Below are 57,671 nucleotides of genomic sequence, written 5' to 3'. Positions count from 1 at the left end.
AAAATGTAATGCGCCCCGGCATAATTTTTCCGCACTTCGTAGCCGGAAGGGGAGAAGAAGCTCAACGCAATTTTATAGTCCGGGTACTGTCTGGCAAATGCTTCAATAACCGGTCGGCCTTGTTCGAATTCGCCCAAAGACGCACAATGAAACCATGCTACCGGTGAAGTATTACCCTGCAGTTTTGCCTCCAGTTCCGGCCACAGGTTTTTACGACCTTCCAGCATCAGCTTTGCCTTTTTATGGAAAGGCGAAGCCAGCCGCACGAACAGCCAGTAAAACCAGATGGATAGATTGTAAAGCATTTCTCGTATGTTCGTAGGTTCGAATGTTCGTAGATTCGTAATTCGATTTTTTGACTTTTTTTGGCTAGAACGGTAGCGTTTTATTGGGGCAAAGGTACGGTTTATAAAAGAGAAAAGCTGAAATAGAAAGGAGGGAGGATTTTATTTTCTTCCTCTGAAAGGACTAACAAAAAGAAAAAGAAATTCATTGCCGTCTGCTTTAGCTGACGGATAGCAGCATGTTTGCTAATTCTTAAAACAGTCCGCTAAAGCAGATAGCAATGAATTCAATTTAGAAATCGTTTTTTATTGCCAATGCTCTTTTGTGGCAAGAGGCTATAGTCCTGACCAAAATTCGCATATCGAAAATTCGAACCTACGAACCTACGAACCTACGAACTACGAATCTACGAAAATTCGAACCTACGAAAATTCGACCAGACCAAAACCTTTTCCGCAATTCCGGGTTTAAACGTAATTTGGGTAAATTGTCCCGTTTTAAATAACCTTGCCTTTCCATGACGGAATCTTCTGTTGCCAGGTCTTTCGATCTTGAGTTTATTTTACATGCCATTCCCGGCGAATACCTTATTCTGGATACCAGCCTTATTATTCAAAATGCCTCCGACGATTATCTGGCCGCCACCGGCACCCGGCGTCAGGATATCGTGGGCAAATACGTCTTCGATATTTTTCCGGATAATCCGGAATTGCCGGAAAGAAAGCAGGTTGGGCCATTAAAAGAGTCGATGCAGCAGGTGATCCAAAGCAAAAAAGCGAACCGGATCAGCTGCCTGCGTTACGATATTCCTGGTGCTAACGGTGCTTTTGAACAGCGGTTCTGGGATATAGTGGATACGCCTATCTTTACGAACGAAAAGGAAGTTGCTGGCCTGATTCATCATACTACCGAGGTCACCAAACAGGTGTTGGAGCGCGAGGAAGCCCAGCGCAACGAAGAACTGATCCGGGTGGTAACCCAAAGCGTGAACGATGTGGTGTGGGACTGGGACCTGAAAACCGACGAGATCTGGTGGAGCCCCGGGTTCAATATGAATTTCGGTTATCCTCTCCAGGAAATAGAACCTACCGTAGATTCCTGGTTTACGCACATTCACCCGGAAGACTTGGAACGGGTGAAAGCCAGTATTCATAAAGCCATCGATACCGGTGAAACTAACTGGGCGGAAGTATATCGTTTCCGGTTAAAAGACGGGCATTATGCCGATATTCTGGACCGGGCCGGCGTTTTGCGCGACAGCAGCGGCAAGGCTTACCGCGTGGTGGGCGCCATGATCGATATTTCCCGCGATAAAAAAGCCGAAAAAGAAGCCCGGGAAAGTGAAGCCCGGTTGCGGAGCGTAATGGAAAGCATGCCCCAAATGGCCTGGGCTGCCATGCCCGACGGAACCGTGCATTATTACAACCAGCAGTGGCCCAAATACCTCGGAATTTCCCTGGAAGAAATTTACGAAAAAGGCTGGACGGCTTTTATGCATCCGGCTGACCTGGAGAAAACCGTAACGAACTGGGAGCATTGCCTGAAAACGGGCGAAGACGTGGAAATAGAACACCGGTATTTAAAAGCGCCGGAAAATGAATACAAATGGTTCCTGACCCGCGGCGTAGCCAACCGCAACCCCGAAGGCGAAATTATCGGCTGGACGGGCACCTGCACCAATATCGACGATCAGAAAAAAATTACCCAGAAACTACAGGAACAGGAAGAAAAGGTACACCGCATTTTAAGCCAGGCGCCCGCGCACTTCTGTTTAATTAAAGGCGAAGAACAGATCATCGACTTTGCTTCGCCGGGTATTCAGAGTTTGTTCGGGAACCGGAATTGCGTAGGCATTCCCCTGAGTGAAGCCTGGCCGGAAATTGCCGCGCAAGGCCTCACCGAACAGATGCGCCAGGTTTATACCACCGGCCGGCCGCAATATTTCTGGGAAAACCAGGTAATGGTAGACCGCGAAAATAACGGCGAGTTGTCCGAAGGTTATTTCGATTTCACCTACCAGCCTTTCCGCGATTTTAACGGCAAAATAGAAGGCGTGCTGATCCTGGCCACCGAAGTTACCGAACAGGTACTGGCCAAACGGGCGGCGTTTCAGTTATCGGAAGAATTACTGGAGGAAAAAGAGCGTTTCCAGTTCCTGGCCGATTCTATTGCGCAATTGGTATGGGTAACGGACGAAAAAGGCTTCCACAATTACTTTAACCAGCGCTGGATCCATTATACCGGCTACGACGTGGAAGCCAGCAAGGGAACCGAAATGTGGAACAACCTGCTGCACCCCGACGACCGCGAACGGTCTTTCAACCGGTGGCAGCACTCCCTGGAAACCGGCGAATTTTACGAAATAGAGTACCGTTTCAAAGGCAAGGATGGCATTTACCGCTGGTTTTTGGGCCAGGCACAACCCCGTCGCAATGCCGACGGCGACATTACCCAGTGGTTTGGCACCTGCACCGATATCGAGGAGCAAAAGCAATGGCAGGAAGAGCTGATTAAAACGAACGAAGACCTGAAAAAAGCCAACGCCGACCTCGATAGCTTTGTGTACACCGCTTCGCACGACCTGAAACTTCCGATCATCAGCATGTCGCGCATTTTTACGGAATTAACCAAATCGGCTACTTTTGCTGCCCCGGATGCCGAAGAGCTGATGGGCATGTTCCATAGATCCCTTACCCAGATAAACAGCACCATTCAGGACCTTGCCGACATTGTAAAAGTGCAGAAGAATGCCGAACAGAACCTGGAATTTGTGGACCTGGCCAAAGTAACCGAAGAAGTTAAACTCAGCATTCAGGACATGATCAAGGAATCGGATGCGCAAATTACCACCGATTTTAAGCCCGCGCCGGAAGTTTATTTTTCCCATGTAAACCTGAAAAGCGTGATCTATAACCTGATGAGCAATGCCCTGAAATACCGGTCTTCGGAGCGGAAGCCGGAAGTGCATTTTAAATCGGAGATAAAGAATAACTGTATAGTAATAACCGTGCAGGATAACGGATTAGGTATTAACTTAGCCCGGCATAAGGAAAAATTATTCCAGATGTTCAAGCGCTTCCACAACCACGTTCCCGGTTCCGGCATCGGTTTATACATTGTAAACCGGTTGGTGCAGAACCAGGGCGGCGCCATAGAACTGGAAAGTGAAGTAAACCAGGGAACTACCTTCCGGATTTCGCTCCCGCATAAAGTAAAAAATCCAACCGCATGAGAAAATTACTGCCCTTAAAAACCATCCTGCTGGTAGACGACGACGATACGACCAACTACCTGAACCAGCGCTTACTCGAAAGCCTGAATGCCGCCGAAAAGATCGTGGTCCTGAAAGACGGCGAACAGGCAATCGACTACCTGATCAAAGCCTGCCAGGCCGGAAACGAGGAAGCCTACCCGTGCCCGGACCTCATGTTCCTGGATATTAAAATGCCGGTAATGGATGGGTTCGAATTCCTGGAAGCGTATAAAGAAGTTAAAGCCAAATTCGACAAGGAAATCATTATCCTGATGCTTACGTCTTCGGCCAGTTTCTACGACCTGGAAAAATTAAAGCAGTACCCGGATGTGAAGAAACATTACTCCAAATCGCTTACCGAAGTAGATGTAAAAGACCTGGTGCAGGAATATTTCCCAACGCACATTATGCGAGTGGAAGAGTGAGTTCGATTTTTCGAATTTTCGTAGGTTCGTAGTTCGTATGTTCGAATTTAATTCCGACTGTTCGATTGTTTGATATTCGATTGTTCGACTTTTTAAAGGGGAAATGTTAACGCTTTTTATAGTAGAAACCGCTGCAGTTTTGTGGCGGTTTTTCAGTTTCGTACGGTAGCGTTTTTCTACCATTGGAGCCCGCCATCCGCCGTTGTTGGAGTTTTCACTATAACCGTATGGCTAAGATAATTTGCCTGTAGAGACGTAATATATTACGTCTCCATTCAGGGTACAAAAGGTGGTAATTAATGCAAGCGTCAGCTACAAATCGGGTTCAAGCCGTTGCATATTTGTCGCAATGCTGTGAAAGACGTAATATATTACGTCTCTACAGGTCTCCGGAAATTAGCCTGACTACCTGGATGAAAACACCACCAACGGCAGGAGGGAAATTCAACCTATCAATAAAAACAAAAAACCGCTACAAAACTGCAGCGGTTTTTTGTTAAAAACAGTACCGTTTCCCGGTAAAAAAGTCGAACAATCGAATATCGAATATTCGATCAATCGAAATTAAAGTCGAACAATCGAACAATCGAAAATTCGAACAATCTAAAACTTAGTGACGGGACAGGTAGCTGGAAACGCCTTCGCGGGTTGCCTGCATCGCTTCTTTGCCTTCTTCCCAGTTCGCCGGGCAAACTTCGCCTTTTTCTTCGAAGTACTGCAGGGCAGTTACCATACGCAGCGCCTCATCGATAGAACGGCCCAGTGGCAGGTCGTTTACTACCTGGTGACGCACGATGCCTTCTTTGTCGATCAGGAACAGGCCGCGGTAAGCAACCGGAGCACCGGTAAATTCCATCTGGCCTTCGTCGTTGTAGTGGTATTCGCCGGCTAAAACGTCGTAGTTCGTAGCAATGGTTTTAGAAGCATCGGCTACTAACGGGTAGTTCACGCCTTCGATGCCGCCTTTGTCGCGCGGGGTGCTTAACCAGGCGAAGTGCGAGAAATGCGTATCGGTAGAGCAACCTACTACGGCTACGTTTTTCGCATCAAATTCCTTCATACGGTCCTGAAACGCGATGATCTCGGTAGGGCATACGAAAGTAAAGTCCATTGGGTAGAAATAGAAAAGTACGTGTTTCTTGCCCAGGTATTGATCTAAAGAGAAGTTCTCTACGAATTCACCGTCTACAACGGCAGTCGCTTTAAAATGAGGAGCTCTTTTTCCTACTAATACAGCCATATTATTTTAGTTATGAGTTAAAATTATGCGTTAAGTGTTTTCAGAATGCGTTGGTACGCATGCCGAATAAGTTTGATACAAAGCTACGCCGGAAGAGTGGGAAAGGCAAGTTTTGGGGGGATAAACTACCAGCAATAAAAACTTTTGCAATAGATAAGAAAGCAAAATACTTTCACTCATTTTTAGCATTTATAAGGTTAACTACAACTTTAGTCATTAAGTCCTTTTCTTCCGGTTTGCTTTCAGCTATCATGAGGGTTAAAGCTACTAAGGCATTATCAGCAATTTTTTTCGTTCTGTCTTTCTTATAAAGGTAACTGTTCTTTTCCAGGTACCACAAAAAAAGCCAGGCACCAATTCTTTTGTTTCCATCGCTGAATGAATGATTCTTAACGATAAAATATAACAAATTGGCGGCCTTTTCTTCTATACTTGGATAAAGGCTAAACCATCGAAAGTCTGGTCGATAACGGCAATTGAGCTTTTAAAAGAGTCGTCTTTTTCATTCCCAAATAACGAGGAACCGCCAAACTTTTGCTTTAATTGCTCAATTGCTTTTTTTGCTTCCTGATAACTGATTTTATAGGAAACTTTGGAATTTGTGTTGTCCGTTGTAAGTCGTTGATGGTCATAGTCATCCAATATATCTAATGCAAGCGCATAATCTGATAATACATCGATTAATCCTTTTGTTTCCTGGTTTTTCGTTGCTATTTGTTCGGAAGTGCGATTTACTAATTGGATGGTTTTCTTTAGTTCATCAAGCTTTCTTTGATTTAAAGAATATCCCTGAATGAGGTGTTCCTTTAATACGTTAGTTGACCAGATTCTAAATTGTGTTCCCCTTTTAGAATTTACACGATATCCAACAGAAATAATCAGGTCTAAATTATAAACCTTTATTTGTCGTTTAATTTCCCGGCTGCCTTCCTTTTGAACTTGTGCAAATTTTGCACAAGTTGCGTTTTCCTGTAACTCACCAGATTTATAAATGTTGCTGATATGTCTGCCAATGGATGTTCTATCCGTTTGAAAAAGCTCTGACAATTGATATTGATCAAGCCATAGAGTGCCGTTTTCAAGGCGAACCTGTATCTCCGGGCGCCCTTCAGTCGATTTGTAAATTAGTATTTCTCCCGATGAATGCATTTATATCTAAGTATCCCCTATTTTTCCGTTAAACCTTCTCTCTCCCTTTCAACTTCAAAGCCCCCGCCTTAATTTCCTCCACCACTTCCGGATCCAGCAACGTCGAAGTATCGCCTAAATTTCCGGTTTCGCCTTCGGCAATTTTCCTTAGAATACGGCGCATAATTTTGCCGGAGCGGGTTTTGGGCAGGCCGGTTACTACCTGGATCTTTTCCGGGCGCGCAATCGGGCCGATAATCTTATTCACGCTTTGGTTTATTTCGGCTATCAGTTGCGTTTCATTTTCGGGATGATGCTCACATATCACGTAGGCGTAAATGGCCTGTCCTTTAATGTCGTGCGGATAACCTACCACAGCGCTTTCTATTACGTTCGGGTGTTCGTCTATGGCATTCTCAATTTCGGCAGTGCCAAAGCGGTGCCCGGAAACGTTTATGACATCGTCTACGCGGCCCATGATACGGTAATAACCCTCCTTGTCGCGTTTGCAGCCGTCGCCGGTAAAGTAAAGGTTGGGGTAAGTGGCAAAGTAATTCTGGCGGCAGCGCTCGTGGTCGCCCCACGTGGTGCGGAACATGCCCGGCCACGGGAATTTGAGGCACAGGTTGCCTTCCACACCATTGCCTTCTATTATTTTGCCTTCGTTATCTACTAAAACGGGCTGCACGCCCGGCAGGGGCAGCATGGCGTAACCTGGCTTGGTGGGCGTAATTCCGGCCAGCGGCGAAATAAGAATGCCGCCGTTTTCGGTTTGCCACCAGGTATCTACAATGGGGCAGCGTTTGCGGCCTACGTGTTCATCGTACCAATGCCAGGCTTCTTCGTTTATCGGTTCGCCCACGGAGCCTAATACCCGCAGGCTTTTCATCTCAAATTTTTCCGGAATCTCCGGACCGAATGCTTCCAGCGACCGGATAGCCGTTGGGGATGTGTAGAAAATATTCACGCCGTATTTCTCGATAACTTCCCAGTAACGGCCGGCGTCCGGGTAAGTAGGCACCCCTTCAAACATGAGCGTGGTGGCACCGGCAAGCAACGGACCATACACAATGTAAGAGTGGCCGGTAATCCAGCCAATATCGGCGGTGCACCAGTAAATTTCGCCTTGCTGGTACTGGAAAACATTGCGGAACGTGTAATCGGTATAAACCATGTAACCGCCGGTGGTGTGCACCACGCCTTTCGGTTTGCCGGTAGAGCCTGAGGTATAAAGAATGAAGAGCGGATGCTCGGCGTCTACTGTAACGGCTTCGTTATCGGAATCTACTTCGTTCAGTTCGTCGTGCCACCAAAGGTCGCGGCCTTCGGTCATGGAAACTTCGGTGCCGGTACGCCGCAGAACCAATACTTTTTCAATGGTTGGCGTTTGCGTTAAGGCTTCGTCGGCAATTTCTTTTATGGGCGATGTTTTGGCTCCGCGGTACGAAGCATCGGCGGTAAGCAGCATTTTACAACCACTGTCGTTTATTCTATCGGCTAAGGCTTGGGCGGAAAAACCGCCAAAAACCACGGAATGAATTGCGCCGATGCGCGCGCAGGCCAATAATGCAATGGCCAGTTCGGGCACCATGGGCAGGTAAATGCAAACGCGGTCGCCTTTGGTAACGCCGTTTCGCAAAAGGACATTCGCCAGTTGGCAAACCTTGATGTGCAACTCGATGTACGACAATACAATGTTGCTTTCGTCCGGATCGTTGGGCTCCCAGATAATGGCCGGCTGGTCGCCGCGTTCTTCCAGGTGCCGGTCCAGCACGTTTTCGGTAATGTTCAGTTGGCCGCCCTTAAACCACTCCACTTTCGGTTCCCGGAAATTCCAGTTCAGCACTTCGTCCCACTTTTTGCGCCAGGTAAATTTTTCGGCAATGCCGGCCCAGAAAGCTTCCGGGTTTTCTACGCTATACTGATACTGTTTCTGATATTCGTCGAAAGAAGTGATGTCTGGTTGCATGGTCAAATTTGAAGAGTTGGAGATTTGAAGATCTGAAAACGCTAAGGGAAAGGCCTGAAAAAGTAAGGCCTACTCTAAAAATCGTTTCCGGATTTGAAATTTAACAAGTTTTCGGGAAAAAGGTAAGGTACTCCGCATATTTTTTCTGCAGCGCATTGGCCCGCTTGCAGAACATGAAATAAGAAATGTTTAAACGAAGGGAAATGTTTGCCGGTTGTTCCGGAAAAATGCTATCTTGCTGAAGCAAAAAACCTAAACCGATAAATAAAATTATGAAAACCAATTACATTAACTGGTTCGAAATTCCGGTTTCCGACATGGACCGCGCCTCTAAATTCTACAACACCGTTTTCGGCATCGAAGTACAAACCATGCCTTACGGCGAAGACCAGGAAATGGGCATTTTTGCGCACAGCCAGGATACGGGTGTAGCCGGCGCGCTGGTAAAAGGTCAGGGCTACGAGCCATCTGCTAAAGGCCCTCTACTGTACCTGAACGGCGGCGAAGACCTTTCGAACGCCTTAGCCAAAGTAGAAGCCGCAGGAGGTAGCGTGGTGATGGAAAAATTCCAGATCTCTCCGGAAAACGGTTACATGGCTATCTTCATCGATACCGAAGGCAACAAACTTGCCATGCATTCTATGAATTAATTTTCCTTTATTTGAAGATTTGGAGATTTGAAAATTTGAAGATGTTTTGATCACCAACAAAAAAGCCGCTGAAGTTAATTCAGCGGCTTTTTTGTTGGTGTACCTATGACCCCTCCTAAATCCTCCCCTAAAAACAGGGGAGGACTTTGATCGGGAATGTGTAAGGTTAAGTAAAGTATTACTGGCGCAAGTGTTAAGCCGGAGGCGTCACTTGGGCTTAAAGAACAAGTGGAAGTCTCCGGACTTCCGAATTTTGAATAGAAAACACTTACTTTCCCGGATTACGTCAGTCTGGAGATTGGTTTCTGCCTTTTAAGCCCAAGTGACGCCTCCGGCTTAACACTTGCGCCAAGAAAAAGAATGCAGATGAAAATTTGCGAAGAAAAAACTCCCTCCCCTGTTTTTAGGGGAGGGTTGGGGTGGGGTTACTTCCCCGTAAACTGCGGTGCGCGTTTCTCTACGAAAGCATTCATGCCTTCTTTCTGGTCTTCGGAAGCAAAACACATGTAGAAATTTTTGCGCTCGAAATACAAGCCTTCATCCAAGCCGGTTTCAAACGAACGGTTTACGCTTTCCTTGGCCAGTTTCACGGCTACCGGGCTCATTTTGGCAATTTCACCGGCTAGTTTCAGCGCTTCATCTAAGTACAATTCTACCGGTACCACGCGGTTTACCAAACCATGTTTTTCGGCTTCTTCGGCCGAAATAAATTTGCCGGTCAGTACCATTTCCATGGCTTTGGCTTTGCCTAACGCTTTGGTTAAACGCTGGGTGCCACCCGCGCCGGGCATTACGCCAATTTTAATTTCCGGCTGACCAAATTGTGCGGTTTCCGAAGCAATGATCATGTCGCAGGTCATGGCCAGTTCGCAACCGCCGCCTAAGGCAAAACCGGATACCGCGGCAATGATCGGCTTCTTAGTTTTCTTGATCTGATCCCAGGTAGAGAACTGGTCGATGTTGAACATATCGATGGCGGTTTTGCCGGCCATTTGCTTGATGTCGGCGCCGGCGGCAAAAGCGCGTTCGTTGCCGGTCAGTACAATGGCGCGCACGCTGTCATCATCGTCGAGTTGCTTTAGCGCGTCGCGTAATTCGCCCATCAGTTGCAGGTTCAGGGCATTGAGTTCTTTCGGACGGTTCAACTCGATGAGGGCAATGTATTCGCGGTGGTTTGGGGTAACTTTTATGAATTCCATTTATTTAGATGTTAGATGCTGGATATTAGATGCTGGACTTTTGGCTTGAAATGATAGCGTTTGGGAGTGAAGTTTGAGGATAAAAGTAGAAAGAGTTTCTTACAATAGCTTTTAAATTTCCGCATTTCTGGAAGTGGCTGAATCCTGATCGTTTCAATACGCCAGACCGGTAGGATTTGCCAGCCAGTCTTCTTTTTTGATCCGGTAGATATAATTTAGTTTCGGCAGTTCTCCGAAATAGGCAATTTCCTGTTCACCGATCTTTTCAGCGCCTAAACGGCCAATTGCTATCTGGGAACGGGTGTTCACGGCTCCGATATGGAAGTAAACCCGGGAAACAAACCGGAAAAGGTAATTTAGCAGTACCGCTTTTACCGAGGTGTTTATGCCTTTCCCCCAGAATTCTCTGCCCAGGAACGTGTAACCGATCAGAATACTCTTGTCTTGCTCGTTGTAATCGTACACGCGGGTGCTGCCGGCAATTTTACCGGTAGCTTTGTCGGTTATTTTAAAGGCGCCTTTGCTTTGAAGCGCTCCATCAAAAAAGGTCCGGAAAACGTCCTGCTTCCACCGGTCTTTATTGGGATGTTGCTCCCAGATCTTAGGGTCAGACGCTACGGCATACAACGAATCAAAATCCACCTCTGCTAAGGGCGTAAGGCTCACCTTGTCATTTTCCAGTTTCGGTTGCAGATCAAATACCATTTTGCGGTTTGTTTTTTTTGAATAGAGCCAGAATAATTAAACGCTAATAAAACAAGAAAATTAGGTATAAGCTTGATGTAAAGCAATTCTATCAATGCACCAATCAACAATCAACAATTAACAATCAACAATCAACAATTAACAATCAACAATTAACAATCAACAATTTAACAATTAAGCCCTGCAGGCAAACTGGTACGTATTCCGCGTCCGTTGCTCGAGCAGAATTTCTTTGCCGGCGGTTAAATTCCGGATGCTTTCCGAATCGTAGTTTTTAATGGTGAAAAGTTGCAGGGAAATGTTGTACTGGATCTGGAATTGGTCGCGCAAGGTTTCTATGAGCTTTTCCAGCCGGGTAGGGTCGTAATCGGTGCAGATGGAAAAGGAGATGGCGGAGTTCTGCATCAGGTTTATTTTAATGCGGAGCTCGGAAAGTACGTGGAAAATGGTGCTTAAATTCTGCTCCGAAATAAAGGAAAAATCTTTCACGCCAAAGGAAATTAAACATTGGTTCTGCTTCAGAATAAAGGCCGGCGCCAGTTTTTCGTGCGGACAAATACCGATTCTCGTGCCTTCGCTTTCCGGATCCAGGAACGATTTTACGAACAGCGGAATCTGCCGGTCGGCGAGCGGTTTAATGGTTTTGGGGTGAATCACTGAAGCACCGTAGTACGCCATCTCGATGGTTTCCTGGTAAGAGATTTGCGGGTAACGCACCGTATTCGGAAAAATCTTCGGATCGGCGTTCAGTAAACCGGCTACGTCTTTCCAGATGGTCATTTTTTCGGCGCGCAAACAATAGGCAAAAATGGCCGCGCTGTAATCCGAACCTTCGCGGCCCAGCGTGGTGGTTTGTCCGTTGGAAGTGCCACCGATAAAGCCCTGGGTTACGATGATGTTGCCATTACTCAGCATTTCCGGCAGGTCGCGCTGGATCAGTTTTTCGGTCCAGGTCCAGTCTACTTTGCCTTCGCGCCAGGTACTGTCGGTCTGGATGTATTTGCGGCAATCGAGCCAGACGGCCGGCAGGTTTTCGGTTTTCAGGTAATGGTGAAGCAGGGTAGAGGCCAGCAGTTCGCCGAAGGAAATGATCTGGTCGTATTGCTGGTCGAATTTATCGGGAACCAGGTTTTGGAGCTGTTCCTGCAGGTTGGCAAACAAAAGTTCGAGGTGCTGGAAAACCCGGTTTTCGTTCTGAGAAAACAATTCGGAAGCCACCGAAAAATGGTAGTCTTTTAACTTTAAAAGGTCTTCTTCGTATATAAGGTTTCCGTGAGCTTTGCTGAAGATGGTTTCGAGGGCGTTGGTAGTTTTCCCGATGGCGGAGACCACAATTAATAATTCCCCCGGAACGCTATAGTTCTGAACAATAAACCGAACGTTCCGAAATGCTGCCGCATCCTTAACCGAAGCGCCGCCGAACTTAAAAATCTGCATGTTCACTCAATTTATCCGGCTGTAAATGTAGATAACTTGGTTATATCGGACAAATTAATATATTTTTGTGTCATCATTCACCTTCACATAACAAACCCATACAACCCATAAAAACCATGGACTCTAAGTTAGCGCTTCCTGTTGGAACGACCCTCGACCGTTTTATTATGCGCAAAGAGAAAGATTTTCCGTATGCCACCGGCGAACTTTCCCAATTGCTCCGCGACATTGCCCTTGCTTCCAAAATCGTGAACCGGGAAATTAACCGGGCCGGCCTTTTGGATATTGCAGGTGCTTATGGTAACCAGAACGTGCAGGGCGAAGAGCAGCAGAAGCTCGATGTAATTGCCAATATCCGCTTTATCCGGGCGTTCCGTAACGGGGGCGAGGTTTGCACCATTATTTCAGAAGAAGATGAAGATATTATCCAGACCGGTAACCCGCACGGCAAATACATCGTGGCCATGGACCCGCTCGACGGTTCTTCCAACATCGACGTGAACGTTTCTATCGGTACCATTTTTTCTATTTACCGCCGCAAGACCAGCCAGGGCTGCGATGGCGACCTGACCGACTGCTTACAGCGCGGCGTGGAACAGGTAGCGGCTGGTTACGTGATTTATGGTTCTTCTACCATGCTGGTGTATACTACCGGCAACGGTGTGAATGGCTTTACCTACGAGCCATCGCTGGGAGAATACTTCCTGAGCCACCCGGATATCAAAACACCGAAAACCGGTAAAACCTACTCTATTAACGAAGGCAGCTACAACTCTTTCCCGCAAGGCATTAAAGATTATGTAGAGTACTGCAAAAGCAACGAATATTCGGCCCGTTACATCGGTTCTTTGGTAGCAGATTTCCACCGGAACCTGCTGAAAGGCGGCGTTTATATTTACCCTTCTACCCTCAAAGCGCCAAACGGCAAGCTGCGTTTAATGTACGAGTGTAACTCCCTGGCTTTCATTATCGAACAGGCCGGCGGTAAAGCCACCGATGGCGTTAACCGCATTATGGAACTGGAGCCAACCTCGCTGCACCAGCGTTGCCCACTGGTAATCGGTTCGCCGGAAATGGTAGACAAGGTTACCGAAATGCTGAAAAAATCGGAAGCTGCGCTGGTACAGGCGTAATTGTTTTCCTGGAGATATAATCTTAAAAGCCGCAACCGTATCATAACAGTTGCGGCTTTTTTATGCCCGAAAGGTAGATTTAAAAAGTTAATTGAAGCTCTTCGTCCAGGATCAAAGATCGAAAGCAAAACACACTGGGTGTCAATTTAAATCAACAGGAAAAGTAAGGAGTATGAAAGTAACAGGAACAGCAACAAAAAAAATCAGCTGGAATACCTCCTTCGGAACTCCAGTTTCTGTTTTTCCCGGGCTAATACCAGTGCTGCAATATTGCCGGCGGCCTGCCGCGAGTCTTCCGCCAGCAAAGCCTGCCGGAACTTGTTTTCATCCACATCGAGCCGGTATAGTACGGAAAGTAATTTTTGAGTATTATTGTTGAGCAAATGGGCAATGGCCAGGCTTAGAATTTCCAGGAATTCGCTTTCGGGTATGATCCGGCGGCGGAGCTTCAGTTCAAAGTTCCGGTTCACGGTTTCCACTACTGCTTTATCGAGATTATCTTCCAAACCAGTGCTATGAAAAAATGTTTATGTTTGTTTACGTTCTTTAGTTTTTTCCTGTTCAAACCTACCGTTTACGCCCAGCAGATCCGCAACGCCATTGTGATCGGCGCCAGCGCTTCGCAAATAGACGGCGACCGCCAGGGCGGGTTCGATAAAGCCGGCCTTGTTTTCGGGGGAAGCTCCAATTTCAAAATTAACGAAAAATTCAGTTTTCAGCCCGAAATATTGTTTCTGCAGAAAGGCAGCAAATCCGATACCGTAGAATATGGCGATCCGAATGCGTTTTATAAATGGCGCCTCAATTACGTTTCGGTTCCCTTGCTGCTTAACTACAAAATTCAGCCGAAGTTTACCTTGCAGGCCGGGCTTGCTGCCGATTACCTGTTAAGCGCCAAAGTGGATGTTGGTGTCGGCTTTGAAGACCGGACCGAAGATCTGCAGAAGTTCGATCTCAATTATATGGGCGGGGTTGAATACCGTATCTGGGATAATTTTGCTGCCAATGCGCGTTACCAGTATTCCGTAAAATGGCTCGACGACCTGCACTTTAAGAACAGCAACGTGGTGGTAACGCTCCGGTTTTATTTAGGCGGCGGGGAATAAAACCGACTTTTAGGCCTTAAGCCATACCATTTAATACCTGAGGTTTCGCAAGTTTATTAAAGTCCTCCTTTGGAGGGGGTAGGGGGAGGACAGGAGATTTATCTGAAAAATATTTTGATCAAATAATGGAAATCCTCCCCCTCCCCCCTCCAAAGGGGGACTTTTCTCCTGCTTGCATAAGGTCAGCTATCAATCCAAACCTCACAGGTTTCTGAAACCTGTGAGGTTTTTTCCCCCATAAACGCTACCGTTTTAAACAAAAAAGTCTGCTTATTCAGCAGACTTTTTTGTTTTCTTTGGTTTGGCTTCACCTTCCGGGGCTTCCGCTTTTTCGGCTTTGGCTTTTTTGGCTGGTTTGGCTTCTTCCTGAGCAGGTTCAGCTTCTTTTGCCTCTGGAGTTGCTTTGGTAAAAGGTAAGTTTTTGCTTACAATACCATACCAGGCTGCCAGTTTTTTAATGTCCGACATGTAAACCCGTTCCCGGTCGTAATCCGGCAGCACTGCTTCCATAAAAGCGGCAAGTTCCTGGTTCGAAGATTTTCCGTTTACCGGAACGTTGTCGCCGTACTTGGCCCGGATGTTATCGAATACCTCGGAAAGGGGAGCTGTAACTTCCGGATCGTTGGTGTAAATGGAAATTTCGTGCAGCAGGGAAATGCGGTGCTTGGCCTGGGCGGCTGAACGTACCGGATTTTCGGCAAGGGTTTCAATAATAACGCCGCTGCGCGTTGGGCTTACAATGCGGTATAAACCGGGCATTCCGGAAATAGAAGCAATTTCTCTTAAATCGACAGGCATAGTTTAAATGTGGAAATTTGAAAATGTGGAAATTTGAAAATTGTAAACTGAAAATCAGCCTTACAGAAAATTCAAATCTTTAACTTTGAGTTTACGAAACTAGAGTTTGAAGTTAACCGGAATGCTGGACTGCACGCTGTAACCCGGGGCTTTGAACTTCAGCAGCTTTACCACGCGCAAAGCTTCTTCGCCGCAACCGCCGCCAATGTTCTTCAGGATCTTCATGTTGGTAGTGGTACCGTCTTCGTTCAGGGTAACGGAAACAATGCACTGGCCCTGAATACGGTTCCGTTTTGCCATGGGTGGGTATTGTACGTTGGCGTTAATGAACTCGTACATGGCTGCCTGGCCGCCTTCGTAGTACTGGGCTACCGGAATCGCTTTGTCAGCGGCTTTTCCACCGGCTTTGTCCTGACCGGGAGCAATAGGCTCCGGCGATTTCTGGGGCGCCGCTTCGGCAGGAGTTTCGGTAGTGGTGGTCTCCGTTTTGGTTTTTACTTTGGTTTTGGCATCGGACTGTGCGGAAGCACTGAAGGCGAAAAACGCCAGGCCGGCAGCTGCAAGGAAAAATTTAACTTTCATAATAAATTGCTTTTTAAGATAAAATGAGTTCCGGAGGAATCCCAATTTTAATGCCAATTTAATATTTTATTCGCTTAGTTGGTTGTTTGTTTGCTCTATAAAGTCAAGAATTTCGTCGCGTCCGGCTTTTTCGGCCGAAGAGGTCCGGAACATCATCGGCAGTTCGTCCCAGGTTTCGCGCATTTTACGGCCAAAGGCAGCCATGCTCTGGTCGGTTTTTACCGAAGATTGCTTATCGGTTTTGGTAAATACAAGCACGAACGGAACTTCCATGGTACCCAGCATTTCAATAAATTCCAGGTCGGCATTCTGGGGCTCGTGGCGCGAATCGATGAGCACGAACACGCAAACCAGGTTTTTCCGCCGGCCCAGATACGCTTTAATCATTTTGCCCCACTTCTCCCGCGAGTCCTTGCTTACTTTGGCCCAGCCGTAACCCGGTAAATCTACCAGGTACCAGGATTCATTGATCAGGAAATGGTTGATGAGCTGGGTTTTACCCGGAAAAGAAGACGTTTTAGCCAGTTTGTTCCGGTTGGTGAGCATGTTGATGAGTGACGATTTGCCGACGTTGGAACGGCCGATGAAAGCGTATTCCGGCAGTTCGGTTTCGGGGCATTTATCAACTTGCGTATTGCTGGCAATAAACCGGGCGTCTTTTATAATCATCTTCAGAAATAGTATTCCAGCATCAAACTTAAAAAAAAACGGCCGGCTTTGCTATATTTATATAGAATAAGGCGGGGCCGCCCTGGAACTTTAATCGGGATTTAATTTTTTACAGGTAGTAATAACAATATCGCTTTTATTTTAACATATTTGCGAACAGGCAATAGTAAAACCAGCAGTTCGTTTCAGTTATGTGATTTTTATGATGAGTTTCAGGGTACTTTTTATAGCTTTTTTTCTAACGTTCTGGCTGAACCAGCCCGGTTTGGCGCAAGACCAGAAAAAGGCATTGAAGTCCGCCGACAAAGCATTTTTCAATAATGATTATAAAACGGCACTTCCTCTTTACGAAAAGGCCCTGAAAGCCCAGCCCAACAATTTGCGCATAAACGGCCGCCTGGGGCTAATTTACCTGGAACTGCAGCAACCCGATAAAGCCATTCCTTTTCTGCAGAAGGCAACAAGCCAACCGTTCAAATCCAAAACCGATTACGCCCTGAGCCTGGCCCGCGCTTATCACCTGAACAACAACTTTGAAGAAGCCATTGCCCAATACCAGGTAGTCCTGAATAAAACCAGCCGCAAAGACGAAGAGCAGCGCATGGAACTGCAGAAACGGATAACCGAATGTCGTTCCGGGAAAGAGCTGACGGCTGCCGCCGCGGTGGCGGAAGTTAAAAACGTTGGTGCGCCGGTAAATTCGCCGGCTGCCGACCTGGCCCCGCTTTTAACCAATAACGGCAATACGCTGATCTTTACTTCGCGCCATACCGGCACGCCGGGTAAAAAAGGAGTAACCGAAGATATTTATTTCTCCGACCTGAAAGAAGAAAAGTGGATCTCGCCCGTAGCCTTCGGAAAGCCGGTAAACACGCCCGACCACGATGCTGCCACCAGTATTTCACCCGACGGCAATACCCTTTATTTGTACCGCGAAGAAAATGGTGGCGATATTTATGCAATTAAACGGACTGGAAATAACTCCTGGGGCAAGCCCGTTCCTTTACCCGAACCTATCAATTCCCGCGATTTCGAACCTTCCCTCTTTATTACCCCCGACGGGCAGTTTGCTTTTTTTTCCAGCGACCGGCCCGATGGTTTTGGCGGCCTGGACCTGTACCTGACCATGAAACAGCCCGACGGCAGCTGGAGCGAAGCCATGAACCTGGGCGCCAACGTAAACACCGAATACGACGAAGACGCTCCTTTTATTGCCGCTGACGGCGTTACGCTTTATTTCAGTTCCCGCGGCCACAACAGCATGGGTGGCTACGATATTTTCCGATCCTCTTCCGAAGGCGCGGCCTGGAGCATTGCCGAAAATTTGGGCTGGCCGGTGAACACTCCTTACGACGATATTTATTTTGTACCTACTCCCAACGGTCACCAAGGCTATTTCTGCTCCGACCGGATCGGTGGTTTAGGCGACAAAGATATTTACCTGGCCACTTTCCGCACCGCTACTGCTACCGATTCCTTAATTGCGGAAGCCGAAGTGCAGCCGGTTATCCCGGAACCGGTAATTGCTTCGGGCCCGGTATCGGAAAGTGGCGCAAAACCAGTACTTAAAGTAAAGCTTTCCGGCCGCGTGCAGGATGCAGCTTCCGGAGTGCCCCTTACAGCCCAGTTGGTTTTAATTGAAAAAGGCAAAGCCGGAAGCCCGCTTAAACTGACTGCCGATACCCTGGGGGCTTTTGAGCTGGAGCTGAAGAAGAACGTGGCTTACAGCCTCCTGGTGCAGAAAGAAGGGTATTTTTACGAGAACTCCGACCTGAAAATTTCGGATGCTTATAAACCCGATACGCTCTCTAAAGCTATTGCATTAAAGAAAATTCAGGCTGGCGCGGCTATTGTGTTGCGCAACATCTTCTTCGAATACGGCAAAGACCTGCTTACCAAAAGCTCCCGCACCGAACTCGACCGGTTATTTGGCCTGATGCAGGAAAATCCGGGTATGCGGGTAGAAATTTCGGGCCATACCGACAATAAAGGCAAAGCCGTTTACAACGAAGCCCTTTCTCTGAAACGCGCCCGCGCCGTAGTGAATTACCTGGTTAAGAAAGGCGTGGCCAAAACCCGCATGGTAGCCGTAGGTTACGGTGCCCGCAAACCTATTGCCTCGAACCGCTTTGAAGACGGCCGGAAACAGAACCGGCGCACCGAATTCAAGGTATTGCAGCAATAATTGTTTTTCTTTTAGATTTTTTTGGCCCATAAGGCGTAAGTATATGGTATAAACTATATATTTGCGCCTTATGTTTTTTATTTCGCGCTGAATTCAGTTTTTTTAGCCAATTCAGTACGGTTTCTAAAGTCCTGAGACTGAATCGGTAGCTTTTGATCGACAGGAAATTTAGCGGTGATAACCAAAAAATAGTAACCTAAACCGGCTTAAAGGAGTAACGTAGGCAAATATGTTTTCAATTAGCTTTAGTGCCCCAGGCTTCTGTTTCTATTTTAAACCACCCCGGTTTTTACGGGCCTCTCACCAATTCTTTTAATTTTTTTTGCGGACAAGGATAGGATTTTCAAATATATTATAACCAATATGTAGTAATACCAGTATAGTAGTTAGCAAAGAATCCGAGTGAATTTTACCAATCAATACCCATATAACTATAAGCACCTTATTTAACTATTTTAAACATGGATAATGCAGTCAGAATGTTGAAAAAGACTACTTTCCTCTTTATGCTGGCATTTTTTGCCGCATCCGCCACCATGGCGCAAAGCGTCAGAAAGCTGATGAAGGAAGGCAATAAGTTTTTTGAAAACGAGAACTACCGGGCGGCCATACCTTTTTACGAAAAAGTTTTAGCCAAAGAACCGGATAACGAAACCGCGCTTTTCCGGGCCGGGGTAAGCTACCTGGCTTTCGACAAGGAAAAGGCCAGCGATTACATTTACAGAGCACAGAAGCTGAAGCCGAAAGTGTCGAAAGACGTGGAGTACTGGCTGGGCCGGGTAGACCACATCAACTACCGCTTCGACGATGCCATTAACCACTACAAGGCTTACGACGCCACGCTGAAAAAGAAATCGGACAGCCGCAAAGCCGAGGTAGCCATGCTCATTCAGCAGAGCCGCAACGCCAAAGAACTCTTCAATAAACAGAAAGACGTTTATGTAAAGAACCTGGGGCCAACCATCAATACCCAATATTCGGAGCATAGCCCGGTTATTTCCTCCGACGACAATTACCTGCTCTTTACTTCCCGCGGGGAAAACGTGACCGGTGGTAAAGCAGCCGCCGATGGCGAGTACTTCGAGGATATTTTTGAAACCCGCCGGATCGGGCCGGATGAGTGGGAACAGCCGCATTCTTTGAGCAGCGCCCTGAATGGTAAAGGCCACGATGCTTCCATTCAGCTTTTCGATAACGACACCAAGTTGCTGATGTACCGCCAGGATGAGAACGGCGATATTTTCTTCTCCGAAAAAGTGGAAGGCAACTGGACCCAGCCGAAAAAACTGAACAGCAACATCAACACCAAGGCTTTTGAAAGCGACGCTTACATTACGCCGGACGGCAAAACGCTGTTCTTCTCTACCAGCCACTATTCCGAGAACGGCGACCTGGATATTTACTATTCAACCCGCGAAGCCGGTGGCGACTGGGGCAAACCGAAATCGATGGGCGCTCCGATCAATACCAAGTACGACGACGATAGCCCTTATTTATCGAAAGACGGAAAAACCATGTATTTCTCTTCCCGCGGCCACAATACCATGGGTGGTTACGACATCTTCATGACGAAATACGATTCGGTAGCCCGTAAATGGAGCAAGCCGGAAAATATGGGTTACCCGATCAACACGCCGGACGATGATACTTACTACCGTTTGAGCCCGGATGGCAGCTACGCGTATCTTTCTTCTTACCGCATTGGCGGCTACGGCGAAAAAGATATCTGGACCATTAACTACATCCGCAACGTAACCATTAAAGGCCATGTTTACTCTATGCGCGACAGCTCGGTAATTCCGGGTGTGGAACTGGTTTTCAACAGTACTTCCGCCGATAAAAAGGCCATCAGCTACCGCGATATTACCAAGCCTGACTCTGGAAATTATAGCGTGAATGTGCTTTCCGGCCGTAAGTATTCGGTAGTGGTAAGCAAAGACGGTAAGAATATTACGACCGAAGAATTTGATGTTCCGGTAGTAACCAACGATACTACTACCATCGTGAAGGATTTTTACGTGCCTTACGAAGATTCTTCTATGATTGCCCGGGCCATCAAGTTCAAGAACATTTACTACGATACCGACAAGTATAACCTTCGTCCGGAATCGGTTCGGGAACTGGATAACATTGCTTCCATAATGAAAGCCAACCCGCAAATGACCATCTCCATTGAAGGCCATTGCGATAGCCGCGCCACCGACGAATACAACATGGTATTAGGTGAGAACCGCGCCAAGTCTGCCTACAACTACCTGCGTAAAAAAGGCATTGCTGCCGGCCGCATGGTAACGGTAAGCTACGGCGAAAGACGCCCGGTTGCCCCGAACGATTCTCCGGAGAATATGCAGCTTAACCGCCGCGACGAATTCCGGGTAATTAACCAGCCAAGCGCCATGGGCGGCGGCGCCAGAAACCGTACCGGCGGCACTACCGGTGGTACTGGCACGGGCACCAAAACTACAGGTACCGGAACCCAGCAGAACATTCGTCCGGCTTCCGGCACCATGGAAAACGGTGAAATGAAAGTGAAAACCTCGAAAAAAGGCGAAACCAAGATCAAGATCGAAAACGGTAAAAACGAAACCAAGATCGAGATCGAGCCGGACGGCGAAATAAAAACCAAAGGCAAAGTAAAAGCCGGCGAAGATTCTAAAGTTAAGACCAAAACGGAGGTTGAACCGAAAAAATAAGCGGTAAGCAAAACCGAAACCCCGAAAACGGGCTGAGCTAAAAGTTCAGCCCGTTTTTTTTACAACATATTTTAGCTTTTATAGTTAAGGGAATAGTATTTTTGTGGTTCAAGCATATTTCAGCCCATGGCGGTAGTCCCTTATAAAGACGCATCTGGCAGTAAAAAAAGCCAGGTAGCGCAAATGTTTAACAGTATTGCCGGTAAATACGATTTCCTGAACCATTTCCTGAGCGCCGGTATCGATATTTACTGGCGGAAAAAGGCTATCGGTCTGCTCCAAAAAAGTAAGCCGGCCCGTATTCTGGATATTGCCACCGGCACCGGCGATCTGGCCATTGAGGCCTTAAAAGTAAACCCGGAAAAAGTTACCGGCATCGATATATCGGAAGGTATGCTGGCCGTAGGGCGGGAAAAAATTCAGAAAAAAGGCCTGGCTCATAAGATCGAGCTTTTTAGCGGCGATTCGGAAAATTTGCAGTTCGAGGCCAATAGCTTCGAGGCCGTAACGGCTGCCTTTGGCGTGCGTAATTTTGAGAACCTTGAAAAAGGACTTTCCGAGATGTTCCGTGTACTAAAACCGGGGGGCAGAATCGTTATACTGGAGTTCTCGAAGCCGACGGCTTTCCCGATGAAACAAGCGTATAATTTCTATTTTAAAAACATTCTGCCGGTTTTCGGAAAAGTAATTTCCAAAGACCAGGCTGCGTACACTTACCTGCCCGAATCGGTTCAGGCTTTTCCGGACGGCAAGGACTTCCTGAAGATCCTGGATAAGGTTGGGTTTAAGAATACGCAATGGCAGCCACTTACATTTGGAATATGTTCTATTTACACCGCTATAAAGTAGTTTTCAGTTTACTTCTTTTTTTATTGTTGCAGGGAACGGCATTTGCCCAGAAATCGGAAAAGATCAACGGAAAGAACCTGCCCAATTACGACAGCAAGAAAATGCATTACGGGTTTTACCTGGGTGCAGCCGCTACGCGTTTTAACGTAGAGCATTCGGCGGAGTATGTAGCGCAGTTGCAAACCGATACGGCCCAGGCAGCTAACCCGAAATCTACCCCGGCCTTTACACTTGGTTTTGTGATCAGCCGGCAACTGGGCGATTATTTCAACATTCGCTTTTTACCGGGTGTAAGTTTTAATACCCGCAACATCGAGTTTTCCCGCCTGGACGGTACGGAGGCCAAAGACCAGGAAGTGGCCAGCACCACGGTGCACCTGCCTTTCCTGGTGAAATATGCCGCCAAGCGCCGCAAGAACAGCCGCATGTATTTTGTGGCCGGCGTTACGCCCATGATCGATATGGGCGGCAGCAAACGCAGCGAACGTATCGACAACAAACTGCGGGTAGATAAAAATAATTTTCAGATCGAATACGGCGCGGGCATAGACCTGTTTTATCCGTTCTTTAAGTTTGCGCCCGAACTCCGGGTTGCGCATGGCGTGCCGAATATCCTGATCGCCGATAATAACCGTTACAGCCGGAGTTTTCAGAAACTTTCTACCACCTCCGTTACGCTTTACCTGTTCTTTGAATAAGCTTTTTTCATGAATAACCGTACCGTTTTTATTACCGGCGCTACTTCGGGCATTGGCCGCGCTACTGCTTTGCTTTTAGGGAAAAATGGCTTCCGGATAATTGCCGCCGGTCGCCGCACCGAACGCTTTGAAGAATTAAAGCAGGAATTGCCGGAAGGGCAGGTGTATACCCTCGAATTTGACGTACGCGATAAAGTTGCGGTAAAAGAAGCCATTCAGAGCCTCCCGGAGGAATGGAAAGCGATCGATATTCTGGTGAACAATGCCGGCAATGCCCACGGGTTAAGCGCCATTCAGGACGGCGATACCGACGATTGGGACATGATGATCGATATTAATGTGAAGGGTTTGCTGTACGTGAGCCGGGAAATTATTCCGGGCATGATCACGCGCAAAAGCGGCCGCATCATCAACATCGGTTCTATAGCCGGCAAAGAAGTTTACCCGAACGGAAATGTGTATTGCGCTTCTAAATTTGCGGTAGATGCTATTTCCCAGGCCATGCGCATCGATCTGAACCGGGAAGGCATTCTGGTTTCGGAAATTAATCCGGGCATGGTGGAAACCGAATTTTCGGAAGTGCGCTTTAAAGGCGACAAAGAGCGGGCAGCGGCCACGTATAAAGGCATCGAGGTTTTAAAAGCCGAAGACATTGCCGATATTATTTTGTTTGTAGTAACGCGTCCGGCGCACGTAAACCTGGCCGACATTGTTGTGTTCCCGGCAGCCCAGGCCAGCGCCGCCATTAATTTCCGGAAATAAACATGAAGGCTGGGCTGAAGTGGAGTTCCAGGCAGTGGGCGGTTTTACTAACGGTGATCCTGTTTTTTTCGGCCTGTATTTTTATTGGCTGTTCGCAAAACGATAGCAAAAGCGAAGAAAAAACGGCTGCCGCGCAATCGCCTTACTTAAACCACAGTCCGGAGGTGCATTACACCGGCATGAAAAGCTGTGTGAGCTGCCACCAGGATATTTACCAGTCCTACCTCGAAACCGGCAAAGGGCGTTCTTTTCATGTTCCTTCGCGCGACAATATTATCGAGAATTTCGAGGCCAAACCGGTTTACGATAAATTCTCCGATCTTAGTTACCGTGCTTTCTGGCGTGGCCCGGATATGTACATCGCCGAATTCCGGTTGCAGGGGCGCGATACGGTACACTACCGGGCTGAAAAAGTGGATTACGTAATTGGTTCCGGCAACCAGACGCGCACCTACCTTTACGAAATAAACGGCTACTTTTATGAAATGCCCCTTACCTGGTACGTGGGCAAAAAGATCTGGGACCTGAGTCCGGGTTATGAAAACGGCCACAATACGGGCTTCAACCGCACCATCGGGCAGCAATGCATGGAATGCCACAATTCCGGCAGCCAGTTCGTAGCAAACTCGGTTAACAAATTCACCACGGTAGGGTTGGGCATCAGTTGCGAAAAATGCCACGGCCCCGGCGAAGCCCACGTGAAGCTGATGCAGGCCGGTTCGAAAGAAAGCATCAAAAACAGCATCGACTACAGTATTGTGAACCCCAGAAACCTACCGGTGCAGCTGCAGTTCGATGTATGCCGCCAGTGCCACCTGGAAGGGATAACGGTACCCAAACCAAATAAGAACCTGGTAGATTTCCGGCCGGGAATGCCCCTGGCCAGTTTTGCCGAAGTGTTTATTCCGGTTGCCAGCATGAATACGCCGGAATTCGGTTTTGCTTCGCACGCCGAGCGTTTGCAGCAAAGCCCCTGCTTTATTGGTTCGGGCGAAAAGCTCACCTGCAATACCTGCCACGATCCGCACAAAGCCCTGAAAGGAAATTCGTTGCTGTTCTACGATGAGAAATGCCAGGGCTGCCACGAACCCAAAAAACTGATCGATCCGCACAAGAACGTAAAGCTGGAGGGCAAAAACTGCGTAACCTGCCACATGCCTAAATCCGGCACCACCGACATCCCGCACGTATCGAGCACCGATCATTTTATCCGGAAGAAGCCCGAAACCCAACCGATAACCGTTTCCAAAAACAAGCTGGTTTCGTTTAAGAGCTTCACTTCCAACGAAAACCTGACTGATTCGGACCGGAGCCATATCCTGGCCAATATGCTTTATTTCGAGCAGCAGGAACAAAACCCGGAATACCTGGCGCGGATCGTGCAGTTCCAGAAGAACCTTGATCTGGACGACCAGATAAAACTGGCTTACCTGCAACAAACAACTCCGCAACCGGAATGGCATAATCTTACCCCGGACCAGATCTCCAACCCGTACACAGCATTTTACCTTTCCCAGCTATTTAAGAACGAGCCGCAAAAGGCTATAAGCTTTGCCCAAAAAAGTACGCAACTGGCGCCAGCCAACTTAGATTTCCGGATGCAGCTGGCCGAGCTTTACGACAATTTTGAGCAAAAACAACTGGCCGAAGAAAACTACCAGCAGGTCTTGCAGATGCAACCCCTGTACAAACGCGCTTTGCTGAACCTCGGTTTCCTGTACATGCAGAACGGCGATTACCAACAGGCCATGGCCTTAACCAACAAAGCCATTCTTTCCGACCCCAACTACATCCGCGCCTACGAAAACCGCATCAACCTGCTGCTGCAAACCGGAAACTTCCAGCAAGGCCTCAGCGAACTAAACAACCTCATCCGCAAATTCCCCCAAAACAGTACCTACAAAGAGCTGAAAAGCAGGGTAGAGGAAGCTATGAATAATGGTTAATGAATAATGGTTAATGATTAATAATCCTTCTGAAATTACATTTTTTCGGAAACTTTGGATCGTCAGAAGATTTATTCCGAGCTAAACACTGGCCTTTCAGAACCCTTTCCAAAAATTTCAGTTTATTAATCATTATTCATTAACCATTAATCATTAGTTCGTGGAATTTCTGCAGATAAAAGAAACCTGCCTGTACGTGAAAGACCTGGATGCTACGCGGCAATTTTATGCGGGCAAACTGGGGCTGGAAATTATTGGGGAAGTCGAGAACCGCCACGTATTTTTCCGGGTCGGCACATCGGTATTGCTTTGTTTTATTCCGGAAGCTTCTAAAAAGGGGAATCACCTACCCGGGCATTTCGGTTCCGGAAACCTGCACGTAGCTTTTGAAGTGGCCCGAGACCGCTACGAAGATGAAAAAGTAATTATTAAGGCCTTAGGGATTGAAATTGAGCACGAACACGAATGGCCCAACAACACCAAATCCTTCTACTTCCGCGACCCTGACAACCATTTGCTGGAAGTGGTAATGACCGGGATGTGGGAGAGGTAATGTGCTAATTTTTTAATGTGCTAATGAGGCAATTAAAAAATGTGCTAATGTGGGAATGAGCAAATTTAGAAATGGGTAAACTGGGAAGGGGAATTTGAGGAATTATTTTCGAAAAAGGCCCTTTTTAATGAAACCTTGCTGCCAAAACGAGTACCCACTAATCACTAATCACTAATCACTAATCACTAATCACTAATCACTAATCACTAAATTATTCCCAGGTCCAGTTGCCGCAGGATTTCTGCATCCAGTTTGTGGCCGCCGGTGAAGCTTACCAGTTGGGGCGTTATGCCGTAGGATCGCAGCAGCTCGTACTGCTTTTCCGGCATTTCTTTCGAGATCAGTTCGTCTTCCGTACCGTATACCATCACAATATTAGTTTGCTTCAGCATTTCCAGCGAAAAATCGAAATTCATATCTTCCGGAAAAGCGGCTGCCCATAAGATCAGGCGGGTGCAAGGAATTTTTCCGGCGGTCAGCCAGCGGCAAACGGTGGCGCCACCTTGTGAAAAACCCAATATATTCACTTTCAGATCAGCAGGAAATTCCGGTTTTAAACTTTCGAAAAGCTGATTGAGGTAATTTACGTAATCGTGAATTTCGGCTTCACGGTTGTATTTGGTCATCCAACTGGCGCCTACGTGTCCGGAGTAACCTTCCCGGTAAAACCGCGACAGTCCTTCTGGCGCAACAATTACATTCTTGCCGGTATCCAGACCCTGGAAATGACGGAGAAAATAATCGGCCCGCTGGCCGTAGCCGTGGCATACCACCCAAAGCGTTTCGGTTTCTGCAGAGAATTCACCAAGCTGGTATACGTTGGCGGTGCGGGTAACGGAAAAATTGAAAGCTTTCATGCCCTGACGATTGCTGGTTTGAAACGGTGAATTTGCAGTAAATTTGCAGAAATAACCAGTAACTCACCCAATGTCACAACTTAAGTAAAGTTTGCGTCATTCTGAGCCTGTCGAAGAAACTATTGGTTACTACTATGGCATTTGAGCATTCCTGAGATGGGAGTCGAAAGGACCCAGCGTAGCTGTAATAAATGCCTTTCGTTCAGATTCGGTATGCGATGGTTCCCTCAAATTCGTTCGGGATGACCCAATTCTCTTAGTCAGAACGCAATGGTGAGAAACACAAACAAAGGCCGGGTTGGGAGGCCAAAGACAATTTCTTCAAATGCTAAGAACTTCACTTTTGCCCTGTACCAGATACCAGATACTAATTTCCAAATACCAACCCTCTAACCCAGCAGATCCATTTTCGAAAACTGCATCGGCAGTAAGTCCGAAACGGAAGCCAGGCGGTATATTTCAGTGCCTTTCCCTTGAAGAAGGATCTTAATAGGTTTGCCCTGGCGGTTTTCGTACTCGGTCATTACCTGACGGCAGCCGCCGCAGGGTGAACCGCATAGGAAAGCTTCGGTGCCGGCTTTGCGGGCTGCTACGGCAATCAGTTCGATGGGCATATCGGGCAGAACGGCGCTTTTGCCGAACAGTGCCGTGCGCTCGGCGCATAAGCCGGAAGGATAAGCAGCATTTTCCTGGTTGTTGCCGATGTGAATGGTACCGTCTTCGAGTAAAAGAGCAGCGCCTACCAGGAAATTCGAATAAGGCGCGTAGGCATTATTGGTAGCCTCCTTGGCTTTGTCCCAGGCACGTTTTTCCGGCGCGGTTAGCTCGTTTTCGGAAGTTAAAACTTCAATTGAAATATTTATATTTAATGGTCTGGCCATGGCCGTTTCTTAAAATAGTAGTAAAAAGGGCGTTAAAAGTAACAGTTTATTTCGAGATTACAAGTTTTAGTTTGGGCAAGGCGCCGGAAAATGCTAATTTTCGGCAAATAACCGACCTCAAGATGAAACATATCCTGCTTTTAGGCGCCGGCCGTTCGGCTTCAGTGCTTATTTCTTATTTGTTGCGCAACGCAGCCGAACAAAACTGGACCCTGACCATTGGCGATATTTCTGTAGATCATTTAGTAGCCTCTTTAAAACCGCATCCGTTTGCCAAGGCCATTGCGTTCGATATTTTCGATGAGCAGCAGCGGTTTTCGGAAGTAGCCAAAGCCGATCTGGTAATTTCTCTGTTGCCGGCCATGTTCCATATTCATGTAGCCAATGAGTGCCTGAAGCAGGGAAAAAATATGATCACGGCTTCGTATGTGTCGCCGGAAATTAAAGCCCTGCACGCCGAAGCTGAAGCCAAAGGCCTGACGTTTCTGATGGAATGCGGCCTCGATCCCGGCATCGACCACATGTCGGCCATGCACGTAATTCATCACATTAAAGAAAAGGGCGGCTTTATTACTTCGTTCAAATCGTACACCGGCGGCTTAATTGCCCCGGAATCGGATAATAACCCCTGGAATTACAAAATTACCTGGAACCCGCGCAACGTAGTGGTAGCCGGACAGGGCACAGCCAAATACCTGGAAAACGGCGCGTATAAATACATTCCTTACCACCGCTTATTTGCCAGCACCGAAACCTTTAATGTGCTCGAGTACGGCGAATTTGAGGGCTACGCTAACCGCGATTCCATCAGCTACCGCGAGCCGTACGGCCTGGAAAAGATCGATACCATTCTCCGGGGCACCTTCCGCCGCAAAGGTTATTGCGAAGCCTGGAACGCGCTGGTGCAACTGGGCTTAACGGACGATACCTACAAGCTGGAAAGTTCCCGGACCATGACCTACGCCCAGTTTACCGAAGCTTATGTTCCGGCTTCCGTAGAAGGCGCCTCGCTGGCCGAAAGGGTAGCCGCTTATTTAGGCCTTTCGCCGGACAGCGATATCATGTACAAACTTTCCTGGCTCGGCTTGTTCGGGGAAGAGGCTATTGGTTTGGAAGATGCCAGCCCGGCGCAGGTAATTGAAAAGCTACTGGTAAACAAATGGAACCTGAGCCCCGGCGACAAAGACATGATCGTGATGCAACACATTTTCGAGTATGAATTCCAGGGCCGCAAAAAACGCTTAACCTCCAGCATGGTGGTTTTAGGGGAAGATGAAGTACACACAGCCATGGCCAAAACCGTTGGCTTGCCGGTTGGTATTGCCGCCAAACTGATCCTGCAGGGCGTCATCAATCACAAAGGCGTAGTGATTCCAACCAATGCCGAAGTGTACGGACCAATTATGCACGAACTGGTGGAATACGGTATTCATTTCGTGGAAGAAGTTACCTCGCTGGAAGTAGAAGTGCATTAAAAATGATAGGCAGAAATGCTGAAAAAGTCGCCGCTGAAATTTTCAGCGGCGACTTTTTTATTAGAAGCTGTCCTAAATGGTTGTCATCCTGAGCGATAGCGAAGGACCTCGTCGGTTCTCAGTACTAAAGCCAGATTTAACATTTTTACCAATAGCCTACGAGTTGTTTTGCTATCGCTTAACATGACAATCATTTAGGATAGCGACTACTTAAAAAATCAGGTAATATTCCCGCAACAGCGTGGCAAACTGAGTTGTATAAGTCTGGTCGGTATTGCGGATGATCAGGTTTTCAGACTTAAGCGGTTTTTCCTGAAAGGCATACGCGTAAATGGTGCGCAGGTGCTTTCCATTGGGCTGGGTATAGAGCTGTAAAAGGGAAACCGGAAAAAGGGCGCTTGCTACTGCCAGCTTCCGGAAAATTTCAGCTTCGGCAGGAGGGAGTAATAAATAGTAGGTACCTTCCGGGGTTAAAAAGGCCTTTACAAAAGCCAGCAGCTCTTCGAAAGGAAGTTCCTGGGTGTGTTTGGCAATGGTTCTGGCCTGGACCGGGGATTTCAGGGAAGCCTGAAAAAAGGGCGGGTTGCAGATAATTACATCGAAGGGTTCCGGCTGTTTTTTTCCGAACTCCTGCAGGCTTTTTTGCGCTAAATCGATACGGTTCTTCCAGGGGCTTGCCGCAAAGTTTTCTGCTGCCTGTAGCGCTGCCGCGGCATTAATTTCTACCGCCGTAATTTCGGCTTCGGAGCGTTACGCGGCCATTAAAGCCAGTAAGCCCGTACCGGTACCGATGTCCAGGATACGCTTTGCGTTTTCCACTTCGGACCAGGCGCCCAGCACGCAGGAATCGGTACACACCTTCATGGCGGTTTTCTCCTGGTTTATGCGGAACTGCTTGAACTGAAAATAAGAATTAGCCACAACCGGGAAAGTGAAAATTGAAAACGTTAGAAAATAGACAGCAAAAGCAGCCAGAAAATTACATTTATCATCAGTACCGCCAGAATGGTATACCCCATATTGCCAATGGATTTGATTTTCATGATCCGGAGCAGGGCCGTAAAGATCAGAAAAATTAAATGTGAACCTGCCACCAAAGCCACCATGGAAGTGTACAAATAAACGTCTTGCTTGTGGTTGTAAATCAGCAGACCGGCGGCAGCATTATAAAGAATGGCTGCCAGGTTGTGGAAGAAAAAATGGCGATCGGTAATTCTCAAAGCTTTAAATCCTCAGTACCACTAAATTAACCGAAAAATTTCAAAAGGAAAATATTCCCTCCGTTTGTTAACCAGTAATAGTAAGATCCGCTTCAATCCTGTTCCGCCCGGTCCTATTATTCTCTTTACTTTGCCAGCGAAGCTTCGTACCCGTGGTCGATCAGTTTGTCCGGGCCTTCGGCGCTTTGTACCGCCAAAACATCGCACCGCTCGTTTTCCGGGTGACCAGCGTGGCCTTTGATCCAGACAAATTTTACCATTTTGGGATTATATACCTTTAGGAACCTGATCCAGAGATCGGGGTTGGCTTTGCCGGAAAAGCCTTTTTTCTGCCAGCCGTACACCCATTTTTTCTCAATCGCATCTACCACGTATTTCGAATCGGAAAAAACCGTTACCGGAATATCGTTCTGTTTAATAGCTTCCAGGCCCACAATTACGGCCAGCAATTCCATGCGGTTGTTGGTGGTTTTGCGGAAACCCTGTGAAATTTCCTTCACATGGTGTTTGTAGCGCAGAATTACGCCGTAGCCGCCCGGTCCGGGGTTGCCGCGCGAAGAGCCGTCGGTAAAAAGTTCGATCAAAGTGGTAAATGATGGGTGAAGGAGCAAAGTTAGGGAATTTGGCAGGAAACTTTGCGGCTGAATTTTTTCCGATGCTATTACCCGGAAGGCTACCCTTGAACAAAGTCTTGGCCGGCTATATAAAAAAGTAGAAGTTATCTCTTTGTAGCGCAGGGTTTAAACCCTGCGCTACAAAGAGATCTATTTGCCAAGAACAATTTCAAAAACTGGTTTAGGTATTTATAAGAATGCTTTGAGTAGAAATCTGAAAAAAAGTTGCTTTACCGGAAAAATTAAGTTGTCGGTAATAAACCAAACCAGAACCTTATTCCAAACATCAATTAACCTGTTCTGTTTTTATCCTCAAAAAAAGTAAATTGCCGTTCGGGTTAACTTTGTTAGCTTAGCGGAGGGTTTTGGGAATTAAAAGGTTAACTTAATTTTAAGCGGAAAGTTCAGGAAAACGAATGAAGCATAAAATAGCATTGATTACCGGCAGCACCAGCGGCATTGGCCTGGGCATTGCCGAAGCGTTTGCCGCCAAAGGCTATAATATTATCTTCAACGGCCTGGAAGAAAATGGTAGTGAAATAGCCCGAAAAGTTGCCGGGCAGCACCAGGTAGATTTTCTCTTTTCCGGGGCCAATATGTTGCAACCCGAAGCGCTTCGCGAAATGGTAGCCCAGGGAACCGAAAAGTTCGGGAGTATCGATGTGCTGATCAATAACGCCGGTATTCAGCATGTGGCCGCGATCGAAGATTTTCCGGAGGAAAAATGGAATGCCATTATCGGCATAAACCTGACAGCCGCCTTTCACCTGACCAAAGCCGTCTGGCCGAACATGAAGGCGCAGAAGTTCGGCCGCATCATAAACATTGCTTCGGCGCATGGCTTGTTTGCTTCGGAATTTAAAAGCGCTTACGTGGCCGCCAAACACGGTATTGTGGGCTTTACCAAAACTGCCGCCCTGGAAGGAGCGCCCTATAATATTACGGCCAACGCCATCTGTCCGGGTTACGTAAAAACGCCCCTGGTAGAAAAACAGATCGCCGATCAGGCCAAAGCGCATAACCTGCCGGAAAATGAAGTCGTGAAAAAAGTAATTCTGGCCAAGCAGGCGGTAAAGGATTTTGTGCCGGTTTCCACGATTGCCGAATTAGCCTTGTTTCTGGCCTCCGAAAATGCCACCACCTTAACCGGCGCGGCCCTGCCGGTAGACGGCGGCTGGTCGGCGCAATAATTCCTAAAACTGCCTTCATGCAAGAACCAGTTTCCAATTTTGTAAAAACGAACGGCATCCGGCTGCATTACCTCGACTATGGCGGAAACGGGCCGGAGCTGGTTCTGCTGCACGGTTTAACGGCCAATGCCCGCGCGTTCGAAGGGTTGCTGGCAGCCGGTTTAGCAGCGCAGTTCCGGGTAATTACCGTCGATCTACGGGGCCGGGGCTTAAGCGATAAGCCGATCTGGGGGTATTCCATGCACAAACACGCCAAAGATATTATTGGCCTGCTGGACCACCTGCAGCTGAAAAGCGTATTTATGGGCGGACATTCTTTCGGCGGTTTGCTCAGTATTTACCTGGGCCGTTTTTTCCCGGAAAGGATCAAGCGGCTGGTGCTCATAGATGCGGCCGCGCGGATGCATCCCAACACGCGGGAAATGCTGCAGCCGGCCATGAGCAGGTTAGGCAAAACCTTCCCTTCCTTTCAGGCTTACCTGGAAAGCGTAAAACAAGCGCCATACAATACGTTCTGGGAAGAAACCATGCGGAGCTATTACCAGGCCGATGTGCAGGAACTTTCCGGCGGAAAAGTAAAGCCCCGGAGCAATCCCCGGCATATCCGACTGGCCGTGCTAAACGTACTGAAAGAGCCCTGGCCCGTTTACCTCAGCAAACAAACTAAACCAGCTCTTTTGCTGAACGCTACCGAACCTTACACCCTCAATGCCCCGCTCTTACCTCCCGAAAATGCCCTTGAAACAGCCCGTCAGATGCCCGATTGCCGCTACGAAGCAGTAGCCGGAAACCACCAGATCATGCTCTACGGCCCCGGAGCCCGGCAAATAGCGGAAGCCGTTACCAATTTTCTGTTGGCGTAAATTCTCATTTAAAACATCGAGTTGCCGTTCTCCGACGTTTCGGGGATTACCTGCAGCACATCCCAATGCTCCACAATTTTACCGTTTTCATCGAAGCGGAAAATATCCATGCCGGCATAATCTTTATCGCCGGGCCAGGTCTGGAAACAATGCAGTACCACCAGCTCGTTTTCGGCAATGGCCCGTTTAAATTCCACTTTCTTGCCGGGATATTTCCTGGCCATGCGTTCGAAATATTGAATAAAAGCGGCTTTGCCGTCGCCTACATGCGGGTTATGCTGTATATATTCGGCGCCCACGTATTTTTCTACTGCTTCCGCCGGTTTGCATTGGTTGAACATCAGGTCATAGAAAGCCAGGGCGTTTTGCTTGTTCTTTTCCGGGTTTTGCGGCATTTTCGATAGCGTTTTTTAGCTTTCTACGCGATAAAAGGAACAGCAGCCAGCGAGTGGAATTTAGTTTTTTTGCCGGCGGGCTGGTTAGTTATTCTACGTCTTTGCCTTTAGCCTTTACGCTAAGCTTGACTACATTATTGCGTCATCCCGAGCGTAAGCCGAGGGAACTTATGGAGCTGCATATTTAGAATTAAAAAATAAGCCAAATCTTGCTACGCTCGCTTTGTCATTGTAATTTTCATAAGTTTCTTCGACAAGCTCAGAATGACGCAATAATTCAGCTTATTCTTGCTGCTTTGTTCTTCGCCTGTAAATGCTTAAAACCTGACCTGAATGCCCGGCCCGAGGAAATAGAACCACGGATCGGTTTTCTTGGAAATAAAATAGCCACCGCCCAGGTAAAGCGGAAAACTGAGTTTTGTTTCGCGGGTGGTAGGGTAGAGGGAACCGATGATTACGGCGCCCAGGTCCCGCTGCACGTTGGCGCTGTTGCTGAAGTTGAAGGCATTGAGCGCCAGGAAGCCGGCGCCGATCTTGTAAGGCCGGAAACGGTTAATTTTTTCAGGGTGGTAAAAGCTGAATTGCGCGATCATGGCCATGCTGATACCCCCTAAGTTGCCGTAGCCGTCCGAGTTCTGGTGCTTTACGAGCAAACCGGCCGGGAACGAAACTTCTGTATCGAACTTCACGCGGCGGCGTAGCAGAATGTCTATTTTTTTGCTCTGGCCTTCGGAACCGTATTTGTCTTTGTCGTGCCGGATGGTGATCTCAATGCGGTTCCATTCGCTCAGGTCGTAGGTTTTGCGGCCCAGGAAGTTGTTCAGGCTGATCTCGCCGTAGGTGCATTCGCGGTCGTTCACAAAGGCAGCGCGCGGGGAATTATCGCCGGGGCAGATCACAATGTTCTCGATGGTGCGCTGGTCGATGAGTTCGTTGCGGCTGTTGGTTACCCGTACGTCAATGTCGAGGTACTGCTTGCCGTAGAGTTTTTTCTCGTTTTCGATAACGTTCGGCTGGAACGTGAACACGATGTCTTTCACCACGTGGTCATACAAAATAGGCCCATCTACAATGCCCGATACTTTCTGCGGTTTGGCGCCATAATTAATGTACACAAAATCGAAGTTGCGGGGGCGCTGGTATTCTTTCACGGTCAGGAAGTGGCCCGTGCTGGCCGCGCGGTTGTAGATCCCGATCTTCCGCCGGCTGATATTTACCGGCACCCGCAATTTATAAACCACCGCTTCGTCGGTGCGGAGGGTAGAATCGGTGGTAATATCTGTCAGGTCGTCGAAGCGGAAACGGGCTTTGCTCAGACCTTCGCCCTCAATTTTTAAGTTAATAACCTCGCCCGGATTTACGGTTAAATTCGAAGTCCAGTCGCCACCTTCGTGCATAATGGAAACCGCTTTCACGGCGCTTTTCGGCAGAATGGCAAAATTGGTAATGAAGCGGGCCTGGTCGCCGTCTTTCAGGTACAGATACCCTTCGGAAATTCGGTGGTAATTAAACACCCGGAGCCAGCACAACACTTTATTGTTGGCCACCGAATTGCGGGTAAACAGCTCGCCGATCAGCACGCCGCCGGGCGCTTCCTGGTCTTCTATCCGGTAAGTTTTCTGCAAAGTAAGGTTCCAGTTGTTTTCTACCAGTACTTCTATGCCTTTGGTGCGGGAGGTTTCGTCGTAAATAAATTCTTTTTTATCCAGCGCCAGAAAACGGAGCCGGCTGCCTTTTACCATAAAGGTTTTTTCGAGGGTGGGAAGATCGTAGGTTGGCTTTCCGTTTTTGTCGAGCGAAGGTTTGTTGCTTTGCAGGCGTACTTTCAGGGTGCGGGTACCCAGTTGGGTCGGCATTACGTGCAGCCGTAAAATACCGTTCTGTTCCGATAAGCGGTAATCTATGCCTTCGCCTTTTACCCAATCGAGGGGGCGCTTTACGTTCCGGATATTGTCGGTAGTGAGTTCCAGGATTTTTTCTTCGCCCACAAAAAGCTCGTTGTCTTCCTGAAATAGCTTTACGGAAGTACGGGTATAGGGGAAAAGTTTCACCACTTCCAGGCGCGGCGCCGAGGCCGAATCCTTTACCGCAAACGTGAAGTTCAGGAACTGGGAACCGGTCAGGTTGCGGAATTTTACTTTAACCCGGTAATACTGATCGTTGATGTTCACCACCGAATCCATCTGCTCGAAATCGGCGGAACGGGCCAGGGTAACGGTATGGTTTCGGGCTGAAAAACTGGGGTAAAGGTTTACTTCGGCTACCTGGGTTTCGGACTGATACGGAAAAGCCAGCTGGGTTTCACCGTTGAACAAAACGGCATTTTTGCTTAAGCTGTAGGAAGCGGTATCGAGGTGGAGCACCACCTCACGAAAAGCGCCGGATACAGGATTCTGAGAAAAAACAGGTGCTGCCGGCAACACCACTGCAAGCAGCAATAAAAAAGATAAAACTCGGAACATACTTGAAATGGAGGCGCCAACATGCATAACCTTTCGCGTTTGCCGGCCATTTTTTTCTTAACAAAATAAAAGGGAACGTTCAGGCTCCCTTTTTCTATTATCAACTGATTTTCAGATACAAAATTACGGTTTTTCCGGATTAAGTGCATTGTCCGGCTCAAAATCCAGCACAATGGAATTCATGCAGTAGCGCAAACCGGTTGGCTTCGGACCGTCGTCGAAAACGTGGCCCAGGTGCGAACCGCAGCGGCCGCAGGTTACCTCTATGCGGCTCATACCATGGCTTTGGTCTTTGTGGTATGCCACGGCATCTTTCCGGGATGGTTCAAAAAAGCTCGGCCACCCGCAGGAACTGGCAAATTTCTGGTCGGCCCGGAAAAGTTTGTTTCCGCACACCGCGCAATAGTAATTTCCCAGGCCTTCGGTGTTCCAGTATTTACCGGTAAAGGCCCGTTCGGTACCCGCCTGACGGGCAACCGAGTACACGTCTGCCGGCAGAATTTTCTTCCATTCCTCGTCCGGTACGTTCAATTTGGCAATATCGGTGCGGGAGTAATAAGGATTCCCGGCGTGTTCAGCACTGGTGGTTTGTTTATCGGTATTTTCGGTATTCATGGTACTTGAAGGTTTAAGGGTGGGTTGCTGCCGGCAGCTTAAAAGCGCCGCCGCGAAGATAACCCGGAAGAATAACTTTTTCATATCAGGAACCTGGTCCCATTAACCTTATACGGTAATTCAGGGTGCTTTGTAGCCTTTTAGCTTTTTAACTCCAAAACCTACCGTTTTATTTTTCAGGAGGGAAGGATTTTATAGCGGTTTTATGACCCCACCCAACAGCTAAAAACAGGGGAGGGCTTTTTTGAATATGTGATTCTTGGTTTCTTAATTCGGAGACTTCTAAGTTTTCTGGCGCAAGTGTTAAGCGTAAGCGCCACTTGGGCCTGACGAACAGGAGAAAGTCTCCAGACTTCCGTGCCCCATCTAAGTGGCTAATTCAGTTGCTTTTTCAGAATATGTGATTTTGGCTTTTCTAACACGCCAGTCTGGAGACTGGCTTCTGTCTATTGGGCCCAAGTGACGCTTACGCTTAACACTTGCGCCAGGGAAAGTAGGAAATGATGTTCCTTCGCCTTAAAAAAAAGCAATGCTTCCCCTAAACAGAAGAAGCATTGCCCGTGTAAAAACAATATGGTGAATTTATAGTACTACCACCCGGCCGGAAGCTAATTTCTTGCCGTTTTCCTGCTGAAGCACCACGTAGTAAATGCCGCTGCCTTCGTTTCGCATGTCTACTTTCAGACGGTCGTACGCAACTTTTACGGTGTAATTGGCCGAAGCCACTCGGGCGCCTTTTGAGTCGTAGATCAGTACCGCGGTGCTGCTGACAATACCGGGCTCGGAATAGTAGCGGATCTGGAACTGGCCTTTATTCGGGTTCGGGTAAAGGAAAAGATCATTGCTGGCGGCTGCCTGAATGGCGATTTTGTTGGAGGTAGCACTGCAGCTTTCCTGACTGGTAAACTTTACAGAATATTCCCCCAGCTCATCAATTGAAACAGGTAAGGTATTGGCCGTTGCGTTTGCTACGATTGTCCCGTTCTTAAGCCAGGTAAAGGTTCCGGTTCCGTTGGCGCTTGCCTTTAAGGTAGTGCGCTCTCCTGGCAACAGGCTGGTGTTTTGCTCAGCTACCAGCGCTACAGTTGGAATTGGCGATACATTTACCGACACCGGGTTTGACGTTTTTGAACAGCCTGCCGCGGAAGTTACCGTTACCGAGTAGGCTCCGGTCCGGTCTACGGAAATGGCCTGAGACGTTTCGCCGGTGCTCCAGCGGTATGTGTTCCCAGGCGAAGCTGTTAACGTAACCTTGCCGCCTTCACAGAATGCAGTAGCTCCGTTTGCCGTAATTTCAGCTAACGGAATTGCTTCTACCTGAACCACCACCGGAGTAGAAGTATTGCTACAGCCGGTAGCCTGGTTTACCGTTACTGAATAGGAGCCTCCTTGCGTAACCGTAATCGATTGGGTAGTGGCGCCGGTGCTCCATAAGTAGGTGTCGCCGGTACTGGCCGTAAGCGTTATCGTTTCTCCCTGGCAAATAGTGGTAGCGCCGCTGGCGGAAATGCTTGCCACCGGTAGTGGATTTACCTGCACGGCCATCGGGGAAGAAGTGCTGGAACAGCCGTTTGGCTGGGTTACGGTTACATAATATGAGCCCGAAGCATTTACCGTAATCGATTGGGTGGTTGCGCCGTTGGTCCATAAATAAGCGCTGCCGGCATTAGCGGTTAGCGTAACCGAGCCGCCGGCGCAGAATGTAACAGGGCCGGAAGCTGTAACCATAGCAGGAGTGGTTGTATTTAAGGTAAGGGTTACGGGAGTTCGGGCCTGGCTTTCGCAGGCGCCGTTGCTGCTCCGGCTGGCGGCATAATACGTTACTGTTCCGGGGGCATTAAGTACCGGATTACTGATCACCGTTCCGCCCGAGGCAGCATTGTACCAGACTACGGTAAAGCCGGTTGGTACCGTGGCAGTTGCGGTTAAAGCGGAACTGGTAGAAGTACAACTGGTTTGATCGCCGCCGCTTACCGGGGCAGCTACGTTATTGCCCACCGTTACAGTTAAGGAACTGGTAGAGGTCTGGCAACCACTTGCCGTTCCGAAAACGGTTACCGATCCGGAGGTACTGGAAGGGGTGAAATTTACGGAAATGGTAGTGCTGCCCTGCCCGCTTAAAATGGTTGCTCCCGCGGGTACCGACCAAGTATAAGTAGAAATGCCAGCCATGGAAGCTACCGAATACGTTGTGGTCTGATTTCCGCAAACGGAGGCAGGCCCTGAAATATTGGCTAAAGGTGTGCTCCCGGTTCCGGAAGTTGTCCGGTTTATGGCGAGTGCTCTATCGCTTATGGCTTTTGTGGCGTTGTTTTTAGCTACTAAGGTAAACCACAGGCTGCTGTTTACCGGCAGACCGGTTGCGGCGTACGTGGTACCGGAGATGTTTGCGTTTAAAGTGTCCCAGAGGCCGGTTGCCGGATCAAGTTTTAGCAGGGCGTAGTGGGTGGCATTGGTTACGGACGGCCAGGAGAAGTTCAGGGAACCGGCGCAAGGCCCGGCAGTAGCGCTTAAGCTGCCCGGTGTGCCCAGGATCCGGAAATTGCTGTCGCTGACATCGGTTAAGCTGCCACTGGATACTTTAATTAAAGCGGTGGCCGTATTTAAGCCGGACGGCACGGTCCAGGTATAGCGGGTAGTAGCAGCTGAAATTGTTGAAGAGATCGTGGTCCAGGTGGTGCCGTTGTTTACGGAATATTGCAGGGTTTGCGTACCGGTAACGCCGGCATTGTTCCAGGTAATGGTTTCCTGAGAACCCGGGCTGAACGATTCCTTGCCGTTCGGATAGGTAACTTCTATTGAAGGCTCCATAATTTCCCAGGTAAGCGAATACTGCTGATTGGCACCGCTAGGTACGGCCGTTCCGTTCACCCGTAGGGTATAGGTTCCGGCTACCGGATTGTCTAACGTTACCTGCTCGATGTTGCTTACATTGTCTACCCCGCGGGTTGCCACGGAGCCGGGACTAGCGGGATTTAATTTCCAGGGAAGGGTAGTGGCTGCGCCGTTTATAACTGAAAGGTCGAGATTGTTTACCAAGGCTGGATTGGCGTTGGCAGTGGCCGCCGGATCGTTCCAGGTAAGCATTACTTTCAGTTTTACCACCCCGGCCGGAATAGTGATATTGTGGTTGTTGGTGGCGCCGGTGGTAATGGTATTTATAACGAAGCGGTTCTGCTCCAGGGTTTTTACCGCCGCCAGGGCATTGATCCTGCCGAAACCAAATTTGTAGTCTGGGCCGGTATTGCCGAGATCGTGGGCCGTATTGCATACCATTCCTTTTATAAGCGAAGAAATAGGAGTGGTACCGGCATGCAGTTGCTTGTACCGTTCTACCAATAACGCCAATGTTCCGGAAACGCCCGGCGTTGCCATGGAAGTGCCGGAAATGGTGCTGTAGGTATTCAGAGGCGTGTAGGTAGATAATACGTTGGTACCCAGGGCGCTGATTTCCGGTTTCACCCGGCCATCGGCTACAGGCCCGAAACTGCTGCTGCTGTTTATGGTTTCGGTGGTGGTAATGTTGGCTACCAGGATGTTGTTTTTGGCCGTTTTCCCGCTGCCCGTAATGGTAGACCAACCGCCGCTACAAGCCGTTTGGGAATTGCCGGCCGAATGGACATGCAGGTGCGTAGGATAGGTATTCAGGTTGATGTCGGTGTTGCGGCTGGTGGTGGAGTAGGCCACGCCGGCCCCGGTTACCCCGCAGGTTTGGGTGCTGCCATAGGAATGGCTGCTGATGTTTAAACCAACCGCCGGAATGGCACTAAACATTTCGGTAGTTACCGAACCATTGTAATTATAGGAGTAGACTTGTGCATTAGGAGCCATGCCCCGCGCTTTCGGGTTAATGATGCCCCGACCGGCAATAGTGCCTGCTACGTGCGTGGCATGGCTTTCCGGCTGACTGGTTTCCATCATGGTCAGGCGGCTGGCCGTTGGGCTGAAATCGATGTGCGGGCTTACTTCGCCGCCGTCCCAGATACCGATCTTAACGCCGGTTCCTTTCAGGTTGCGTACCCCGTCGTTCAGTTCGGTTACCCGGTGCAGGGAGCGGCCCAGCAGGTTTTCCTGGGTGTTCGGGGCATCTATCGGTTCCACCCACTGCACGAAAGGCAGTTCTATCAGTGGCTTAATTTGCTTTTCCGGTACCCGGATGGTAAAGGTCCGGAACATGGGCATTTCTTCCAGCACGGTTGCGCCCAGTCTGTTCAGGTTTTTGGAAATGGCTCCAGCAGAAAGTTGGTCGTAGGTGGTTACGGTTACGTCGGCGTAGCCGGCTGTGCGTTTGGCGTGGGCCGGAACTTCACCTTTCAGCAAAGCCGGCACGGTTTTCTGCTGTGCGGTTAGCTGTACCACGCTTCTTATTCCAAAGCCTTCAAGCTTTTTAGGGTCGAAGCTTTCTTTTACGGTTGCCGTGTATGCAAAATTAGGGAGGTATTCGATTAACCTGATGCCCGCGGCTGTAAGTTGCTTTCTGGCTTCCTGATTCGGCAGCTTGTAAAACTGCAGCGTAAGGTAATATTTGTTCCCAAACAGGCTTTTCCGGAATATTTCTGAATCGGAAGAAAGGTTACGGCTGTTTTCTTGGGGAATAAACCGGCCGGAATTCAGATTTAGGCTGTAATCGGGGCTCTCCTGGGCCAGTAATAAACCCGGAAAGAGAAAGGCTAATAAGAGTTTTAAGGCATAGCGTAGAATTTTCTTCATGCAGTGAGGTTAAAAATTGGGCGTGAGTAGCGGTAATGTAAATTTATCTATAAAAATATTAAAAAACTAGTATTGGGAAGGTTAGGGAAGCAGACGGGTTTATATTCATAGCAGGAAGCCAAAACAATTGAGTTTAGCCTAGCGGCACTTAGCTTCTTAGTCCTTTAATTCAAGGGATTAACTACTTCGGTTACTTTAAAATCGCCATCTGAAAGCGCTACTTCAAAAAGCAGATCGAAGCCTTCAGCAAACGTAGGTGCTTCCAATTTTTTCACGGTTCCACGAATACCGATTTCCGGTACAAATTCCTTTCCCTGCCGTACTGCGTTTCGCCGGATGGCATCTTCCACTTTCGATTTAAAGTAGAAGCCTATTACTTTGAACTTCCGGTTTCTGGCGGCTTCTATGTAGCGTTTTCGTTCGGCAATGGTAGGGTTGGTATTGTCGATTACAAAGCGTTGCTGAAGTTTCAGGCAGAGGTCCAGAAAACGGGCTTCCTTGTTGCGGGTGTTGAGCAGATCCATGGAAATGCGGACGTGCGTGCGGAAAAAGCGTTCTTTGTAGAAAGTGCTTTTACCGGTGGCTTGTATGCCGCAAAATATAATCGCTTCCATTGATCTTCTCCTTTGAACACTTCGGTTTAAATAGGTATCGGTTTTTTGAACGGAAAGGATAGCGTTTAGGTGAGATTCCTGTTGAATTCAGCTTTTGAAGAAATCTTATCAAAGTACATTCCGGACTAAAAATTAAAAAGTAGTGCAACTATTAAGCCGCACTACTTTTATTTTGAAAGGGAATACTACTTCCAGAACTAATAAAGAGGTTTCAGGTTACAACACAACAATCACTTTCTCAGTTGCTATTTTCTGGCCATTCGCATTGTGGAGGTAGATCAGGAAGATGCCTTTCCCGTGGTTGGAGAGATCAATTTCCGCGCCATCCTGAGTGGTTTTCAGGTGCGTGGCCGGAAGCTGAACCTGTTTGCCGAGGGCATCGAAAATGGTGATCTTCAGGTTGTCGTTTGTCGGGTTTTCACAACGGATCGAGAATTTGCCTTGGGTTGGGTTCGGGTACAGGACGATCTCGCCTAATTCTTTTGCCGTAGCCAGACGGCCGCCGGTTTCAGATGAAGCAGCCATGCGCGCTGAGCTGCCTACTACGTGGTTAATGGCCACGGCCCGGTCGGAAACGGTACCCAGGGTATTGTTTTTGGCGATCAGGGTAAACCAGCGGCTGCTGCCGGTGGTAAGTACCGGGGTGGTATAAGTGGTGCCCACGATGTTGGAGGCGTAGGTGCTCCAGGCGCCGGTAGTTGTGCTTAAACTTAAGATGTCGTAGTGGGTAGCGTTGGTAGTCGCGTTCCAGGTAAGTTTTACGGCACCGGCGGTAATAGTATCGGCAGTGGCTTTCAAGCCCGTTGGCACGCGCAGGGTCTGGAACGGGGCATCGCTTTGGTCGGATAAAATGCCATCGGTTACGCGGATCAGGGCGTTGGCGGTGTTCAGGGCGGAAGGAACGTACCAGTTGTAACGGGTAGTGGTAGCGGCTACAGTGGTGGAAATATTGGTCCAGGTGGTGCCGCCGTCTATGGAGTATTGAAGGGTTTGCGGACCGGTTACGCCGGCATTGTCCCAGGTAATGTACTCGTAAGTTGCCGGTGACAAGGATTCGCCGCCGTTCGGGAAGGTAACTTCAATAAACGGATTCACTACTTCCCAGGTAAGCGAATATTGCTGGCTGGTGCCGGAAGGTACTGAGGTTCCTTTTACCCGGATGGTGTAGGTGCCGGCAGCAGGATTATCGATGGTTACCTGTTCGATGTTGCTGATGTTGTCTACGCCGCGGGTGGCCGGATTGGCCGGATTGTTTTTGTCCAGGATCCATGGCAGGGTAGTGGTGCCGTTCACTACTTCCAGGTTCAGGTTATTTACCAGGGCCACGCTGGAATTGGAAGCAGCGGCCGGATCGTTCCAGGTAAGCATTACTTTCAGTTTTACCGCACCGGTTGGTACCGTAATGGTTTTGGTTTGAATGCCGCCGGTAGATATGGAGTTGGTCAGGAAGCGGGTTTCTTCAATGGCTTTTACGGCCGCTAAGGTATTAATTCTGCCGTAGCCGAATTTGTAATCCGGGCCGGGGTTTCCTAAGTCATGCGCGGTATTCAGGGCCACGGCTTTCACCAGCGAGGAAATAGGCAAGGCATTGGCATAGAGTTGCTTGTATCGCTGCACAATTAAAGCTAAGCTGCCGGCCACGCCCGGCGTAGCCATGGACGTTCCGGATAAGGTGCCATACGCATTTAAGGGCATGTAGGAAGAATAAACGCTGGTGCCTAGGGCGCTGATCTCCGGTTTTACGCGGCCGTCCTGTACCGGTCCGAAACTGCTTGAAGAAGAAAGCGCCTCGGTGGTGGAAATATTGGCAACTACTATGTTGTTCTTGGCCGATTTACCGGACCCGGTAATGGTGGTCCAGCCATCGGTGCAGGCAGTTTGCGAATTACCGGCCGAATGCACGTGCAGGTGATAATTGTAGTTGTTCAGGTTGATATCGGTGTTGCGGCTGGTGGTGGAGTAGGTTACGTTCGAACCGGTTAAACCACAGGTGGCTGTGGTGCTGCCGTAAGAGTGGCTGCTGATGTTCAGGCCGTAGGAATACAAAGCAGACGAAACTTCGGAAGTAACGGTACCGCTGAAATTATAAGAGTACAGGGTTGCGTTTGGCGCCATGCCTTTGGCTTTCGGGTTTATCAGGCCGCGCCCGATGATGGTGCCGGCGCAATGCGTGCCGTGGTCTGATTGGGTGCCGGTAGCTTCCCGGATAAGCAGGCGGGAGGAAGGAGAAAAATCCAGGTGCCGGCTTACTTCATCGCCATCCCAGATGCCGATCTTAATGCCGTCGCCTTTCAGATTGCGGGCACCGTCCTGCAGGCCGTTTACCCGGTGGAGGGAACGGCCTTTGGAGTTTTCCGGCGCTACCGGAGCTTCCACCGGTTCTACCCATTGCACGAAGGGCAGCTCTACGAGCGAAGCCAGGCTTGCCACGGGCACCCGCACGGTAACGTTCCGGAATTCAGGCGTTTCTTCCAGTACTTCGGCTTTTGCCTGGGCCAGCTGCTCGCTGATGTCGGCCAGTTTAAGTGTTTCGTAGGTGGTAAGGGTTACGTCGGCGTAGCCCTTGGTTTTAACGGCATGTTCCGGCAATTCGCCTTTTAATATAGCCGGAATAGTCTTTTGCGACTGGCTTAAGCGGAATACGCTTCTGACGCCGAATTCGGAAAGCTGAGCCGGAGTAAGGTGTTGGGGCACCGAAGCCAGGTAAGCCAGGTTAGGTAAATAATCGTGGAGGGTAACGCCGGCCGCAGCCAGTTTTTCTTTTTGCGCCTGATCGGGTAGCGTTTTGAATTGCAGACCCACATAATGTTTTCCATTATATAAACTGTGGCGGAGCGTTTCCGAATCCCGGTTCAGGGTTTTGGTATTTTCCTGGGGCAGAAACTTTCCGGAGTTCAGCAGAATGCTGAAGTCAGAAGTTTGGCCGAACGCCAATGCCGGAAATAGCATGGCAGCCATCAGCTGAAAGCTGGTGCGTAGAGGTTTTTTCATAAGGTGAAATGGGTTAAGAGTGATGTTGATTAATAAATGTGAATATATTTAAAAGTATATAATTTAAAAGTGTAACCTTTTTGAAGAAGCCGGTTTGGGAAAAATTGTTTGTAGGGCTTAGCCCATTGGACGCGAAGGAGTTATAAATGGCTTGCGTTGGATGGAAACAAAAAAGGCCTGCATGTTATATGCAGGCCTTTTTCTTAAAATTTGTTCCGGAAGGCTTTATAAGAAAAGTGCAGAAACGTTTCTTATGTTGAGTGTTAATATATTTTTAGAAATCGGAATATTCTTTTGATTAACTCTCTTCGCGGTAGAAAAGCTGGTAGAAATGCATGCCTTTTTCTTCGTCGTAGCCCTTAACAATGTCGGAGGCGTTGCCATGCACGTAAATGTGAAAGTTCTTGTCGAGCTTGATAATGCTTTTCATAAACTTCGATTGCTTTTTAACGGCGGTGGCGGAAATATCGAACTCGTCGTAAAGCGGAATTTCGTTGTTGGCAGCGTACTGCGCTTTGTATTCCTGAAAACTTTCGATCAGGTCGGGCTGGGCAATTACTTCGTTCTGGAATTCCTGGATGTTAAAAGTCTCTTTTTCGCGCAGAAACGATACCGATTTGTTTAGCAGATCTACCTGATCTACGCGGGTAACTTCGAATTGCTCCGGCATGTGTTCTTCCACAAAGGTTTTGCAGAGGTCCATCATGTTGCGGGTATGGAAGTAAATATCTTCCCGGCTTTTCAGCCTCAGGAATTCTTCGCGCCAGTATTGGGCCTCGTTGCCTTTGTTCAGGGTATCTACCGTGGCAACCATAAAGCCTTTGTAGCGGTCGGTATTGAAAATCAGGGCGCCTTTGTCGAGCTTGTTGATGTTGATGCCGTCTTCGGAGTCGATGTCGAAATTGTCGCCGTTGGGGTACACTTTCAGGTAAGTTTCGCGCGATTCTGATTTGAAAACGCCCACAGCATCTACCGCTTCGCCGTGCACCACCAGGTCTTTCATAAACGTTACGTAGAATTCGCCTTCCTTAATTTTTGCGTGGTTGCTTTGCTCGTAGAGGTGGCGCGCCAGGTTTTCCGATTGCTCCTGAAAGGTTTCCGGGTTATCGAAAATGGCGGCACAAAAAGCATACACCTCGTTCAGGTTGATGTCGGATTCGTGGTGCAGGTTAAAATACTCGTCCTGTTTAAACGGGCTCAGGAAATATTTGAGCAGCAGTTCTTTCACCGCGCCGTCCAATTTCAGTTCGTTTCGGGAAAGCTTTACGCCTTCGTCGCGGCTTTTATTGCCTACTTTGTGGAGAATGATAGATTCGAGCTGAACTTCGGTGGTAACGAGCATTTTTTAATGTGTTAATTGTTTAATGTGCTAATTGTTGGATCAGCAAAATATGGGCTGTAAAGGTACGGAGATTTTTGTACGGACAGGGCTTGACCTGTCCTTCACGTTATTACGAAAAAACATTCAGATAAATTAAATCTGATTTGGTGATCTGGAATGCGTGGGGACAGGTCAAGCCCTGTCCGTACACAGCCCTCTCCGAACATGGGAAATTTATTTTTTCAGGGTGCGCACGTAATCCATGGCTTTTTGGGCGAGCTCGGGCCATTTTTCGGCATAGGTGTAGGGTAGTTGCACCCAACCGTTCATGGGGCGGCCGTCGGCAGGGGAGAAGATCTGGGCGCCGTCTAAACTCAGGGTTTCCTGTAATTCGGTTTCTTCGAGTTTGAAGGCGATGTTGTCTTTCTTGAAGAGTACGCCGGCTTTGCCGTTCGGGGCTTTCATGCAAAGGGCGCCGAACATTTTGCCTTCGGCAGTATCGGGTATTTGGGTTGCTAATTGGTGGAAAAGTTCTTCGGCGGAAGTCATGGTTTATGGTAGATGAAGGTGCAAAGATAAAGGAGAAAGGACTTTTTTAACCTTTTTCGTAGCGTTTTAGAAGCTCTTTTCAAAAGCAAACAAATACTGCCTTCCCAAGTTGATTTTCAGAAAGTGGGATTGCAAATCCCACTGCTCCGTTAAGACGGGATTACAAATCCCGTCAAGCAAACTGAAGTCATGGTTTTGGGTAGTTGAGAATACAAAGATAAAGGAAGCGGGACTTTTTCTAAGCTGTTTCAATTTCGCCGGTTAAGTAAGTGCGGGCTTTGCCGCTGATCTCGACGCGGTTGCCGAGGAGTTTACAAAAAAGGTGGCCTTTGCGGGAGGATAGTTGTATGGCGGTGAGTTCGTCTTTGCCTAGTTCCTTTGCCCAGAAGGGCGTGAGGGTGGTGTGGGCGGAACCGGTTACCGGGTCTTCGTTTACGCCAACTCTGGGACCGAACCAGCGGCTCACAAAATCGACGTTTTCGCCTTTGGCAGTGGCAATTACGCCGCGGCTGTCGAGTTTTGCGATCTGGTTCAGGTTGGGCTGCAGTTCTTTTATATCAGCTTCGGAATTAAAAAGAAGGAGGTAGTCGGCTTTACCGCGGTACGCTTTTATGGGTTCCGGATCGAAGCATTTGAGCAGCGCTGCAGTAAGCGGAACTACCTGGAAAACATCGGTCGGGAAGTTAAGCGTGAGCTGGCCGTTGGTTCGGGTAACTTTTAGCGGGCCGCTCCGGTGGGAATGGAAGTTTATTTCGTCGCCAGGGTGATTTTCGTGATTAAACAATACATAGGCAGCGGCTAAGGTGGCATGGCCGCACAGGTCAACTTCTACTGTTGGGGTAAACCAGCGGAGTTGGTAATGGTCGCCGTTCTTCACGTAAAAGCCTGTTTCGGCCAGGTTATTTTCCTGGGCAATGTTTTGCAGCATGCCGTCGGGCAGCCAGTTTTCTAATGGGCAGATGGCGGCGGGGTTGCCGCAAAAGAGTTTATCCGTAAAGGCATCGACCTGGTAGATCCGGAGTTTCATAGTTGAAGCATGGAAATGAATTGGTTTTTTTGTTAGAACGGTAGTGATTATTCTGGAAAAGTAACAACCACCCCCGGCCCCTCCTTGAAAAGGAGGGGAGCTTTTTTTTTCTGCTGGTAGAGATCTTTATTTACTTGAAATTGCAGCGGTGTTAATATAGAAATTTTCGTCGGTTTTGAACGTGATCTTTTTGGGTAAGCTTTTCAGTTCCTGCCATTCGGTAGTTGGGGTAAGCCACTTTTCCTGGCCGTTTACATAGCATTTTACCGGCATGTTGAAACCTTCCACGCAATTAACCCAACGGTAGCTTAGTTTGTTTTTCTCTGTTCTGTATTCCAGTTTCGGAATGAGAATATCGCGGAGGTACTGATTGAAAACCGGCTTTAAGTTCAGTCCTGACTTTTGGCTCAGGTAATCTTCAATTTGTCCGGTGGTAACGGTCTGGTGGTAGAAATCTTTGTTCAGGCCGCGGAGGATCTCCCGGAATTTCTGATCGTTGTTTACCAGTTGGCGGATGGTGTGAAGCATGTTGGCACCTTTGTAATACATGTCGCCGGAGCCTTCGTAGTTCACGTTGTATTTGCCGATAATGGGCCGGTCGTTGGCAATGTTTTTACGAAGGCCGATCACGTACTCATTTCCTGCTTTGGTGCCGAAGTGGTAATCAAGATATAAAGCTTCGGAGTAGTTGGTGAAGCTTTCGTGGATCCACATATCGGCAATGTCTTTGTAGGTAATGTTGTTGGCAAACCATTCGTGCCCGCTTTCGTGGATGATGATAAAATCGAACTTCAAACCCCAGCCGGTGCCGCTGGGGTCTTTGCCTAAGTAGCCGTTTTTGTAGCCGTTGCCGTAGGTTACCGAACTCTGGTGTTCCATGCCTAAATACGGTACTTCCACAAGCTTGTAACTGTCTTCATAAAAAGGGTAGGGGCCGAACCAGTACTCAAAAGCTTTCAGCATTAAGGGCACCTGCTTGAACTGTTCTTTGGCCTTGGTTAGATTATCGCGCAATACATAGTAATCGCAATCCAGGGGGCCTTTTTCGCCCTGGAATTTTTCGCCGAAATGCACGTAGTCGCCCAGGTTCACGTTCACGCCGTAATTGTTGATGGGGTTGACCACGGCCCAGTGAAAGGTTTTGTTGCCGTCTTTATTCGTATCAGTTTTCCGGAGGCGGCCGTTAGCAACTGCTATTAATTTTTCGGGAGCCGTTACGCTAATGCGCATGGAGTCGGGTTCGTCGTACATGTGGTCTTTGCAGGGCCACCACAAACTGGCGCCTTCGCCCTGGCAACTGGTAGCTACGAACGGATTACCGTGCTTATCCTGTTGCCAGGTAAAGCCGCCACTCCAGGGCGGGTTTTTGCTGATCTTCGGGTTCCCGCTGTAAAATATTTCCACCTGGTTAAAGCTGCTGGGAATCTGTTTTTCCTGCAGGGTAATGAAATGCGCATTGCCTTCAGTTTTTACCTGCAATTCCTTACCCTTTTGCGTTACTTTTTCAATTTTCAGCGGCGGCTGCAGATCTATTTGCATCACCTGGGCCGGTTGCAGCACTTTGTAGCGGATGAGGTTGCTGCCAGAAATAAATTTTTGGGCCGGATCTACTTTAATGCTGAGGTGGTAAAAGTTCAGGTCCCACCAGGCGCGTTCCGGGGTGATGGAGCCGCGGAGCGTATCCTGCCGGGTAAAGTTCTGACTATTACAGCTTAGAGCACTGATACCAAAAATCAAGGAAATAATAATTCGTTTCAACATAGATAAGTAACGCTGGATAGTTTTTTTGTAGATGGATGGCCTTTAAATTTACAAAACATCCATATCCGCATGCTTAGGCTGCCGGATTTTAAAGATACAAAAAAAGCCTTCCGGGTTGGGAAAGGCTTTTAAATTAGGCGCGTTAAAATAGTTTTTATTTTAACTGAGAGCTGCAATTGTTTAAATTATTGCATATCAATTATCTGTATCTCCCATTTTTTTAAATTTCGGGGGGAATTTTTAATTGCTGATTTAATGCCTAAGGCATCCAAACCTATCCCCAGAGAAGTAAAAAGTAAGGTTCTTTCCACGGGTACGGCATCTTTTACTACGGTGCAACGCGGACAAGGTGCTTTAGCATCCTGGGTTTGTTCTTTAATTGATCCAGCAATTAAAGCAGTTCCAAAGCCTGTTAAGAGCGCACTCCCGAAACCAGAACCGCTTTTTTTAGGTCCGAAACTTACCAGGTCGGTAATATTTACAGTTACTCCGTTTACGGTAATGGTTGTAGGGGTAATTTCACTAAGAATGCCCTTAATTGGTCTTGTGGCAGAGCGGCCATTTACGGGCGCATGGTAGTAAATTACACGGGTACCTTCTACAATTGGTTTTAGCTTTTTCCCGGTTTTCTTATTCGTTAGTTGTATAGCTTTCTGAGCATACAGATCGGAACTAAAAAGTAAAGAAAATAAGAAAAACGCAACAAATAAGGGCTTCTTAAAAAAATGGAGTAAAGAATTCTTCATAACTTAGATTTTGCACAAAATTATGAAAACATGTTGTAAATGCAAATAGACTACATAAAAACTCAGAAGCCCTTCCGGGTTGGGAAAGGCTTCTGGGTTTTTATAAAGAAAATCCTACTGTTTTTGTAAATTACTGGTGTTTATGCTCGGTGTTGAACATCCACTGGGTGCCGAATTTATCGGTGAGCATGCCGAAGTAAGCGCCCCAGAAAGTGTCCTGCAGTGGCATGGTAATTTTTCCGCCTTCAGCCAGTTTGTTGAAATAGTTGTCCTGCTCTTCTTTGGTTTTGCATTGTACCGAAAGCGTTACGTTAGTGCCTTGAGTAACCGGCTGGCCCGGCATGCCGTCGGAAGCCATTAACGTAAGTTCGCCGCTTTGTAAATGGGCGTGCATGATCCGGTCTTTGGCATCCGGGGCAGATTCCATGGGCGCTTGGCCGAATGTCTGGATCCTAAGGTCGCCGCCGAAAACTTCTCTGTAATATTCCATTGCCTCACGGCAGTTGCCATCGAAAGTTAAGTAAGCTGCAATTTGTGCCATTGTTTAATTTGAGTTTTTAAAGAATTCCTGAGTTGTAAATATAGCGAAGAACCGGTATTGGTGAAATTTTTTAATCTGAGGTTTGGTCTGATTGGTTTTTTTTGCTCGCATACCTTAATGAGACTTTACACTCATAACTCATAACTTTCAACTCATAACTGACTTTCCCCCTCAAGCCGGGTGGCTTCGTTTCTGCTCCAAAGCCGTGGATTCACCTGCCCTTCCGGGCTGCCTCCTGCGTCGGCACCGGTTAATCCAAAGTCTTTGGAACAGAAACTGGTGTCAGTTTTCCTTTGTAGTGGGCTGTTTTTTAGATTAGTTTTTAATCAGCTAACGTGGTTTTCGGGGGCGCTGCGCTGGCGATATGCGTGAAATCTCCTTTAATATAATTCTGCTAATTCTATAATTCTGAGAATTCTGATTCAGACAATTCCAATCAAATACCGAATTGATCAGATAACGTGCGGACAGGTCGCGACCTGTCCCTACAAACATCCGTCACGGGAATCATAAAAATCACGGAAATCAAAAAAATCATGGTTCAGACAATTGTCCTGAAAATCCTTTAATCCTGAAAATCCTGATTGTTTACCGGCAAAATAAAAAAGCCCCGCAGTTTCGAGGCTTTTTGTTTAGGCTTGGTTTGTTTCCTGCAGGTTGTTTTCCTGCATATTGTTGTTGCTGATCTCGAAAATGTAATAGCCCGGTAAACCGGCGCGGTGCAGAATGGGTTTGGCGACGTTAAAAACCTTTACCCCGGCGGATGTTTGCCCTTCCAGGGTTCCTGCGTGGGCGTGGCCGTGGAAAGCAGCTACTACCTGCCGGCGGTTGATGGGTTCTACCAGGCGCGAGGAGCCCATGAACGGAAATATCTCCAGGGGTTCGCCTGCGATGGTGGCTTTTATGGGTGCGTAATGCAGTACCACAATTTTGGGAATATCGCCGTAATTACTTTCTAAATGCGACAAGGCCCGGTCCAGTTTCAGCGACTCGTCTACGGCTTCCTCTACAAAATTCTTGAACATTTTTTCGCCGAACATCGAAAGCATATACCGGTCGAAACCGCCGCCGAAACCTTTAACGCCGGCAAAGCCAATGTTTTCGATCACGACCGATTCCCCGTCTAAAACATGTACCTTGGCGTGTTCCAGGATCTTTTTGATCTGCCGCTGTTCGCCGCGTTCATAATCGTGGTTTCCCAAAACCGCTACCACCGGTATGCTGCAGCCTTTCAGTTCTTCGGCCAGAATTTCAGCTTCTACCAGGTGACCGGTATCGGTAAGATCGCCGCAAAGCATCAGAATATCTGCTGCCGATGAGGCTTCTTTAAAAAATTGATGCCACTTTCCCTGATCGGTTTCCTGCACGTGAATATCGCCGACACAGGCAATGCGAATATTAGCTTTCAGATTTTCTTCCATGAAGCTTAAATGGTTTTAATGGTAATCACTTTAAAGTCCGAATCCAGAATGTCGGTCCGGTACTGGGTCTGGTCGATGATGGGACCAAGGCACACGCGCTCTACCGGCAGCGGCATATCGAACTGGCCTTTGGCTCTTTCTATTAACACATCGAATAGCCAGCGGGGAACAATGTCGCGCTCGGTAGGGTACACGAACTGAAAAATAAGGATCTGGGCCAGCAGCAGGTGCCAGTGCTGTTCCAGGCGCATCCAGATGCGGTTCCAGTCGAGTTGCTTGCCGTATTTAACAATGATGTGGTTCACGTCGGCGCCGTCGTAGCGTTCGCGGTTCTGCACGTAGATTTTGCACCAGAGCAGTTCTTCCGCCGGAATGAATTTTACGGGTACGCCATAGGCTTCGCCTTCGGTGGCAAACTGGAACCAGCTGTCGTCTACGTAGCAAATGTTGTTTACCGTATTGAAAATAATATCGATGTAGTATTCGTCTTTAAAGACTTTGGCCAGCCAGCGCACATCGGTGAGTTCGGTCAGGAAACCCTGGTCGGAAAAAAACTTTAAAATACGGGGGTAATCGCCGGCTTTGCAGAAAAGATCGAGGTCTTTGAGGTCGCGCATGATGCCGGTATACTGGCGCAAGGCCAAGCCGCCGCCCACTAAAAACGGAATGCCGCTTTGCGACAGTAAGTGCAAAGCGTTGCCGAAGAATCCGTGGGCTTCGGTTGCTAATTCTTCTTCACTTATCATTTAAATCTTAATCCTGTTTTGAATTTTTTTTCGGGAACCGGCAAACGCTTGTTCCGCCGGTTTTTTGCTAAAACGCAAGGTTTAAAGGTTGGTTGTGGTTTGCCGGATGGCATTCCCGGTTTTTACCGGGTTCTTGGTTTACTCTTTTTCAGGATTTTGGTTTACTTCTTCTGAATTCTCATCCAATTCCGGGTTCAGGCTTTCTGAAAACTTCTTTCGCCATATAGAGACGAGGAGGCCTGGCATTTTCGGGCAAACAGTCTGCTATACGTCAGCTAAAGCAGACGGCAATGAATTTTGATCGGTGAGTAAGATCAGGAGTTAAGCTTTGAGCTTTCATCTTGCATTATGAAAATGTCCGCAGAATTGAGGTCTTCAAAGGAATTCCGGCATCCCTGAATTAATAAAAAAGGCCCTTTTCTGTAGTAGGAAAGGGCCTGTAGGCTGTTTCATTTTTCGTTTACTTCCCGATCAGGTGTTCGAGGGTGATGTTGGTTTTGAAAAGCTTTATGGCAATGGCCAGCAGAATTACCCCGAAGACTTTTCGCAATACTTCCGTGCCGCCTTCGCCTAATTTTTGTTCGAGCCAGCCCGAAGATTTGAGCACGATATAAACCAGGATCAGGTTGAGCACAATGCCGACCAGAATGTTGGGCAGGGAATAAGCAGCCCGTAAAGAAAGTAGGGTAGTCATGGTACCGGCACCGGTAATTAAGGGGAAGGCCAGCGGGACAATGGAGCCGGTTTTAGCGTCGGGGTTCGACTGAAACAGGTGAATTCCCAGCACCATTTCCATCCCGATCAGGAAAATGATGATGGCGCCGGCCAAGGCAAAGCTCTGAAAATCGATGCCGAAAAGCGACAAAATCGATTCGCCTACGAACAGGAACACGATCATGATAAGGCCGGCTACGATGGTGGCTTTTTCGGAATGAATGACGCCCTCGCGCTGCCGTAAGGTAATGATAACGGGAATGGAGCCCAGAATATCAATCACGGCAAAAAGAATCAGGCTAACGGAGGTGATTGCTTTTAAGCTGAATAGGTTGTTTAAGTTTTCCATAGCTTGTTTGTGGGTGTTTTAGAGCAGGTTTAATTTTTCTGTCCCCCTTTGGAAGGGGATGGTTTCATGCTAATATAAATTCTCCTTGGCCTGTGTCTCACAGGCCAAAGCACTTCCGTTAAAGGTCGGGGCTCTTTCAAAAAAACTACAGTAGCCCTTTTTGATGCTGTCGCCTCACTGAAGTTGAAAACTTCAGATTATAAATTGGTCTAAGTTAAAAACTTAGACCAGCATTCTTGAGAATGAAATAGCCCCGCCTCCAAAGTGGGAGTTTACTTTTAATGAGACTTCCTTATTAATTATAATGCTTTACGAAAAAATCTTTTAAAGCATCGAAATCGGTATCGGAAATGGCGGGAAAGTTAGCGATGCGGAACGTAGTGCGCGCCCATTTGCCGTAACCGTTGCCGAGCTGAATGTTGTTTGCCAACGCATGCTTCTTTATTTCTTCAACCAGTTTATCCGGTCCCTGAAGGGCAATTACGGTGTTGGAGCGGACTTCCGGGTTCGTAATTAAAGGCCGGAACTGGGTGAAGGGCTCGAAGAATTCGTACAGATGCTGGGCGCGCTGCACCAGATGCTGGTCAATATTTTTAATGACATCGCGCTGCTCCAGCACCCGGTACATTAAATAGATATTCAGGGTGTTGGGCGTGTAGGATGTCTGGTAATTCAGCATTTTCTCGTAGAGAAGAACCAAACTATTGTAGTGGTTTTTCTCGTCGATCTTTTTAGCCCGGTACAGGGCGCGAGGCGAACAAACCATTACGGCCATGCCCGGTGGCAAACCAAAGCATTTCTGCACGCTGGCAAACCAGATGTCGGCTTTAATGTATTTCAGATTCAGTCCGGCCATGCTTGAAGTAGCATCTACGGCCAGCAACTGGTCTTTGCACTTGTTGAACAGGTTCAGGATGGTATTAGCATTGAGCTGGGTGCCGTTGGAAGTTTCGTTCTGGGTAATGCACACCACTTCGGCGCTTTCCGGAATTTCCAGGTTAGCAACATCGAGCGGTTCTTCCGGATCGAATTCCTGCCCCTGTGCTTCCGGGCAGATCTTATGCGCGTACTGGTACCATTTCTCCCCGAAGGCGCCATTATACAGGTGAAAACTATGGGAATAGGTAAGGCTTTGCGCAATAATCTCCCAGCATTCGGTGGCCGAAGAAGCCAGGAAAATGTAATAGTCCTGCGGAATGTTGAGTTTCTTTTTCAGGTTGGCCACCGTGGCGCGCATAAGCTGCATAAAGGTTTCGGAACGGTGCGGCAGCGTAATTACGCTACTGTCGTAGGCATCGGCCAGGTACTGGCGCACCTCCGGGTAAACTTTTGACGGACCAGGATAGAAATTGAGCAGCATAGGGGTGGCGGGTAATGGGTGAGTTTGGAAGCAAGGTTTTCTTTCAGCAGGATTTATCTCAAAAAGCTTACCGTTTTATAAGCGGTAGTAGTCAGGCTTTTCGGGAAATAAATAATTGCCTACGAGAGAACGAAGAAAGTGGCTGTTTATTTATGCGCACCAAAGCCTAACTTCCGGGGTTTCAGCCGGAAAAAATGATGCAGCGCCAGCCGGTAACTTTCCAGACCAAAGCCTGAGATAGAACCGGCGCATTTTGGCGCGAGCAAACTCGTGTGCCGGAAACTTTCGCGGGCGTAAATATTGGAGATGTGCACTTCCACCACCGGAGTTTCGATGGCAGCAACAGCATCGGCAAGGGCTACAGAAGTATGCGTATAGCCACCGGCGTTCAGCACAATGCCTTTATAGCCATGAAAGCCCACTTCGTGCAGTTTGTCAATTAATTCGCCTTCGTGGTTGCTTTGGAAATACTCCAGCTCCAGTTCCGGAAAATCTTCCTGCAGTTCCTTTAAATAATCTTCAAAAGAACGTTTGCCGTAGTGCTGCGTTTCGCGGCGACCCAGTAAATTCAGGTTTGGTCCGTTAATAATGCTGATCTTCATGGTTTTTCGGGCAGAATGGGTAGCGTTTTTTCTGAAAACAAAGGTACGGGATTTCAGTATCTTTGCAGAATTATAGACATAAGTATCAAGACACAAGTATCAGGACTTTTTCCTTTTACTATTTTTTTAAGTTTAGTCTTGCTACTTGTGTCTTGATACTTATGTCTAAAGAAGATGAATTGGCCGATCTACCAGCAACAGTTTGAGAGTTATTTGCAGTTGGAAAAATCGCTGAGCGGTAATTCGGTGGAAGCTTACCTGAACGATTTAGGCAAGTTGCGCCAGTTCCTGGATGCTACTGGGCAGAAAGTTGATCCGGCAGCGGTTATGCCAGCGCATTTGCAGGGTTTTCTGCAGTGGGTGAACGAACTGGGCATGTCGGCTACGAGCCAGGCGCGGATTCTTTCCGGCATCCGGGCGTTTTACAAATTCCTGATCATGGAAAACATTGTAACCGCCGACCCGACCGAAACCATTGAAGCCCCGAAGCTACGCCGCAAACTGCCCGATACGCTGAACTTTCATGAAATTGAGGAATTGCTGAACGCCATCGATGTTTCGAAGGCGGAAGGTGCGCGCAACAAGGCCATGCTCGAAACGCTGTACAGTTCGGGTCTGCGGGTTTCGGAACTGGTAGATTTGAAGCTGAGTAATTTTTACCCGGATCTGGGTTTCCTGAAAGTGGTAGGGAAAGGCAATAAAGAACGGTTGGTGCCGGTTGGCCGCGATGCGCTTAAATTTATTCAGATCTACCTCGAGCATTTTCGCAAAGACCTGAAAATTAAGCCCGGGCAGGAGGATTATCTTTTTCTGAACCGGCGGGGAGCCAAATTAACGCGGGTTATGATTTTTCTCATTATAAAGGAACTGGCCCAGAAGATCGGGTTGAACAAGCAGATCAGTCCGCATACGTTCCGGCATTCGTTTGCCACGCATTTAATAGAAGGCGGCGCGGATTTGCGGGCCGTTCAGGAGATGTTGGGCCACGAAAGCATCACCACTACCGAAATTTACACGCACCTGGACCGGGATTATTTAAAGCAGATCATTACCGATTTTCATCCGAGGAGTTAGAGAGGAATAGGTTAATGGCGGTTATCGCAATTTATATAGATTTCACCTTCAGATTTGCTTAAAAACGTAATTCCAGGACAACCGAAAGAAGCGTATTCAAATTCAAAAATTACGGGAGGCTTGTTTCTGAAGAGATTTCCCGTCCATTGATAGGCTGCCTGGTCATCCTTACGCTCAACGTAATTCAGCGGAGTGGGTGATAAGCCATCGCTTAAAACAAAGGAATTATCACAAACCAGTTCCTGCGGATCGGATTTATAAATGAGTAATCTCCGGGCAAGAATTTCGTCATACCCTTCCCGCTTTAT

52 protein-coding genes and 1 pseudogene (2 of these 53 cut by a window edge) are annotated in these 57,671 nt (G+C 48.0%); 16 read left to right on the top strand and 37 right to left on the bottom strand.

Features of this window, described 5'->3' with window-relative positions:
- Positions 1-305 carry the 5' portion of a 3-deoxy-D-manno-octulosonic acid transferase gene (locus F0P94_RS04260; RefSeq protein WP_150902575.1) on the bottom strand. 925 nt of this gene lie to the left of the window's left edge, so the window shows 305 of its 1,230 coding nt (coding positions 1-305); the start codon lies at positions 303-305; the stop codon falls past the left edge of the window.
- Between the two features lie 497 nt (positions 306-802).
- Here F0P94_RS04260 and F0P94_RS04255 point away from each other — a divergent pair, with 497 nt between their 5' ends.
- The gene (locus tag F0P94_RS04255) at positions 803-3,517 is read left to right on the top strand and encodes a PAS domain-containing protein (RefSeq protein ID WP_150902574.1); all 2,715 of its coding nucleotides are present in this window, start codon (positions 803-805) and stop codon (positions 3,515-3,517) included.
- Complete coding sequence (locus F0P94_RS04250) at positions 3,514-3,963, top strand: response regulator (protein WP_150902573.1); 450 nt, start codon at positions 3,514-3,516, stop codon at positions 3,961-3,963. Before F0P94_RS04255 ends, F0P94_RS04250 begins: the two co-directional genes overlap by 4 nt.
- A gap of 610 nt (positions 3,964-4,573) precedes the next feature.
- On the opposite strand, the gene F0P94_RS04245 is transcribed toward F0P94_RS04250, so the two are convergent.
- The 4 genes from F0P94_RS04245 to acs form a co-directional block, all read right to left on the bottom strand.
- Positions 4,574-5,203: a peroxiredoxin gene (locus tag F0P94_RS04245; protein ID WP_150902572.1), complete on the bottom strand. Its 630-nt coding sequence runs from the start codon at positions 5,201-5,203 to the stop codon at positions 4,574-4,576.
- Positions 5,204-5,375: 172 nt separating this feature from the next.
- Positions 5,376-5,612: a Fic family protein gene (locus F0P94_RS19835; RefSeq protein WP_262714323.1), complete on the bottom strand. Its 237-nt coding sequence runs from the start codon at positions 5,610-5,612 to the stop codon at positions 5,376-5,378.
- Positions 5,613-5,629: 17 nt separating this feature from the next.
- Positions 5,630-6,352, bottom strand: a complete 723-nt coding sequence (locus tag F0P94_RS04240) for a virulence RhuM family protein (RefSeq protein ID WP_225307116.1) — start codon at positions 6,350-6,352, stop codon at positions 5,630-5,632.
- Between the two features lie 28 nt (positions 6,353-6,380).
- A complete protein-coding gene (gene acs / locus F0P94_RS04235) occupies positions 6,381-8,300 on the bottom strand; it encodes an acetate--CoA ligase (RefSeq protein WP_150902571.1) in 1,920 nt (639 codons plus the stop codon).
- A 272-nt stretch (positions 8,301-8,572) separates the two neighbouring features.
- Here acs and F0P94_RS04230 point away from each other — a divergent pair, with 272 nt between their 5' ends.
- On the top strand, positions 8,573-8,950 hold the full coding sequence (locus tag F0P94_RS04230; RefSeq protein WP_150902570.1) for a VOC family protein: 378 nt from the start codon (positions 8,573-8,575) through the stop codon (positions 8,948-8,950).
- 425 nt (positions 8,951-9,375) lie between these two features.
- On the opposite strand, the gene F0P94_RS04225 is transcribed toward F0P94_RS04230, so the two are convergent.
- The 3 genes from F0P94_RS04225 to F0P94_RS04215 form a co-directional block, all read right to left on the bottom strand.
- Positions 9,376-10,149, bottom strand: coding sequence for an enoyl-CoA hydratase-related protein (locus F0P94_RS04225; protein ID WP_150902569.1), 774 nt, complete (start codon positions 10,147-10,149; stop codon positions 9,376-9,378).
- Between the two features lie 153 nt (positions 10,150-10,302).
- Positions 10,303-10,854 (bottom strand): GNAT family N-acetyltransferase, encoded by a 552-nt coding sequence (locus tag F0P94_RS04220; RefSeq protein ID WP_150902568.1) that lies wholly within the window; start codon positions 10,852-10,854, stop codon positions 10,303-10,305.
- A 174-nt stretch (positions 10,855-11,028) separates the two neighbouring features.
- Positions 11,029-12,291 (bottom strand): aspartate kinase, encoded by a 1,263-nt coding sequence (locus F0P94_RS04215; protein WP_150902567.1) that lies wholly within the window; start codon positions 12,289-12,291, stop codon positions 11,029-11,031.
- A gap of 116 nt (positions 12,292-12,407) precedes the next feature.
- Here F0P94_RS04215 and fbp point away from each other — a divergent pair, with 116 nt between their 5' ends.
- Complete coding sequence (gene fbp / locus F0P94_RS04210; protein WP_150902566.1) at positions 12,408-13,424, top strand: class 1 fructose-bisphosphatase; 1,017 nt, start codon at positions 12,408-12,410, stop codon at positions 13,422-13,424.
- 203 nt (positions 13,425-13,627) lie between these two features.
- On the opposite strand, the gene F0P94_RS04205 is transcribed toward fbp, so the two are convergent.
- Entirely contained in the window at positions 13,628-13,930 is a 303-nt protein-coding gene (locus tag F0P94_RS04205) for a hypothetical protein (RefSeq protein WP_150902565.1), read from the bottom strand.
- Between the two features lie 9 nt (positions 13,931-13,939).
- Between F0P94_RS04205 and F0P94_RS04200 the strand changes: the two genes are divergently transcribed.
- A complete protein-coding gene (locus F0P94_RS04200; protein WP_150902564.1) occupies positions 13,940-14,530 on the top strand; it encodes a porin family protein in 591 nt (196 codons plus the stop codon).
- 270 nt (positions 14,531-14,800) lie between these two features.
- Here the strand turns inward: F0P94_RS04200 and F0P94_RS04195 are convergent, their stop codons facing one another.
- The 3 genes from F0P94_RS04195 to yihA form a co-directional block, all read right to left on the bottom strand.
- Positions 14,801-15,328: a DUF5606 family protein gene (locus F0P94_RS04195; protein WP_150902563.1), complete on the bottom strand. Its 528-nt coding sequence runs from the start codon at positions 15,326-15,328 to the stop codon at positions 14,801-14,803.
- Between the two features lie 99 nt (positions 15,329-15,427).
- Entirely contained in the window at positions 15,428-15,910 is a 483-nt protein-coding gene (locus F0P94_RS04190; protein ID WP_150902562.1) for an energy transducer TonB, read from the bottom strand.
- A gap of 66 nt (positions 15,911-15,976) precedes the next feature.
- Complete coding sequence (yihA, locus tag F0P94_RS04185) at positions 15,977-16,579, bottom strand: ribosome biogenesis GTP-binding protein YihA/YsxC (RefSeq protein WP_150902561.1); 603 nt, start codon at positions 16,577-16,579, stop codon at positions 15,977-15,979.
- Positions 16,580-16,781: 202 nt separating this feature from the next.
- Between yihA and F0P94_RS04180 the strand changes: the two genes are divergently transcribed.
- From F0P94_RS04180 to F0P94_RS04150, 7 genes are all read left to right on the top strand, one after another.
- A complete protein-coding gene (locus F0P94_RS04180) occupies positions 16,782-18,764 on the top strand; it encodes an OmpA family protein (RefSeq protein ID WP_150902560.1) in 1,983 nt (660 codons plus the stop codon).
- Between the two features lie 461 nt (positions 18,765-19,225).
- A complete protein-coding gene (locus tag F0P94_RS04175; protein ID WP_225307115.1) occupies positions 19,226-21,457 on the top strand; it encodes an OmpA family protein in 2,232 nt (743 codons plus the stop codon).
- Between the two features lie 126 nt (positions 21,458-21,583).
- Positions 21,584-22,306, top strand: coding sequence for a bifunctional demethylmenaquinone methyltransferase/2-methoxy-6-polyprenyl-1,4-benzoquinol methylase UbiE (gene ubiE / locus F0P94_RS04170; protein WP_150902559.1), 723 nt, complete (start codon positions 21,584-21,586; stop codon positions 22,304-22,306).
- A complete protein-coding gene (gene porT / locus F0P94_RS04165; RefSeq protein ID WP_191906910.1) occupies positions 22,279-23,004 on the top strand; it encodes a type IX secretion/gliding motility protein PorT/SprT in 726 nt (241 codons plus the stop codon). Before ubiE ends, porT begins: the two co-directional genes overlap by 28 nt.
- A 9-nt stretch (positions 23,005-23,013) precedes the next feature.
- Positions 23,014-23,766: an SDR family NAD(P)-dependent oxidoreductase gene (locus F0P94_RS04160; protein ID WP_150902557.1), complete on the top strand. Its 753-nt coding sequence runs from the start codon at positions 23,014-23,016 to the stop codon at positions 23,764-23,766.
- Positions 23,767-23,768: 2 nt separating this feature from the next.
- Positions 23,769-25,712, top strand: a complete 1,944-nt coding sequence (locus F0P94_RS04155) for a tetratricopeptide repeat protein (protein WP_150902556.1) — start codon at positions 23,769-23,771, stop codon at positions 25,710-25,712.
- Between the two features lie 160 nt (positions 25,713-25,872).
- Entirely contained in the window at positions 25,873-26,265 is a 393-nt protein-coding gene (locus F0P94_RS04150) for a VOC family protein (protein ID WP_150902555.1), read from the top strand.
- A 206-nt stretch (positions 26,266-26,471) separates the two neighbouring features.
- On the opposite strand, the gene F0P94_RS04145 is transcribed toward F0P94_RS04150, so the two are convergent.
- Positions 26,472-27,122, bottom strand: coding sequence for an alpha/beta hydrolase (locus F0P94_RS04145; protein WP_150902554.1), 651 nt, complete (start codon positions 27,120-27,122; stop codon positions 26,472-26,474).
- A gap of 389 nt (positions 27,123-27,511) precedes the next feature.
- Positions 27,512-28,003 carry a cytidine deaminase gene (locus F0P94_RS04140; protein WP_150902553.1) on the bottom strand — a complete coding sequence of 164 codons (492 nt, stop codon included), beginning with the start codon at positions 28,001-28,003 and terminating at the stop codon, positions 27,512-27,514.
- Between the two features lie 122 nt (positions 28,004-28,125).
- On the opposite strand from F0P94_RS04140, the gene F0P94_RS04135 reads away from it, so the two are divergent.
- Entirely contained in the window at positions 28,126-29,478 is a 1,353-nt protein-coding gene (locus tag F0P94_RS04135) for a saccharopine dehydrogenase C-terminal domain-containing protein (protein ID WP_150902552.1), read from the top strand.
- 210 nt (positions 29,479-29,688) lie between these two features.
- Here F0P94_RS04135 and F0P94_RS04130 read toward each other — a convergent pair whose 3' ends face one another.
- The 4 genes from F0P94_RS04130 to rnhA form a co-directional block, all read right to left on the bottom strand.
- Positions 29,689-30,213 (bottom strand): methyltransferase, encoded by a 525-nt coding sequence (locus tag F0P94_RS04130; RefSeq protein ID WP_225307132.1) that lies wholly within the window; start codon positions 30,211-30,213, stop codon positions 29,689-29,691.
- A gap of 15 nt (positions 30,214-30,228) precedes the next feature.
- Complete coding sequence (locus F0P94_RS19830; protein WP_225307114.1) at positions 30,229-30,399, bottom strand: hypothetical protein; 171 nt, start codon at positions 30,397-30,399, stop codon at positions 30,229-30,231.
- 26 nt (positions 30,400-30,425) lie between these two features.
- On the bottom strand, positions 30,426-30,698 hold the full coding sequence (locus F0P94_RS04125; RefSeq protein WP_150902551.1) for a hypothetical protein: 273 nt from the start codon (positions 30,696-30,698) through the stop codon (positions 30,426-30,428).
- A 125-nt stretch (positions 30,699-30,823) separates the two neighbouring features.
- Complete coding sequence (rnhA, locus tag F0P94_RS04120) at positions 30,824-31,282, bottom strand: ribonuclease HI (protein ID WP_150902550.1); 459 nt, start codon at positions 31,280-31,282, stop codon at positions 30,824-30,826.
- 446 nt (positions 31,283-31,728) lie between these two features.
- Here rnhA and F0P94_RS04115 point away from each other — a divergent pair, with 446 nt between their 5' ends.
- Positions 31,729-32,502, top strand: a complete 774-nt coding sequence (locus tag F0P94_RS04115) for a 3-hydroxybutyrate dehydrogenase (protein ID WP_150902549.1) — start codon at positions 31,729-31,731, stop codon at positions 32,500-32,502.
- A 17-nt stretch (positions 32,503-32,519) separates the two neighbouring features.
- A complete protein-coding gene (locus F0P94_RS04110) occupies positions 32,520-33,365 on the top strand; it encodes an alpha/beta fold hydrolase (protein ID WP_150902548.1) in 846 nt (281 codons plus the stop codon).
- An 8-nt stretch (positions 33,366-33,373) separates the two neighbouring features.
- On the opposite strand, the gene F0P94_RS04105 is transcribed toward F0P94_RS04110, so the two are convergent.
- The 18 genes and pseudogenes from F0P94_RS04105 to aroQ form a co-directional block, all read right to left on the bottom strand.
- Complete coding sequence (locus F0P94_RS04105) at positions 33,374-33,760, bottom strand: nuclear transport factor 2 family protein (protein WP_150902544.1); 387 nt, start codon at positions 33,758-33,760, stop codon at positions 33,374-33,376.
- Positions 33,761-34,077: 317 nt separating this feature from the next.
- The gene (locus F0P94_RS04100) at positions 34,078-36,222 is read right to left on the bottom strand and encodes a hypothetical protein (RefSeq protein WP_150902541.1); all 2,145 of its coding nucleotides are present in this window, start codon (positions 36,220-36,222) and stop codon (positions 34,078-34,080) included.
- 123 nt (positions 36,223-36,345) lie between these two features.
- Positions 36,346-36,921 (bottom strand): peptide-methionine (R)-S-oxide reductase MsrB, encoded by a 576-nt coding sequence (gene msrB / locus F0P94_RS04095; RefSeq protein WP_150902539.1) that lies wholly within the window; start codon positions 36,919-36,921, stop codon positions 36,346-36,348.
- Positions 36,922-37,419: 498 nt separating this feature from the next.
- On the bottom strand, positions 37,420-39,456 hold the full coding sequence (locus F0P94_RS20010) for an Ig-like domain-containing protein (protein ID WP_394349670.1): 2,037 nt from the start codon (positions 39,454-39,456) through the stop codon (positions 37,420-37,422).
- 606 nt (positions 39,457-40,062) lie between these two features.
- Positions 40,063-41,013: pseudogene (locus F0P94_RS20005) on the bottom strand (S8 family serine peptidase); the annotation flags it as partial.
- A gap of 698 nt (positions 41,014-41,711) precedes the next feature.
- Complete coding sequence (locus F0P94_RS04085) at positions 41,712-42,161, bottom strand: AAA family ATPase (protein WP_150902535.1); 450 nt, start codon at positions 42,159-42,161, stop codon at positions 41,712-41,714.
- A 216-nt stretch (positions 42,162-42,377) separates the two neighbouring features.
- A complete protein-coding gene (locus F0P94_RS04080; RefSeq protein ID WP_150902534.1) occupies positions 42,378-45,152 on the bottom strand; it encodes a S8 family serine peptidase in 2,775 nt (924 codons plus the stop codon).
- A 298-nt stretch (positions 45,153-45,450) separates the two neighbouring features.
- Positions 45,451-46,494 carry a nucleoid-associated protein gene (locus F0P94_RS04075; RefSeq protein WP_150902533.1) on the bottom strand — a complete coding sequence of 348 codons (1,044 nt, stop codon included), beginning with the start codon at positions 46,492-46,494 and terminating at the stop codon, positions 45,451-45,453.
- A gap of 213 nt (positions 46,495-46,707) precedes the next feature.
- Positions 46,708-47,022 carry a hypothetical protein gene (locus tag F0P94_RS04070; protein WP_150902532.1) on the bottom strand — a complete coding sequence of 105 codons (315 nt, stop codon included), beginning with the start codon at positions 47,020-47,022 and terminating at the stop codon, positions 46,708-46,710.
- Between the two features lie 238 nt (positions 47,023-47,260).
- Positions 47,261-48,049: a PhzF family phenazine biosynthesis protein gene (locus tag F0P94_RS04065; RefSeq protein WP_150902531.1), complete on the bottom strand. Its 789-nt coding sequence runs from the start codon at positions 48,047-48,049 to the stop codon at positions 47,261-47,263.
- Between the two features lie 126 nt (positions 48,050-48,175).
- The gene (locus F0P94_RS04060; RefSeq protein WP_150902530.1) at positions 48,176-49,810 is read right to left on the bottom strand and encodes a M1 family metallopeptidase; all 1,635 of its coding nucleotides are present in this window, start codon (positions 49,808-49,810) and stop codon (positions 48,176-48,178) included.
- Positions 49,811-49,995: 185 nt separating this feature from the next.
- Positions 49,996-50,556, bottom strand: a complete 561-nt coding sequence (locus F0P94_RS04055) for a hypothetical protein (RefSeq protein WP_150902529.1) — start codon at positions 50,554-50,556, stop codon at positions 49,996-49,998.
- A gap of 130 nt (positions 50,557-50,686) precedes the next feature.
- Entirely contained in the window at positions 50,687-51,097 is a 411-nt protein-coding gene (locus F0P94_RS04050) for a VOC family protein (RefSeq protein WP_150902527.1), read from the bottom strand.
- Between the two features lie 632 nt (positions 51,098-51,729).
- Positions 51,730-52,518, bottom strand: coding sequence for a metallophosphoesterase family protein (locus tag F0P94_RS04045; protein ID WP_150902525.1), 789 nt, complete (start codon positions 52,516-52,518; stop codon positions 51,730-51,732).
- A 5-nt stretch (positions 52,519-52,523) separates the two neighbouring features.
- Positions 52,524-53,264: a nucleotidyltransferase gene (locus tag F0P94_RS04040; RefSeq protein WP_150902524.1), complete on the bottom strand. Its 741-nt coding sequence runs from the start codon at positions 53,262-53,264 to the stop codon at positions 52,524-52,526.
- A 460-nt stretch (positions 53,265-53,724) separates the two neighbouring features.
- On the bottom strand, positions 53,725-54,327 hold the full coding sequence (locus tag F0P94_RS04035; protein ID WP_150902523.1) for a MarC family protein: 603 nt from the start codon (positions 54,325-54,327) through the stop codon (positions 53,725-53,727).
- A 295-nt stretch (positions 54,328-54,622) separates the two neighbouring features.
- Positions 54,623-55,687, bottom strand: a complete 1,065-nt coding sequence (locus F0P94_RS04030; protein WP_317133055.1) for an aminotransferase class V-fold PLP-dependent enzyme — start codon at positions 55,685-55,687, stop codon at positions 54,623-54,625.
- 146 nt (positions 55,688-55,833) lie between these two features.
- A complete protein-coding gene (gene aroQ / locus F0P94_RS04025) occupies positions 55,834-56,289 on the bottom strand; it encodes a type II 3-dehydroquinate dehydratase (RefSeq protein ID WP_150902518.1) in 456 nt (151 codons plus the stop codon).
- 174 nt (positions 56,290-56,463) lie between these two features.
- On the opposite strand from aroQ, the gene xerD reads away from it, so the two are divergent.
- Positions 56,464-57,363, top strand: a complete 900-nt coding sequence (xerD, locus tag F0P94_RS04020; protein ID WP_150902517.1) for a site-specific tyrosine recombinase XerD — start codon at positions 56,464-56,466, stop codon at positions 57,361-57,363.
- Positions 57,364-57,374: 11 nt separating this feature from the next.
- Here xerD and F0P94_RS04015 read toward each other — a convergent pair whose 3' ends face one another.
- A protein-coding gene (locus F0P94_RS04015) for an oxidoreductase (RefSeq protein WP_150902516.1) crosses the window boundary here: on the bottom strand, positions 57,375-57,671 show its 3' end. Its footprint extends 837 nt past the window's final position; the window shows 297 of its 1,134 coding nt (coding positions 838-1,134); the start codon falls outside the window, past its right edge; its stop codon occupies positions 57,375-57,377.

The organism is Adhaeribacter soli, assembly GCF_008727925.1.
Classification (GTDB): domain Bacteria; phylum Bacteroidota; class Bacteroidia; order Cytophagales; family Hymenobacteraceae; genus Adhaeribacter_A; species Adhaeribacter_A soli.
This window is presented reverse-complemented; position numbering and strand designations above follow the sequence as displayed.

Excerpts from the sequence above, each read along its gene's own strand:
- F0P94_RS04255 (WP_150902574.1), top strand. The coding sequence starts at position 803 with ATGACGGAATCTTCTGTTGCCAGGTCTTTCGATCTTGAGTTTATTTTA.
- F0P94_RS04250 (WP_150902573.1), top strand. The coding sequence starts at position 3,514 with ATGAGAAAATTACTGCCCTTAAAAACCATCCTGCTGGTAGACGACGAC.
- F0P94_RS04245 (WP_150902572.1), bottom strand. The coding sequence starts at position 5,203 with ATGGCTGTATTAGTAGGAAAAAGAGCTCCTCATTTTAAAGCGACTGCC.
- F0P94_RS04240 (WP_225307116.1), bottom strand. The coding sequence starts at position 6,352 with ATGCATTCATCGGGAGAAATACTAATTTACAAATCGACTGAAGGGCGC.
- acs (WP_150902571.1), bottom strand. The coding sequence starts at position 8,300 with ATGCAACCAGACATCACTTCTTTCGACGAATATCAGAAACAGTATCAG.
- F0P94_RS04230 (WP_150902570.1), top strand. The coding sequence starts at position 8,573 with ATGAAAACCAATTACATTAACTGGTTCGAAATTCCGGTTTCCGACATG.
- F0P94_RS04225 (WP_150902569.1), bottom strand. The coding sequence starts at position 10,149 with ATGGAATTCATAAAAGTTACCCCAAACCACCGCGAATACATTGCCCTC.
- F0P94_RS04220 (WP_150902568.1), bottom strand. The coding sequence starts at position 10,854 with ATGGTATTTGATCTGCAACCGAAACTGGAAAATGACAAGGTGAGCCTT.
- F0P94_RS04215 (WP_150902567.1), bottom strand. The coding sequence starts at position 12,291 with ATGCAGATTTTTAAGTTCGGCGGCGCTTCGGTTAAGGATGCGGCAGCA.
- fbp (WP_150902566.1), top strand. The coding sequence starts at position 12,408 with ATGGACTCTAAGTTAGCGCTTCCTGTTGGAACGACCCTCGACCGTTTT.
- F0P94_RS04200 (WP_150902564.1), top strand. The coding sequence starts at position 13,940 with ATGAAAAAATGTTTATGTTTGTTTACGTTCTTTAGTTTTTTCCTGTTC.
- F0P94_RS04195 (WP_150902563.1), bottom strand. The coding sequence starts at position 15,328 with ATGCCTGTCGATTTAAGAGAAATTGCTTCTATTTCCGGAATGCCCGGT.
- F0P94_RS04190 (WP_150902562.1), bottom strand. The coding sequence starts at position 15,910 with ATGAAAGTTAAATTTTTCCTTGCAGCTGCCGGCCTGGCGTTTTTCGCC.
- yihA (WP_150902561.1), bottom strand. The coding sequence starts at position 16,579 with ATGATTATAAAAGACGCCCGGTTTATTGCCAGCAATACGCAAGTTGAT.
- F0P94_RS04180 (WP_150902560.1), top strand. The coding sequence starts at position 16,782 with ATGATGAGTTTCAGGGTACTTTTTATAGCTTTTTTTCTAACGTTCTGG.
- F0P94_RS04175 (WP_225307115.1), top strand. The coding sequence starts at position 19,226 with ATGGATAATGCAGTCAGAATGTTGAAAAAGACTACTTTCCTCTTTATG.
- ubiE (WP_150902559.1), top strand. The coding sequence starts at position 21,584 with ATGGCGGTAGTCCCTTATAAAGACGCATCTGGCAGTAAAAAAAGCCAG.
- porT (WP_191906910.1), top strand. The coding sequence starts at position 22,279 with ATGTTCTATTTACACCGCTATAAAGTAGTTTTCAGTTTACTTCTTTTT.
- F0P94_RS04160 (WP_150902557.1), top strand. The coding sequence starts at position 23,014 with ATGAATAACCGTACCGTTTTTATTACCGGCGCTACTTCGGGCATTGGC.
- F0P94_RS04155 (WP_150902556.1), top strand. The coding sequence starts at position 23,769 with ATGAAGGCTGGGCTGAAGTGGAGTTCCAGGCAGTGGGCGGTTTTACTA.
- F0P94_RS04145 (WP_150902554.1), bottom strand. The coding sequence starts at position 27,122 with ATGAAAGCTTTCAATTTTTCCGTTACCCGCACCGCCAACGTATACCAG.
- F0P94_RS04140 (WP_150902553.1), bottom strand. The coding sequence starts at position 28,003 with ATGGCCAGACCATTAAATATAAATATTTCAATTGAAGTTTTAACTTCC.
- F0P94_RS04135 (WP_150902552.1), top strand. The coding sequence starts at position 28,126 with ATGAAACATATCCTGCTTTTAGGCGCCGGCCGTTCGGCTTCAGTGCTT.
- F0P94_RS04115 (WP_150902549.1), top strand. The coding sequence starts at position 31,729 with ATGAAGCATAAAATAGCATTGATTACCGGCAGCACCAGCGGCATTGGC.
- F0P94_RS04110 (WP_150902548.1), top strand. The coding sequence starts at position 32,520 with ATGCAAGAACCAGTTTCCAATTTTGTAAAAACGAACGGCATCCGGCTG.
- F0P94_RS04105 (WP_150902544.1), bottom strand. The coding sequence starts at position 33,760 with ATGCCGCAAAACCCGGAAAAGAACAAGCAAAACGCCCTGGCTTTCTAT.
- F0P94_RS04100 (WP_150902541.1), bottom strand. The coding sequence starts at position 36,222 with ATGTTCCGAGTTTTATCTTTTTTATTGCTGCTTGCAGTGGTGTTGCCG.
- msrB (WP_150902539.1), bottom strand. The coding sequence starts at position 36,921 with ATGAAAAAGTTATTCTTCCGGGTTATCTTCGCGGCGGCGCTTTTAAGC.
- F0P94_RS04085 (WP_150902535.1), bottom strand. The coding sequence starts at position 42,161 with ATGGAAGCGATTATATTTTGCGGCATACAAGCCACCGGTAAAAGCACT.
- F0P94_RS04080 (WP_150902534.1), bottom strand. The coding sequence starts at position 45,152 with ATGAAAAAACCTCTACGCACCAGCTTTCAGCTGATGGCTGCCATGCTA.
- F0P94_RS04075 (WP_150902533.1), bottom strand. The coding sequence starts at position 46,494 with ATGCTCGTTACCACCGAAGTTCAGCTCGAATCTATCATTCTCCACAAA.
- F0P94_RS04070 (WP_150902532.1), bottom strand. The coding sequence starts at position 47,022 with ATGACTTCCGCCGAAGAACTTTTCCACCAATTAGCAACCCAAATACCC.
- F0P94_RS04065 (WP_150902531.1), bottom strand. The coding sequence starts at position 48,049 with ATGAAACTCCGGATCTACCAGGTCGATGCCTTTACGGATAAACTCTTT.
- F0P94_RS04060 (WP_150902530.1), bottom strand. The coding sequence starts at position 49,810 with ATGTTGAAACGAATTATTATTTCCTTGATTTTTGGTATCAGTGCTCTA.
- F0P94_RS04055 (WP_150902529.1), bottom strand. The coding sequence starts at position 50,556 with ATGAAGAATTCTTTACTCCATTTTTTTAAGAAGCCCTTATTTGTTGCG.
- F0P94_RS04050 (WP_150902527.1), bottom strand. The coding sequence starts at position 51,097 with ATGGCACAAATTGCAGCTTACTTAACTTTCGATGGCAACTGCCGTGAG.
- F0P94_RS04045 (WP_150902525.1), bottom strand. The coding sequence starts at position 52,518 with ATGGAAGAAAATCTGAAAGCTAATATTCGCATTGCCTGTGTCGGCGAT.
- F0P94_RS04040 (WP_150902524.1), bottom strand. The coding sequence starts at position 53,264 with ATGATAAGTGAAGAAGAATTAGCAACCGAAGCCCACGGATTCTTCGGC.
- F0P94_RS04035 (WP_150902523.1), bottom strand. The coding sequence starts at position 54,327 with ATGGAAAACTTAAACAACCTATTCAGCTTAAAAGCAATCACCTCCGTT.
- F0P94_RS04030 (WP_317133055.1), bottom strand. The coding sequence starts at position 55,687 with ATGCTGCTCAATTTCTATCCTGGTCCGTCAAAAGTTTACCCGGAGGTG.
- aroQ (WP_150902518.1), bottom strand. The coding sequence starts at position 56,289 with ATGAAGATCAGCATTATTAACGGACCAAACCTGAATTTACTGGGTCGC.
- xerD (WP_150902517.1), top strand. The coding sequence starts at position 56,464 with ATGAATTGGCCGATCTACCAGCAACAGTTTGAGAGTTATTTGCAGTTG.